Annotated in this window: 42 protein-coding genes and 2 pseudogenes; 11 read left to right on the top strand and 33 right to left on the bottom strand. The window is 61.6% G+C overall.

Translation table 11 applies throughout. The features are described 5' to 3' along the window. Window positions 1-232: 232 nt before the first annotated feature. The 6 genes from Q4G24_RS14395 to Q4G24_RS14370 all read right to left on the bottom strand — a co-directional run bounded on the left by Q4G24_RS14395 (window position 233) and on the right by Q4G24_RS14370 (window position 3,262). On the bottom strand, window positions 233-1,528 hold the full coding sequence (locus tag Q4G24_RS14395) for a recombinase family protein (RefSeq protein ID WP_303367236.1): 1,296 nt from the start codon (window positions 1,526-1,528) through the stop codon (window positions 233-235). Next, on the bottom strand, window positions 1,525-1,995 hold the full coding sequence (locus Q4G24_RS14390; protein ID WP_303367235.1) for a recombinase family protein: 471 nt from the start codon (window positions 1,993-1,995) through the stop codon (window positions 1,525-1,527). Before Q4G24_RS14390 ends, Q4G24_RS14395 begins: the two co-directional genes overlap by 4 nt. 29 nt (window positions 1,996-2,024) lie before the next feature. After that, window positions 2,025-2,438 (bottom strand): type II toxin-antitoxin system VapC family toxin, encoded by a 414-nt coding sequence (locus Q4G24_RS14385; protein ID WP_303367234.1) that lies wholly within the window; start codon window positions 2,436-2,438, stop codon window positions 2,025-2,027. Beyond that, the gene (locus Q4G24_RS14380; RefSeq protein WP_303367233.1) at window positions 2,435-2,707 is read right to left on the bottom strand and encodes a type II toxin-antitoxin system VapB family antitoxin; all 273 of its coding nucleotides are present in this window, start codon (window positions 2,705-2,707) and stop codon (window positions 2,435-2,437) included. Before Q4G24_RS14380 ends, Q4G24_RS14385 begins: the two co-directional genes overlap by 4 nt. 77 nt (window positions 2,708-2,784) lie before the next feature. Further along, the gene (locus Q4G24_RS14375; protein ID WP_303367232.1) at window positions 2,785-3,045 is read right to left on the bottom strand and encodes a hypothetical protein; all 261 of its coding nucleotides are present in this window, start codon (window positions 3,043-3,045) and stop codon (window positions 2,785-2,787) included. Beyond that, window positions 3,035-3,262 (bottom strand): AlpA family transcriptional regulator, encoded by a 228-nt coding sequence (locus tag Q4G24_RS14370; RefSeq protein ID WP_303367231.1) that lies wholly within the window; start codon window positions 3,260-3,262, stop codon window positions 3,035-3,037. The genes Q4G24_RS14375 and Q4G24_RS14370 overlap by 11 nt, the downstream gene beginning before the upstream one ends. Before the next feature lie 438 nt (window positions 3,263-3,700). On the opposite strand from Q4G24_RS14370, the gene Q4G24_RS14365 reads away from it, so the two are divergent. Then, a protein-coding gene (locus tag Q4G24_RS14365) for an IS5 family transposase (protein ID WP_303367230.1) occupies window positions 3,701-4,458 on the top strand; the annotation gives its coding sequence in 2 pieces (ribosomal slippage) (window positions 3,701-4,034 and window positions 4,034-4,458; 759 coding nt in all). 225 nt (window positions 4,459-4,683) lie between these two features. Continuing rightward, on the top strand, window positions 4,684-6,081 hold the full coding sequence (locus Q4G24_RS14360) for an ammonium transporter (RefSeq protein WP_303367229.1): 1,398 nt from the start codon (window positions 4,684-4,686) through the stop codon (window positions 6,079-6,081). 43 nt (window positions 6,082-6,124) lie between these two features. Here the strand turns inward: Q4G24_RS14360 and Q4G24_RS14355 are convergent, their stop codons facing one another. The 7 genes from Q4G24_RS14355 to Q4G24_RS14325 all read right to left on the bottom strand — a co-directional run bounded on the left by Q4G24_RS14355 (window position 6,125) and on the right by Q4G24_RS14325 (window position 13,622). Next, on the bottom strand, window positions 6,125-6,769 hold the full coding sequence (locus tag Q4G24_RS14355) for an XRE family transcriptional regulator (protein ID WP_303367228.1): 645 nt from the start codon (window positions 6,767-6,769) through the stop codon (window positions 6,125-6,127). Window positions 6,770-6,833: 64 nt separating this feature from the next. Beyond that, window positions 6,834-7,721 (bottom strand): formyltetrahydrofolate deformylase, encoded by an 888-nt coding sequence (purU, locus tag Q4G24_RS14350; protein ID WP_303367227.1) that lies wholly within the window; start codon window positions 7,719-7,721, stop codon window positions 6,834-6,836. 27 nt (window positions 7,722-7,748) lie between these two features. Then, window positions 7,749-8,636, bottom strand: coding sequence for a bifunctional methylenetetrahydrofolate dehydrogenase/methenyltetrahydrofolate cyclohydrolase FolD (folD, locus tag Q4G24_RS14345; RefSeq protein WP_303367226.1), 888 nt, complete (start codon window positions 8,634-8,636; stop codon window positions 7,749-7,751). Continuing rightward, a complete protein-coding gene (locus Q4G24_RS14340; RefSeq protein ID WP_303367225.1) occupies window positions 8,633-9,190 on the bottom strand; it encodes a sarcosine oxidase subunit gamma in 558 nt (185 codons plus the stop codon). Before Q4G24_RS14340 ends, folD begins: the two co-directional genes overlap by 4 nt. Then, window positions 9,183-12,095, bottom strand: a complete 2,913-nt coding sequence (locus Q4G24_RS14335; RefSeq protein WP_303367224.1) for a sarcosine oxidase subunit alpha family protein — start codon at window positions 12,093-12,095, stop codon at window positions 9,183-9,185. The genes Q4G24_RS14340 and Q4G24_RS14335 overlap by 8 nt, the downstream gene beginning before the upstream one ends. Continuing rightward, on the bottom strand, window positions 12,092-12,364 hold the full coding sequence (locus Q4G24_RS14330) for a sarcosine oxidase subunit delta (RefSeq protein ID WP_303367223.1): 273 nt from the start codon (window positions 12,362-12,364) through the stop codon (window positions 12,092-12,094). Before Q4G24_RS14330 ends, Q4G24_RS14335 begins: the two co-directional genes overlap by 4 nt. 7 nt (window positions 12,365-12,371) lie before the next feature. Next, window positions 12,372-13,622 carry a sarcosine oxidase subunit beta family protein gene (locus Q4G24_RS14325; protein WP_303367222.1) on the bottom strand — a complete coding sequence of 417 codons (1,251 nt, stop codon included), beginning with the start codon at window positions 13,620-13,622 and terminating at the stop codon, window positions 12,372-12,374. Between the two features lie 144 nt (window positions 13,623-13,766). On the opposite strand from Q4G24_RS14325, the gene Q4G24_RS14320 reads away from it, so the two are divergent. Beyond that, entirely contained in the window at window positions 13,767-14,765 is a 999-nt protein-coding gene (locus tag Q4G24_RS14320; protein WP_303367221.1) for a GlxA family transcriptional regulator, read from the top strand. A gap of 2 nt (window positions 14,766-14,767) precedes the next feature. On the opposite strand, the gene Q4G24_RS14315 is transcribed toward Q4G24_RS14320, so the two are convergent. The 11 genes and pseudogenes from Q4G24_RS14315 to Q4G24_RS16655 form a co-directional block, all read right to left on the bottom strand. After that, window positions 14,768-15,808, bottom strand: a complete 1,041-nt coding sequence (locus Q4G24_RS14315; RefSeq protein WP_303367220.1) for a DUF3445 domain-containing protein — start codon at window positions 15,806-15,808, stop codon at window positions 14,768-14,770. A 9-nt stretch (window positions 15,809-15,817) separates the two neighbouring features. After that, window positions 15,818-16,741, bottom strand: a complete 924-nt coding sequence (locus Q4G24_RS14310; protein ID WP_303367219.1) for a PDR/VanB family oxidoreductase — start codon at window positions 16,739-16,741, stop codon at window positions 15,818-15,820. Further along, window positions 16,738-17,322, bottom strand: a complete 585-nt coding sequence (locus Q4G24_RS14305) for a dimethylamine monooxygenase subunit DmmA family protein (protein WP_303367218.1) — start codon at window positions 17,320-17,322, stop codon at window positions 16,738-16,740. Before Q4G24_RS14305 ends, Q4G24_RS14310 begins: the two co-directional genes overlap by 4 nt. Window positions 17,323-17,379: 57 nt before the next feature. Continuing rightward, window positions 17,380-18,516 carry an aminomethyltransferase family protein gene (locus Q4G24_RS14300; protein WP_303367217.1) on the bottom strand — a complete coding sequence of 379 codons (1,137 nt, stop codon included), beginning with the start codon at window positions 18,514-18,516 and terminating at the stop codon, window positions 17,380-17,382. A 24-nt stretch (window positions 18,517-18,540) separates the two neighbouring features. Next, the gene (locus Q4G24_RS14295; RefSeq protein ID WP_303367216.1) at window positions 18,541-20,886 is read right to left on the bottom strand and encodes a DUF1989 domain-containing protein; all 2,346 of its coding nucleotides are present in this window, start codon (window positions 20,884-20,886) and stop codon (window positions 18,541-18,543) included. 18 nt (window positions 20,887-20,904) lie between these two features. Then, window positions 20,905-22,248 (bottom strand): NAD(P)-binding domain-containing protein, encoded by a 1,344-nt coding sequence (locus tag Q4G24_RS14290; RefSeq protein WP_303367215.1) that lies wholly within the window; start codon window positions 22,246-22,248, stop codon window positions 20,905-20,907. A gap of 237 nt (window positions 22,249-22,485) precedes the next feature. After that, window positions 22,486-23,790, bottom strand: a complete 1,305-nt coding sequence (gene glnT, locus Q4G24_RS14285) for a type III glutamate--ammonia ligase (protein ID WP_303367214.1) — start codon at window positions 23,788-23,790, stop codon at window positions 22,486-22,488. 68 nt (window positions 23,791-23,858) lie between these two features. After that, window positions 23,859-25,184: an FMN-binding glutamate synthase family protein gene (locus tag Q4G24_RS14280; protein ID WP_303367213.1), complete on the bottom strand. Its 1,326-nt coding sequence runs from the start codon at window positions 25,182-25,184 to the stop codon at window positions 23,859-23,861. Between the two features lie 10 nt (window positions 25,185-25,194). Further along, window positions 25,195-25,878, bottom strand: coding sequence for a GXGXG domain-containing protein (locus Q4G24_RS14275; protein WP_303367212.1), 684 nt, complete (start codon window positions 25,876-25,878; stop codon window positions 25,195-25,197). Window position 25,879: 1 nt separating this feature from the next. Further along, window positions 25,880-26,767, bottom strand: coding sequence for a glutamine amidotransferase family protein (locus Q4G24_RS14270; protein ID WP_303367211.1), 888 nt, complete (start codon window positions 26,765-26,767; stop codon window positions 25,880-25,882). Between the two features lie 463 nt (window positions 26,768-27,230). Then, a pseudogene (locus tag Q4G24_RS16655) lies at window positions 27,231-27,497 on the bottom strand (SAVED domain-containing protein); the annotation flags it as partial. Between the two features lie 423 nt (window positions 27,498-27,920). Between Q4G24_RS16655 and Q4G24_RS14265 the strand changes: the two are divergent. The 5 genes and pseudogenes from Q4G24_RS14265 to Q4G24_RS14245 form a co-directional block, all read left to right on the top strand. Then, window positions 27,921-28,106: pseudogene (locus Q4G24_RS14265) on the top strand (IS3 family transposase); the annotation flags it as partial. Window positions 28,107-29,110: 1,004 nt separating this feature from the next. Further along, a complete protein-coding gene (locus Q4G24_RS14260; protein ID WP_303367210.1) occupies window positions 29,111-30,085 on the top strand; it encodes a hypothetical protein in 975 nt (324 codons plus the stop codon). A 14-nt stretch (window positions 30,086-30,099) separates the two neighbouring features. Further along, the gene (locus Q4G24_RS14255) at window positions 30,100-31,722 is read left to right on the top strand and encodes an exonuclease domain-containing protein (RefSeq protein ID WP_303367209.1); all 1,623 of its coding nucleotides are present in this window, start codon (window positions 30,100-30,102) and stop codon (window positions 31,720-31,722) included. A 56-nt stretch (window positions 31,723-31,778) separates the two neighbouring features. Continuing rightward, window positions 31,779-32,597: a hypothetical protein gene (locus tag Q4G24_RS14250; RefSeq protein ID WP_303367208.1), complete on the top strand. Its 819-nt coding sequence runs from the start codon at window positions 31,779-31,781 to the stop codon at window positions 32,595-32,597. 31 nt (window positions 32,598-32,628) lie between these two features. Then, window positions 32,629-33,111 carry an antitoxin Xre/MbcA/ParS toxin-binding domain-containing protein gene (locus tag Q4G24_RS14245; RefSeq protein WP_303367207.1) on the top strand — a complete coding sequence of 161 codons (483 nt, stop codon included), beginning with the start codon at window positions 32,629-32,631 and terminating at the stop codon, window positions 33,109-33,111. A gap of 214 nt (window positions 33,112-33,325) precedes the next feature. On the opposite strand, the gene Q4G24_RS14240 is transcribed toward Q4G24_RS14245, so the two are convergent. From Q4G24_RS14240 to Q4G24_RS14225, 5 genes are all read right to left on the bottom strand, one after another. Further along, a complete protein-coding gene (locus tag Q4G24_RS14240; protein ID WP_303367206.1) occupies window positions 33,326-33,712 on the bottom strand; it encodes a hypothetical protein in 387 nt (128 codons plus the stop codon). An 8-nt stretch (window positions 33,713-33,720) separates the two neighbouring features. Then, window positions 33,721-34,113, bottom strand: a complete 393-nt coding sequence (locus Q4G24_RS14235; RefSeq protein WP_303367205.1) for a hypothetical protein — start codon at window positions 34,111-34,113, stop codon at window positions 33,721-33,723. Window positions 34,114-34,556: 443 nt separating this feature from the next. After that, a complete protein-coding gene (locus Q4G24_RS16650) occupies window positions 34,557-34,697 on the bottom strand; it encodes a hypothetical protein (RefSeq protein ID WP_368660946.1) in 141 nt (46 codons plus the stop codon). A 318-nt stretch (window positions 34,698-35,015) separates the two neighbouring features. Further along, window positions 35,016-35,276, bottom strand: coding sequence for a hypothetical protein (locus Q4G24_RS14230; protein WP_303367204.1), 261 nt, complete (start codon window positions 35,274-35,276; stop codon window positions 35,016-35,018). 3 nt (window positions 35,277-35,279) lie between these two features. After that, window positions 35,280-36,491 (bottom strand): benzoate/H(+) symporter BenE family transporter, encoded by a 1,212-nt coding sequence (locus Q4G24_RS14225; protein WP_303367203.1) that lies wholly within the window; start codon window positions 36,489-36,491, stop codon window positions 35,280-35,282. 80 nt (window positions 36,492-36,571) lie between these two features. Between Q4G24_RS14225 and Q4G24_RS14220 the strand changes: the two genes are divergently transcribed. Next, window positions 36,572-37,252: a GntR family transcriptional regulator gene (locus tag Q4G24_RS14220; RefSeq protein ID WP_303367202.1), complete on the top strand. Its 681-nt coding sequence runs from the start codon at window positions 36,572-36,574 to the stop codon at window positions 37,250-37,252. Between the two features lie 48 nt (window positions 37,253-37,300). Here the strand turns inward: Q4G24_RS14220 and Q4G24_RS14215 are convergent, their stop codons facing one another. Further along, a complete protein-coding gene (locus tag Q4G24_RS14215; protein ID WP_303367201.1) occupies window positions 37,301-37,588 on the bottom strand; it encodes a DUF2285 domain-containing protein in 288 nt (95 codons plus the stop codon). A gap of 498 nt (window positions 37,589-38,086) precedes the next feature. Between Q4G24_RS14215 and Q4G24_RS14210 the strand changes: the two genes are divergently transcribed. Further along, window positions 38,087-38,764: a DNA methyltransferase gene (locus tag Q4G24_RS14210; RefSeq protein WP_303367200.1), complete on the top strand. Its 678-nt coding sequence runs from the start codon at window positions 38,087-38,089 to the stop codon at window positions 38,762-38,764. Between the two features lie 80 nt (window positions 38,765-38,844). Further along, the gene (locus Q4G24_RS14205) at window positions 38,845-39,135 is read left to right on the top strand and encodes a hypothetical protein (RefSeq protein WP_303367199.1); all 291 of its coding nucleotides are present in this window, start codon (window positions 38,845-38,847) and stop codon (window positions 39,133-39,135) included. A gap of 295 nt (window positions 39,136-39,430) precedes the next feature. Here the strand turns inward: Q4G24_RS14205 and Q4G24_RS14200 are convergent, their stop codons facing one another. Genes Q4G24_RS14200 through Q4G24_RS14190 form a run of 3 tightly spaced genes read right to left on the bottom strand, consistent with a single transcriptional unit; the run spans window position 39,431 to window position 41,201 of the window. Beyond that, the gene (locus Q4G24_RS14200; RefSeq protein ID WP_303367198.1) at window positions 39,431-39,829 is read right to left on the bottom strand and encodes a DUF4150 domain-containing protein; all 399 of its coding nucleotides are present in this window, start codon (window positions 39,827-39,829) and stop codon (window positions 39,431-39,433) included. Window positions 39,830-39,833: 4 nt separating this feature from the next. After that, a complete protein-coding gene (locus Q4G24_RS14195) occupies window positions 39,834-40,841 on the bottom strand; it encodes a DUF2169 domain-containing protein (protein WP_303367197.1) in 1,008 nt (335 codons plus the stop codon). A 45-nt stretch (window positions 40,842-40,886) separates the two neighbouring features. Beyond that, complete coding sequence (locus Q4G24_RS14190) at window positions 40,887-41,201, bottom strand: hypothetical protein (protein WP_303367196.1); 315 nt, start codon at window positions 41,199-41,201, stop codon at window positions 40,887-40,889. Window positions 41,202-41,694: the final 493 nt, after the last annotated feature.

The following is a 41,694-nucleotide window of genomic DNA, read 5'->3' as shown; positions in this document are numbered from 1 at the left end:
CCGGAAAGGTCTGGAGCCTATAATCGGCCCGCGCAACCGGGTGGCGCTGATCCGGCCAAGTCGCTTCGACAAGGTTGCATAGGAGTCAGTTCTGATCGGTGTCGCCCTCTACCGCCCGCTATTCCCTCGACAACCAGAGCAGAAGTGGAAGATGGTTGGAGCCTATAACGACGCGGGGATTTCGGGGACAAGCCTGATCATGCGACCCATCGACCAGCAGCGCAAAACTCCATTAGGATCTGTCTGGCCGATCGCAGCAAGGCATACCACGATTTAGACCTGCATATTCAGCGTCGTGGCCAATCGTAGCGGCTCGTAGCTTGGCGCATAATGTCGCGCGAAATCGTAGGAATTGGTTGCGGGGATAGGCCTCAACCTTTGTCCTAACTTCCCCCGGTCGCTGTCGGTGTTCGGCTTCCACGAAGTCGAGGATGCCGAACAACTCGCCGCATAGCTTGGCATGAACCTCGCCGCGCCTTTCGCCCGGCATGAGAACAACTTCTTCGATAAGAGAACGCAGCTCCTCGGCGGCGATACGGCCATCGTCATCGCTATTCAGAGCATCGGTGAACCGCTCCACCGGCTTGCGGTAGATGCTGGCGATGTTGGGATGCACGTCCGGCGTGTCGGCGGGTGCCTGCAACTGATGGGCAATGATTTCGGCCTTCTGGCGCTCCAGTTCGTCCATGCGCGCCTTCATGGATGGCTGATACATGCCGTCCTCAATGGCCGCGATGATCCCGGCGATGGCCTTCTCGATCTTTGCCAGCGCCTTGCGATTCTGCTCGCCCTGCGCGCGGCGCTCACGGTTCAGGCGATTCATTTCCTCGGCGAAGGCGCGGACGGTTTCCTCGACGGCGCGCGAGGAAATCAGCCTGTCTTTCAGACCGGACAGCACCCGTTCCTCGATCCTGTCGCGGGTGATGGTCCTGTTGTTGTCGCAGGTGCCGCGCCGATGGTGGTTGAGGCAACCATAGCGGTCGCGCATGATGAGGCCATATCTGCCGGAGCAGCAACCGCAGGTCAGCAGGCCGGAAAGAAGGGAAACGGGGCGCTTCTTCTCGTGCAGCTTGCGCGCCTTGGCCCTTCTGACACCCTCGGCGGTCGCCTCGAACAGGACGGCGATGTCCTTCTGGCGGTTTCTGACTGCCTGCCAGAGCGCATCGTCCACGATGCGCAGATGCGGAACCTCGGTTCTGATCCATGCCGTTTCCGGGTTGATGCGCGACACACGCTTGCCGGTGAACGGGTCTTTGACGAAGCGCAGGCGGTTCCATACCAGAACGCCGACATATAGCTCGTTGTTGACGATGCCGGTGCCGCGCGAGACATGGCCCCGGATACTGGTGTCGCCCCATGCCCGGCCAAGCGGGCCGGGAATGCCATCGCGATTCAGATCGACGGTGATAGCCTTGGGGCTTTTGCCGGACGCAAACTCGCCAAAGATACGGCGGACGATTTCCGCTTCCTCGGGGATGATCTCGCGGTCGCCCCGGATCGGCTCGCCATTACCGTCAAACTTCTTCACAACGCGATAGCCGTAGCAGAGCCCGCCGCCCACCTACCCTTCTCTACCCTGCCCCGCAGGCCCCGGTGGGTCTTCATAGCGAGGTCTTTCAGGAACAGCGCGTTCATCGTGCCTTTCAGCCCGACATGAAGCTCGGAGATTTCGCCCTCGGCCAGCGTGACGATAGTGACACCTGCGAATTTCAGGTGTTTGAACAGGGTGGCCACGTCTGCCTGATCGCGGCTGATGCGGTCCAGCGCCTCGGCCAGGAGGATGTTGAACTCGCCATGCTGCGCATCGCGCATCAGCCGCTGGATGCCGGGGCGCAGGATCGTACTGGCACCGGATATGGCCGCATCCTCATAGGAACCGACAATCTGCCACCGCTCCCGCCCCGCATGTTCGCGGCAGAGCCGGAACTGGTCCTCGATGGGCGCCTCGCTCTGCTTCTCATCGGAATAGCGGGCATAAAGGGCTGCGCTGGTCATGACTTCAATCCTTTCCTCTTGGCGGTCCCCTACCGCGACAATGCGGACTGAACATCAGTCAGCGCGAAATCGTCACCGACATACAGAAGCGGGGCCGAGTGCCGTTTGGCGAGGGCATAGGCAAAGCAATCGCCGAAGTTCAGGCCGCCCCGTGTGCCGAACCCCTTGCCGTAGTCCAGACGCGCCCGCATCGCGGCGCGCGCGAGGCTTTCATCCGTGGAGGCAATGGCGATGCGGAAATCGGCCAGAAACGCATCCAGATCGGCAATCGCTTCGTGCCGGTCCCCGTTCCTGATCCTGCCCGCCATGACGGTGCCAGCCTCGACATAGTTCACCGCCGATATGAGGCGCGAAGCACCTGTCTGGAGAGCGGCCATGCAGTCGGGCGCTTCCGGCTCTTCGAACATGATCGCAATGATCGCGGACGCATCGACAATCATCATCGGGAGAAACCAAGCTCTTCGGGCGTATCGCCGACCGCTTCATCCCATTCCTGTTTCGTGACCGGGCGACGGTCATAACGGTTGGCGCGCTCGCGGACGAATGCCTTCATGCGCGAAACATAGTCACGCTGCGCCTCCTGCTCGGCGCGCAGGCGTTCCAGCCGCTCACGCATGGCCTGCGTGATGGCGTCCGTCATGGTCTCGCCGGTCAGGCGGGACAGTTCCCGTGCCAGCCGGTCCGCTTCCTCGGTCTTGATGCTCAAGGCCATGCCAGTCTCCTTCTAGATTTATGATCTAGATAGCGCCTCCACTCCGATCTTTCAACCGAAAGACCGAACCTCGGCTGCTATTGGTCCTCATCCTCACCGGAACGATCATCTTCCTGCGTGTCTGTCCGACGCTTGGGCGGCTGGTTGTCGTTGGCGGCCTGCAACGTCTTGAAATGCTCCCGCGCGATCTGGCGTCCGATCAGCCGGGCTATGGTCAGCACCACCGCATCTACCCGCTCGGACGCATACGCCGCCTGCCCGGCATCCTGTCCATCGGGCGGGTGGTTGTCGTTCGCCGGTCTCCGCTTCCCGCTATCGTCCTCGCTATCAGAAGTCATAGAAGTCATAGAAGTCGAACTCGCCGCGCGGTCGCCATCCTGCGGGATTGGCGACCCAGCGGTTGATGTCGGATTCATGCCAGCCCGCGCCATTGGTGCTGATCTTCAGCTGGGGCGGGAACGTGCCTTCAGCGATCTTGCGATAGATGGTGGACCGGGACAGGCCGGTGCGGGCGAGAACGGTGTTCATGCGGATGATACGGTCTGGTTGACGCATGGCTGCGCTACCTCCTCCTGGTTGTTTCTGACGATTGCAGAGACCAGACGAAACAACGATTTATTGTTTTGCAATAGTTGTTTAGCTGCCGTCGTCGTGCAGCGTAGAAACGGCGGTAAATAGGAAAACTCTAGGGTCCAAGCCGTGAAGTCCACCAAGGGCGATGCGCTAGTTTAGGGCAAGGTCGCGACCCAAGCGGAACCCCCGATTCGCAAGACACGTGGCAACCGCATACAGTTGGAAAAGATGAGCACCGTTGCGAGCCGGGGTTTCATATCTCTGCCTTGCGAAGAGGCAAGTAGGTTCGAGGAAAAGCCGAGAGGAAGGGTAGAAAGCGGCCCAACGGCGGTGCCACCTAGCGGTCAAAGAAAGCCTAGGCTCCAGACCCATTGATTTCAGGTTTCTGTCGTGATTCAGGCTCCGCAAGGAGACTGACCGATGAGCAACCTATACTGGCTTTCCGACGCGCAGATGGAGCGCCTGAAGCCGTTCTTTCCCAAGAGCCATGGCAAGCCGCGTGTTGATGATCGGCGCGTCCTGAGCGGTATAATATTCATCAATCGCAATGGGTTGCGCTGGTGTGATGCGCCGAAGGAATACGGCCCTGTGAAGACCCTCTACAACCGGTGGAAGCGCTGGAGCGACAACGGGGTCTTCGCCCGGATCCTGGTGGGCCTGGCCACCGAGCGCGCTGAACACAAGACCATCATGATCGACGCAACCTACCTCAAGGCGCACCGCACGGCGTCGAGCCTGCGGGTCAAAAAGGGGCGCGCGCGCGTCAGATCGGGCGAACAAAAGGCGGCATGAACACCAAACTGCACGCTGTTGTCGATGCCAGGGGGCGGCCGATCGGATTTTTCATGTCGGCCGGCCAGGTCAGCGATTACACCGGCGCGGCGGCGATGCTGGGCAGCCTGCCGAAGGCGGAGTGGCTGCTGGCCGACCGCGGCTATGACGCTGACTGGTTCAGAGATGCGTTGGAAGACAAGGGGATAACGCCCTGCATCCCCGGTCGGAAGTCCCGCAAGAAGCCGGTGAAATACGACAAGCGGCGCTATAAACGGCGCACCCGCATCGAGATCATGTTCGGACGCCTGAAAGACTGGCGGCGCGTCGCTACGCGATACGACCGGTGCCCGGAAACCTTCTTCTCCACGATCATGCTCGCTGCGACTGTCCTCTTCTGGCTGTGAAAATCAATGAGTCTGGAGCCTACAGTTCCGGGGGAATAGATTGCTGATTTCAGGGCCGGGCCGTCCTGCGATTTCTGTATGGTCTGCCGAAAATCTGGGCATGATGGCACGCAATCCGGCAGTCAACAAACATTCCATAGAATGCATACAATTTCCTAAAAAGAAACTTTTTGGGTGCCCAGAATCCCTGATGATGGACACGCAACCTAACCGCACGGGGCGTCCATGAAACTCAATATGACCAGTCTGGTGACCGCACTTGTTGTGCTGTCGCCGCACATAGCGCTTGCGCAGGAGGCCGAGCCGGGCTTTAGCGCAGCCGATACCGCCTTTGTAGCCACCTGCGCCTTGCTCGTCATGCTGATGATGCTGCCAGGGCTAGGGCTTTTTTATGCGGGCATGGCACGTTCGAAAAACGTGCTGTCAGTGATGACCCAGATGTTCGCCAGCATCGCCCTGTGCTGCGTGCTGTGGATCGTGATCGGATATTCGCTGGCCTTTACCGATGGCGGCCCGGTGGACGGGTTCATCGGCGGGTTGGACCGGGTGCTGCTGGCGGGGGTCACGCCCGACAGTATGGTCGGGACGATCCCGGAATATATTTTCGTGCTGTTCATGATGATGTTCGCCGCGATCACGCCCCCGCTGATTATCGGCGCCTTTGCCGAGCGCATGAAATTCGCCGCTGTGCTGCTGTTTCTGGCAATCTGGCTGCTGATCAACTATGTGCCCATGGCCCATATGGCATGGGGCAGCGGCTGGGTGATCGGCGTCGAGCCACAGGATTTCGCGGGCGGCAATGTCGTGCACCTGAATGCCGGGTTGGCGGCGCTGATCTGTGCGCTGATGATCGGGCCGCGCCGGGGCTATGGCAGCGTGATGATGGCGCCCCATAACATGACCATGACCTATACCGGCGGGGCGATGCTCTGGGTCGGCTGGCTGGCCTTTTGCGGCGGCTGCGCGCTGGCGATCAACGGCTTTACCGGAATGGTGATGCTGAACACCATGGTCGGCGGAGCGGGCGGTGCCTTGGGCTGGATGGCGGTCGAATGGGTACATCGCAAGCGCGCCTCGACCTTTGGGCTGCTGTCGGGCGCGATTGCCGGTCTGGTCGCGGTGACCCCGGCCTGTGGCTTTGTCGGCTCGGCGGGCGCCATCGTGATCGGCTTTCTGACCGCGCCAATCTGTCTTTGGGCGGTCGAGGTCGTCAAGCGCCGCATCGGCTATGACGACAGTTTCGACGTGTTTGGCGTGCATGGCGTGGCGGGGATCGTCGGCGGCATCCTGACGGTGATCTTTGCCGCACCCGCGCTTGGCGGGACCGGCTGGCCCGAGGGGCGCGGCCTAGTTTCGCAAATGGGCGTGCAACTGGCGATCATGGCCTTTTCGATGGCCTATTGCGCGCTGACCACGGTGATCGCGCTGAAGCTGACAGCGACAATCACCGGCGGGCTGCGCGCCGATGCCGAAACCGAACATGACGGGCTGGACACGGCCGAGCATGGCGAAACGGGCTATCGGCTGGATGACGGGCTGTTTGGCGCGGCACTCCTACCGCCGTCCGAGGGCGTGGCACAGACCCAAACGGTGGTTCGGCGCACGGCCGAGGAGGGCGTCTGATCCTGCCAACCTTTGCACCGGGTGCCTTTACGGGCACCCGGTTTTATTTGCTCTGTGGATAAGAGATGATCGACAGATAGCGCGCGGGCAATTCGACCAGATCGACCGGCCCATGCGGCGCATCGGCGTCGAACAACAGCGTATCGCCCGGCTCTAACCGATAGACCTGTTCGCCGTGGCGATAGCCGACGATGCCGTCGAGCATATACAGCAGTTCGATGCCTTCGTGCTGAAAGGTCGGGAAACGGTCGCTTTCGGTAGTCAGGACGATCATGTAAGGTTCGACCACGACGCCTGAATCGTTCGAACCGATATGGCCCAGCAGGTGATATTGATGTCCAGCGCGGGTGCCCGCGCGGTCGATCTCGACCCCCTCGCCCGATTTGACATGCATCGCGCCCCGCGCCTCGCCATAGCCCTGAAACAGTTGGATCAGCGGCACGCGCAGCGCATTGGCCAGCACCTGCAACGTGTTCAGCGAGGGCGAGATCATGCCGTTTTCGATCTTGGACAGCATCCCGATCGACAGCCCGGTCTGCGCGGCCAGATCGGCGCCGGTCATGCGCTGACGCTTGCGCAGATCGCGCACGACGCGCCCGATGGCAACCTCAAGGTTACGCTCGGGCGCGTCGCGCAGGGCATGGGGGTTCTGGGTCAGCTTGTCCTGATCGGCGCGCTTGGCTGCCATGTGCTTATCCGCGTTGCTCTGACGCTCTGTCCCCTATCGGCAGGGGAAAGGCAAGCCTTGCAGATTAGCCCATCCGTTCCGAGGCATAAGAGCCGGGCGAGGCCGGGAACACGACCGTCTTGTTGCCATTCAGGAAAACCCGGCGGTGTATATGGGCGTGGATCGCGCGTGCCAGAACCTGGCTTTCGACATCACGGCCAAGGCTGACATAATCATCGGCCGATTGAGCATGGGTGACGCGGATCGTATCCTGCTCGATGATCGGGCCTTCGTCCAGATCAGCGGTCACATAATGCGAGGTCGCCCCAATCAGTTTCACCCCCCGCTCATAAGCTTGCTTATAGGGGTTCGCGCCTTTGAAGCTGGGCAGGAATGAGTGGTGGATATTGATGATCCGCCCCGACATTTCCTGACAAAGCGTATCCGAGAGCACCTGCATATAGCGCGCCAGAACCACCAGCTCGGCGCCCGAATCCTCGATGATGCGCAGCAATTGCGCCTCGGCCTCGGGCTTGTTTGCGCGGGTCACTTTGATGCAATGGAAGGGAATGTCGTGATTGACGACAACCTTTTGATAATCCATGTGATTCGAGATCACCGCCACAATGTCGATCGGCAGCGCCCCGATCTGCCAGCGATAAAGCAGATCGTTCAGGCAATGGCCAAATCGGCTGACCATAATGACGACCTTCATCTTGTCGGATTCGTCATGGAAACTGGCGATCATGTCCAGTTCGGTCTCGACTGGGGCAAAGGCCGCGCGCAGGGCATCCAGATCAACGCCGGTTTCCGGGGCAAAGCTGACGCGCATGAAAAACCGTCCGGTTTCCAGATCGTCGAATTGCGAGCTATCGGTGATGTTGCAGCCGTTTTCGGCCAGAAAACCGGCAATGGCGGCGACGATGCCGCGCCGGGTCGGGCAGGCAACGGTGAGGCAGTATTTGTTGGTCATATCATGTTCCCTGTCGGTTTTTATGAGTCAGGCTGTCAGGCCCTGTGGTTCGGGCAGGCCATGCGCGCGGCAGCAGGCGGTCAGTGTATTGGCCAGCAGGCAGGCGATGGTCATTGGGCCGACGCCGCCGGGAACCGGAGTAATGCCGCCGGCGACCTGCACGGCACTGTCAAAATCAACATCACCGACAAGGCGGGTCCGTTCACCGTCCTGAATGCGGTTGATGCCTACGTCGATGACGGTTGCGCCGGGCTTGATCCAACCGCCGGGGATCATCAGCGGACGCCCGACCGCGGCGACAAGGATATCTGCACCCCGGCAGACAGCGGCCAGATCGCGGGTGCGGCTGTGCGCGATGGTGACGGTGCAGCTTTCGCGCAGCAAAAGCTGGGCCATCGGCTTGCCAACGATGTTCGAGCGCCCGACGACCACCGCGTTCAGCCCCGACAGATCGCCCATACGGTCGCGCAGCAGCATCAGGCAGCCCAAGGGGGTGCATGGCACCATCGCGCTTTGCCCGGTCGCAAGCAGGCCGACATTCAGAATATGAAACCCGTCCACGTCCTTGGCCGGGTCGATGGCGTTGATGACGGCCTCGGCATCCATATGGGCAGGCAGCGGCAGTTGCACCAGAATACCGTGGACCTGCGGATCGCCGTTCAGCTTGTCGATCAGCGCCATCAGTGCGTCCTGGCTCGTATCCTCGGGCAGCTTATGCTCGAACGAGTTCATGCCCGCCTCTCGGGTCTGGATGCCCTTGTTGCGGACATAGACGGTCGAGGCGGGGTCTTCGCCCACCAGCACCACCGCCAGCCCCGGCGTGATGCCGTGGGCCTGTACTTCACGGACGCCCTGGGCCACGCGGGCGCACACATCCGATGCAAAGGTCTTACCGTCGATCCTGTCGGCGCTCATGCTGCGGTCTCCTGACGTTGAGCAGCGCGGGTAAGGGCGTGCCAGACCGAACCAGCGGCCGAGCGCATCCCCATGATCGTCAGATGCTCTGCCGTGCGCCGGACGACAAAAACGCTCAGATGATGCAACCCCGTGCGCGTGGCCGTGCCGGGGCCAAGCCGCAGCGGGTCCAGATTGACCAGCCGTTCCATCATCGCAGTGATCGACACGGCGGGGCCGGTCACGTCAAACGCGGCGAAACCGTCGGTCTGTTCGCTGACCGAACAGCCGGGCGCCTGCGCGGCCAGCGCGCTGGCGAAATCCGTTTCGGCGCGGTCCTGCCCCTCGATCATCCACTGATCGGGGCCGGTCCAGAATGCGGCGACATCGCCCGCCGCAGCAAAGCCCCCCGGACCAGGCAGCGTCAAGCCAAAGGGCGCGGGAACCGCCGCCCCCCGGCGCAGCGCCAACGATGCCAGCGCCAGCGCCGCGTTTTCGCGGATGGTCAGCGGGCCAAAGCTTTCCTGTCGCGGCACCGCCGCGCCAAGGGCGGTCACGGCAATCAGATCAGTCACGCAGGCGTCCTCCGTCCGGGTCGATGAAATGCGGCGACACGACGCGCAACCGCACGGATTGTTTTTGCAGCGGATTGGCGGCGATCACGATCTCGCCCATCCGATCAGCGCCGTTTTCCAGAAAGCCAAGCCCGATCCCCGAGCCGACATGCGGCGAATGACAGGCCGAGCTGATCCAGCCCTGATCCGTCACGGTGTTCTGCGCGGCGCCATCCGTGAACAGATGCGCCCCCGCCACCACCGGATCGGCGGCATCCACGGCTTGCAGCCCGACCAGAACGCGGCGTTCGGCGGCCAGCCCTTCGCGGCGGGACATGACGGCGCCGATGCTGTCCTTTTTCGTAGACACCATGCGGCCAAGCCCGAGCATCTGCGCCGAAGTCTGGCCGTTCAGCTCGTTCCCGGCGGCGTGACCCTTTTCGATGCGCAGCACCCCAAGGGCCTCGGTCCCATAGGGCGTTGCGCCCAGATCCGCGCCTATCGTCACCAGCCGCTCCATCAAGGCTGCGCCGAAACGGGCTGGCACCGCGATTTCATAGGCCAGCTCGCCCGAAAACGAAATGCGGAACAGCCGCGCCCGCAGCCCGCCGCAAACGGTCAGCCCGGCGCAGGCCATAAAGGGAAACGCTTCGTTCGACAGATCGAACCCGTCCACGACACGTTCCAACAGCCGCCGCGCATTGGGACCGGCAACCGAAAGCTGCGCCCAGGCATCGGTGGTCGAAATCAGTTGCACGTCCAGATCCGGCCACAGGCACTGACGGCAGAACTCCATATGCCGATAGACCGGCCCGGCCTGCGCGGTGGTGGTGGTGACGACGAAATGATCCTCGGCCAGCCGGGCGCAGGTGCCATCGTCATAGGCGAAACCGTCCTCGCGCAGCATCAGGCCATAGCGGACCATGCCGGGTTTCAGACTGGCCATCGCGTTGCAATAGATGCGGTTGAGAAACGCGGCCGCATCCGCGCCCTGCACATCGACCTTGCCCAGGGTTGTCACGTCGCAGATACCGACCCCGGCGCGGGTGGCCAGAACCTCGCGGTCAACGGTTTCGCGCCAATGGGTTTCGCCCGCGCGGGGGAAATATTGCGCGCGCATCCACTGGCCGACCTCGACGAAAACAGCGCCCTGCGCCTCGGCCCAGCTATGGGTGGGCGTCAGGCGGCGGGGGCGGAAATCCGGCCCGGTATCGCCGCCGCCCAGCACCGCCAGCGACACCGGCGTATAGGGCGGGCGAAAGATCGTCGTGCCTGTCCCGGCGATGCTTTGCCCGGTCAATTCGGCCATCACCGCCAGCGCGGTGACGTTCGAGGTCTTGCCCTGATCGGTGGCCATGCCAAGCGTGGTCCAGCGTTTCAGATGCTCGACCGGGCGCATGTTTTCCTGATGGGCCAGCGCGATGTCCTTGACCGTGACATCGTTCTGAAAATCGACCCATGCGCGGCGCTTGCCCGGAACATGCCAAAGCGGCACCGGGGTCGCGGTCATATCCTCGGCCTCGGGCAATTCGGGCAGATGCACGGCCATCCCCAGATCGGCCAGCGCATCGCGCGCGGCCTCGGCCCCCGATGCCAGCGCTGCGGCGGTCGCCCCCTTGCCCGCGGCAGCGCCCGCCACCGTCATGCCGGGCGGACCGCCCGCGCCGGGCAGGAAAGATTGCAGCGCCTCGTCCCAAACAGGGCGTCCGCGATGATGCGAGGCAAGATGCAGGTTCGGGTTCCAGCCACCCGCGACGCCAAGCGCGCCGCAGTCGATCCATTCGCCAGTGCTGACCTGCACCTTTGTCAGCCCGTGACGGCCCCGCGTGCCCGTTATCATGCCGCCCGCGATCACCCGGTAATTGGCAGCGGGCGCATCCGTGCGGCTGTCGATGACGGCAGCAATATCGACGCCCTTGGCGGCCAGATCGCGGGCCGTGCGGTGGCCATCGTCGCTGTTGGTGAAAATCGTCACCCGCTCCGCCGGGCTGACCGCCCAACGGTTCGCGTAGGCCCGCATGGCGCCGGCCAGCATGATGCCGGGCCGGTCGTTATCAGCAAAGGGAATATGGCGTTCGATCGCCCCGGCGGCCAGAATCGCACGACGCGCGGTGATTTTCCACAGCGTCTGACGCACGCCCTGCGGCACGGGAAGATGGTCGGCCACACGCTCGACCGCACCATAAACCCCGTGGTCAAAGGCACCCCAGACGGTCGTGCGCCGCATTACGCGCAGGTTAGGCAGGCTGGCAAATTCGGCCTCAAGCGCGGCGATCCATTCGGGTGCCGGGCGGTCCAGCGGCGCGGATTCCGCCAGCAAGCGACCGCCCAGACGGAAATCTTCGTCGGCAAGGATCACCTGCGCGCCCGCCCGCGACGCCGTCAGCGCCGCCGCCAAACCCGTCGCGCCGCCACCGATCACCAGCAGGTCGCAATGCAGGAAGCCCGCATCGTAATCGTCGGGGTCGGCCTGCATCGACAGGCGGCCCAGACCAGCGGCGCGGCGGATCGCCGGCTCATACAGCTTTTCCCAGAACGCCTTGGGCCACATGAAGGTCTTGTAATAAAACCCCGCCGAAAAGAAGGGCGCAAACAGATCGTTCACCGCCAAAAGATCATGGCGGAGCGAGCCGATATGGTTCTGGCTGGCCGCTTGCAACCCGTCGAACAGCTCGGCCACGGTGGCGCGGGTGTTGGGTTCCAGCCGCGCACCGCTGTGCAATTCGACCAGCGCGTTCGGTTCTTCGGACCCGGCGCTGAACACGCCACGCGGGCGGTGATATTTGAAACTGCGGCCCATCAGCCGCACGTCATTGGCCAGCAGGGCCGAGGCCAGCGTGTCCCCCGGATGCCCCTGATAGCTGCGCCCGTCAAAGCTGAACCCAAGGCTGCGCGAACGGTCGATCAATCCACCTGACAATCTCATGCCGCCCCCCCCTGACGCGCCAGTTCCGCGCCGGTGATTTCATGGGTCACGGTGTCGCGCGTCACGATCAGCCAGCTTCGGTCGCCCTGTTCGTGAAACCACAGCTCGCGATGAAGGCCCGCCGGATTGTCGCGCAGATGCACGTAATCGTGGAACGCCGCCTCTGCATCCGGGGTGGCGGGGTCGGGCCGCGCCATCAGCGAGGCATCGCCCAGATAGGTGAACTCGGACGCGTCGCGCGGGCCAAGAAGGGGGTGGGGGATCAGCATGTTGGCCTCAGTGCAGATTGGGCGTCGCGCCCATGCCTTTTTCGTCGACGGGATAACCGCGCCGGAAACGGTCCAGCCGATAGGCGGTCGCGGTCTCGTGCGGGGTGTCGGTGGCCAGCAGATGCGCAAAGGCATAGCCGCTGGCGGGCGTCGCCTTGAACCCGCCATAGCACCAGCCCGCGTTCAGATAGAGACCCTGCACCGGGGTGCGGTCGATGATCGGGCTGCCATCCATCGACATATCCATGATGCCGCCCCAGATGCGCAGCAGCCGCGCCCGCCCGATAGCAGGCATCAGGGCCATGCCGCCTTGGGCCACATCCTCGACCACGGCCATGTTGCCGCGTTGCGCATAAGAGTTATAGCCGTCGATATCGCCGCCAAAGACCAGCCCGCCCTTGTCCGATTGGCTGACATAGAAATGCCCGGCGCCAAAGGTAATCACCCCGTCGATGGCGGGCTTCAGCCCCTCGGACACAAAGGCTTGCAGGACGTGGCTTTCGATCGGCAGGCGCATCCCGGCCATTGCCATGACCTTGCCCGACATGCCCGCGACGGCAACGCCGACCTTGCCCGCGCCGATAAATCCGCGTGTCGTTTCCAGCCCGCGAACACGGCCGTCTTCGATGCGAAAGCCGGTGACTTCGCAATTCTGGATCAGGTCTACCCCAGCCCGGTCGGCACCGCGGGCATAGCCCCAGGCGACGCCATCATGGCGCGCGGTGCCTGCGCGGCGCTGCAACAGCCCACCCTTGATCGGAAAGCGCGCATTGTCGAAATTCAGCCAAGGATACATAGCCCGCACCTGTTCGCGGTCCAGCAATTCAGCATCCGCCCCCGCCAGCAGCATCGCATTGCCCCGCCGGCGATAGGCATCGCGCTGGCCGTCGGTATGGATCAGGTTCAAAATGCCGCGCTGGCTGACCATGGCGTTAAAGTTGAATTCCTGCTCCAGCCCTTCCCACAGCTTCATCGAGAATTCATAGAACGGCTGATTGCCCGGCAGTAGATAGTTGGAACGGATGATCGTCGTGTTCCGCCCGATATTGCCCTGCCCCAACCAACCGCGCTCTAGCAACGCGATGCGGGCCTGTTTGAACCTAGTCGCCAGATAATAGGCGGTCGCCAGCCCATGCCCCCCGCCGCCGATAATGATATAATCATAGGTCGGCTGCGGATCGGGGTTGCGCCACAAAGGCCCCCAGCCCTTATGCCCGGTCAGGGCCTCGCGGATGACTCTCAAGCCTGAATAGCGCACGGATTCCCCGCCTTTGATTCTGATCTGTCTTTGGTCAGAATAGCGTCGATCACTACAAATTCTTGCCCATATCGGACATTGGCTTGCATATTTAAGACATTGCATATTATTTTCAGGAAATAATTATCCCCGACAGGAAGCTCCATGTCCAAACCGCTGCGCATCGGTTTCATCCTGACCCAAGGCTATTCGCTGATGTCGATCACCGCAGCGGTCGAACCGCTGCGCGCAGCCAATCACCTTGCCGGGGCCGATCTGTATCGCGCGGCTTTCTATTCGGTCGGCGGGGGCTTTGCCGCCTCGACCTCGGGCGGGGGATTCCCGACCCTGCCCCTGATCGAGACCCATGGCGGGGCGGCGACCGGGACGCTGGATCTGGTATTTGTCGTCGCGGGCGGCGATCCGATGGAATATGACGACCCGGCGCTGATCCGGGGGCTGCGCTCGCTCGACCGCCGCGGGATCGGACTGGGCGGGATCTCGGGCGGGGCGGCGATTCTGGCGCGTTACGGCCTGATGGGGGGGCGGCGCTTTACGCTGCATTGGGCGCATATCGACGCGCTGAGCGCGGAAATGCCCGATCTGCTGATCGACCGCGCGCTGTATGTGATCGACCGCGACCGTTACAGCTGCGCGGGCGGGGTGGCGGCGCTGGACATGATCTGTGCGGTGATCGCGCGCGATCATGGCGCGGGCTTTGCCCGTTCGGTCGCTGAATGGTTCATCCACCCCCGCCCACGCCCCGCCGAGACCCCCCAGCAGGACCTTGGCCAAGGCGGCAGCGACCACCCAGTTCTGGCCAAGGCAATCGGGCTGATGTTCAGCCATCTGGCCGAGCCGCTGGCCGCCGATCAGATCGCCGCGCAGGTGGGGTTAAGCGCACGCCAGTTGCAGCGGCTGTTCGTCGAACATCTGGAGCGCCCGCTAATGCAGTTCTACCGCGAGATGCGGCTGAAAAAGGCCGATGAGCTGATCCGCCAGACCCGCCTGCCGATGGTGGATGTCGCGCTGATTACCGGCTTTGCCGACGCGGCCCATTTCAGCCGCGCCTATCGGGCGATGTTCGGACGGACCCCGGCCGAGTGCCGCCGGATCGCCAGCATCAGGGCAAGCGCACCTTTTGACCCGTTCGGGCTAAACTGAGCCTAATCGGGCCAGATCCCCGGCGAGGTCGGTGCCCCGTCGTCAAACCGCGCCAGATAATCGACAATCAGCGGGCGATTGTCGATAAACCCCTTATAGGTCGCCAGATCGTCGGGCAGGTCGCGGATCACGCGATGCAGGCGACGGCCCCATTTCGGCACCGTCACCAGATCCTGCAAGGAAATCAGATAGCAGCGGATCGGGAAGGCCAGCGCGTTCGAGCGCGGCAGCCGCCAGAAGGATTGCAGCTCGACCCGCAGAAACTGTTTCGCGCCGATGTTTTCGGGCGTCAGGCTACGCTTTTCCGGGCCCCATTCAGGATAGGTTTCGGGGCTGGTATCCAGACGCGGATTGACCGTCATCGTCCAGTTCAGCCGCCGCGCCGGGGTGTCCTGCTGCACATTCAACAGGAATTTCAGCGCGCGTTGAAACACCCCCATTTCCGCCGCACGCGGCACCGGGGCGTGCCATTCAAAGAAATTCATGCCGATATCGAAATCGAGGCTCCAATCCGCCTGACAGGTGACCATGCCGGCATCCATCCACAGATTGCCCTCGCGCTGATCCAGAAGGGCAAAATCACCCTGGGTCTGGCGGGTGATATATTCCATCGGTCCGCAGGGCAGCGTGGCATCGTCCAGAAAGGTGAAACTGTCGTCGATGCCCAGGGGCCGATTCACCCAACGCCAGCGGTCGCCATCGCGCGTCAGTTGGAACAGATCAGGATAGTCCTCTGATTTGCAGGTCATAATCAGTTCCAGCAGATCCCAGCCCGCCAGCGTCATATGCGGCAGCGACTGGCAGCGCATCGGATCGCGCGACAGGGTGATGGCGCGATCCTCCATTTCCGCGACATAATGCTCGTCCACGTCGAAACGGCGCTCATAGATGCTGCCCTTGGGGCCGCCTTTGTGCGGTTCAACATTGACCGAATACATGTAATCGTCGCGATCAAAGGGAAAGGGAAAGCGGCGGATCGCGGCGGGCGAGTTGTAAAAGCTGTAATCGCCGCGAAAGGTTTCCTTGTTAAAGGTCATGGTCATAGAACTATCCTATCGGTCGATGGTCAGCAGCGCGCCGCGAAAGCGGGACACGCAGGGCATGATCTTGCGGGCGTGATCCTCGGGGCCAAGCCAATGGTCGCGATGTTCAATCTCGCCGTCGCAGGCAATCACATCGGTTTCGCATTGCCCACAAGCGCCGCCCCGGCACAGCCAGGGGGCGTCGATGCCCACGGCCTCAATCGCCTCAAGCAATGACTGATGCGCGCCGACACGGATATGTTTGGCCGATGCCGCACAAAACACCTCGAAGGGGGCACCGGACGCGGGGGCAAGGAATTCCTCGGAATGCAGCGCGTCCTCGGGCCAGCCCATCGCGCGGGCTGTGTTCAGCACGGTGTCGATCATGCCACCCGAGCCGCAGACGTAAAGATGCGTCCCTATCGGCTGCGCCGACAGAATATCGCCCAGCACCATGCGCGAGCCTTCGTCGCTGACATGCAGATGCGTGCCTGGCGGCACGGTAACGGCCTCGGCGCGGTGGCGGGTGGCATAGTGCAGTTCGTAATCCGCCCCCATCCGCGCCAGTTCCGGCACCTGCGCCAGAAAGGGGGTAATGCCGACCCCACCCGCGATCATCAGATGTTTACGCGCACTCAGATTCAGCGCGAAAAGATTGACCGGCGCGCCGATCCGCAGCCGGGTACCGGGCTGGACCTGTTCGTGCATGAAACGCGATCCGCCGCGCCCCTGATCCTCGCGCTGGACGGCGATTTCATAGCCCGAGCTGTCGAACGGGTCCGAGATCAGCGAATAGGCATTACGGCGCAGCGTATCGCCATCGGGCATTTCGACCATGACATGCGCACCGCCCGAAAACAGTGGTAGGGGCGCACCATCGGGGTGTTCGAACCGGAAACGGGTGATGCGCGAGGTAAGAGCCTGCCGCGCGGTAACGACCAGATCGAGGCTCATAGGCAGATCTCCACCGCTTCCGGGATGACGCCGGGCGTTTCGGCATCGACGCAGACGCCCTGATAGGCCCCGATCCGGCGCGAGAAATGATCGCGCACGAACAACGACCGCCCACAGCCGGGGCAGGTATAGGGATCGATCGTCACGTCCTCGGCAATCGTCTTGCAATGGACGCATTGCATCCGCCGGGCGGGCCCGCCGCGATGTTCGGCCTGAATCGCCCCGGCGGATAGCCCATGCGCCAAAAGCCGCGCCTGCGCCTGCGCGATCACCCCCTGCGATCCGGCCAGAAAGACCTGAAGCCCCATGCGGGCATCGGCCAGTGCCGCGTCGATCGTCGCATCCAGATCAGCACTGGCCCGATAGCTGCGGGCCAGATTGCGCAGCCCGGCGTCGGGGGTCGCGGTAACATGGATCACCGCCGCCCGGGCCATCAGATCGGGCGCGGCGCGGCCCAGATCGCTCAGCGCCCCGGCACCGGCGTCATCGCAGATCATCAGTGCCGCCGAACAGGGGCGCGGTTCCAGCCGCGCATAGCTGGGGCGGCTGACAAAGGCAGAAGAAGGGGGAAGGCTGCTCATTCCATTCGTCCTGATGCGGGTTCGGGCCGCCGGGCTGCCCCGGCGACCAAAGGGCGATCAGCCCTTGGCGGTGCGGCGTTTCTTTTCTGGGTCGTAAAAAGGCATGGCCGAGGTGGTGGCCGCGATTTCGCCATGTTCGGCGCAGTTGACGACCAGAGCGGTGCCCTCATTGGCGCAATCGACCGGCAGACGGGCAATGGCGACGGTCCAGCCATTCAGGGCCGAGCGCATCGCCTGCGTGACCACGCCGATCTGTTGACCATCGCGCAGAACCGGCGCGCCATTGCCCGGCACCTTGTCGCCATCCAGCCTCAACCCCCAAATCCTGAAGCGTTCCTTGCCCTTCAGCCGATAATGCTCATCCGCGCCCCGGAAGCCTGTCTTGCCGGGCGAGACGGTGAAATTCAGCCCCAACTCCCATAGCGTGTCGCCGCCAGGCTGATCGTCGAAAGGATACATTTCCGAATTGTCATAGGGGAAGAACAGCAGATAGCTTTCGGTGCGCAGCAGATCCAGCGTGGTAAAGCGGCAGGGAATGATGCCCATCTCCGCGCCTTCGTCCAGAATCCGGTCCCAGATCATCGGCGCGTCCTGTCCGCGCACGAACAGCTCATATCCACGTTCCCCCGTATAGCCGGTGCGCGAAATCATCGCGGGCTTGCCGAAAAGCGAGGTCTGCATATGCGCGAAATAGGGTAGCTCGCGGATGCCCGGGACATGGCGTTCCAGATAATCGACCGCCAGCGGCCCTTGCAGCGACAGATCATGCAGATTGTCGTCAAAGCGTATCGACACATCTCGCCCCGAGGCATACATTGCCAGTTGCTCATGCCCCGCGCCCGCGCCATGCACGACCATGAAGGCATTCGGCCCGGTGCGATAAATCACGCAGTCATCGACGAATTTTCCCGCATCATTCAGCATCGCCGCATAGACCGAGCGGCCCGGCATCAGCTTTTCCATGTTGCGCGTGGTCGCGCGGTCGATGACATGGCTGGCGGCAGGGCCGGTCAGGTGAACTTTTTTCAGCCCCGACACATCCATCAGCCCGGCCTTGGTGCGGATCGCCATATATTCGGCATCCGCATCACCGTCATAGGACCAGGCGGTGCCCATGCCCGACCAATCCTCAAGTTCCGAGCCAAGCGCGCGATGCCGATCGCCAAGGGCCGAAAAACGCCAGGATGCAGTCATGTTAACCTCTCTGTTATGGCCCGCTCAGGAACGCGGGCGTTCCTTTTTGGGGTCGTAATGGGGGAATGCGGTGATCCGCGCGGGCAGGCGCTTTTGCTGGCCGTCGAGCTTGCCGACCTCAATTTCGGTGCCCTCGGCGGCATGGGTGATATCAACGCGCGCCAGTGCGATCTGCGCATCCAGCAAGGGCGACCACATGGCCGAAGTCACCTCGCCCACCTGCGCACGACCGATATGCAGACAATCGCCGTGACCCACCGATTCGCGGCTGTCGATAAGCAGGCCGACCAGCTTGCAGCGCGGGTTTTCCTTGCGCCGGATAAGCGCCTCGCGACCGATGAAATCGTCAGGCTTGGATTTCAGCGGCACGGTAAAGCCGATGCCGGCTTCGAACGGGTCGGTCTGATCGGTGAATTCGTAATCGGCAAAGATCAGCCCCGCCTCGATCCGCAGCAAATCCAGCGCGGCAAGGCCCATCGGGCGCGCACCAGCGCCCTGCACCGCCGCGAACACCTCGGCCCCGTCCTTGGGGTGACAGAATATCTCGTAACCCAATTCGCCGGTATAGCCAGTGCGCGACACGACCACCGGCGCGCCTTCGGGACCGCCGATCCGGCCCACGGTAAAGCGGAACCAACCCAGTTCGGCAATCGCCGTCTGATGCGGCGCGGTCCAGATGACTTCGTCCATCAGATTGCGGCTGGCCGGTCCCTGCACCGCCAGATTGTGCAACTGATCGGTGGAACCGCGGACCATCACGTTCAGCCCAAGCGCGGCGGCCTGTTCACGCATCCATTCGCCGCCATAATCTGATCCGCCAATCCAACGGAACCGCTGAGGTCCCAGACGGAACAGCGTGCCATCATCGATCATCCCGCCATGGGGATAACACATCGCGCTATAAACCACCTGCCCGTCGCCCAGTTTCTTGACATCGCGCGTCAGCACCCATTGCAGCAACGCCTCGGCATCGGGACCGGTGACCTCGAATTTCCGCAGCGCGGACAGGTCCATAAAGGCCACGCCCTCGCGGCAGGCGCGGTATTCCTCGACCGGGCTGGAGCCGGGGAAAGTGTTGGGCAACCAAAAGCCCTTATAGTCCACAAAATCGCGGGTCAGAGCGGCGAACTGGTCGTGAAAGGTGGTCTCTCTGGTCATCACAGGGTCCGAATCGGGCATGGGGCGCCATGCGACGGCGCGGGAAAACCGCTCGGCGGCGGCATAGCTGCGGATGTGAATATCACTCAGATACCAGCCATTCGCGGGGCTGGTGTCGTCGGGGCAGGCCGATGAGACGCAGACGATATCGGTCAGCGCCCGCATCAGCACATAATCGCCAGGGCGCGACCATGGCTCATCGCTCATCAGCACGCCATGCGCGTCGATCCATGTGTTGTAAAAGAAATTCGCTGCCATCCAGCCCCGGCGCGGATCGACCCCGTAATGCGCCAGCGCGGCATTGAAATTATCGGAACAATTCGCATGGCCGGGATAGCCGATATCGTCGTAATATTTCGCCGCACAGGCCATCGCAAAGGCATCATGGCGCCCGCAAGTGTCCTGCACTACCTCGACCAAGGCCGTCGCGTCCTGATCGAAATATTTGGCATACAGCCCCGGCATGGCATAGCTGTGGCCCAAAAGGGTGCGGGTCGTGGTGACATCCAGCGGGTTCTGGACGCCTCGATCCAGCTTGCGCGCGTCGAAACATTGGAAATCGGTGCATTGGCGCCCGTCCACGTCGATGATCTGGATATACTCACCGGCGCGGACCAGATAGCTTTCGGCGGTGGCCGATTTGACCCGCAGATCCAGCAGCGGATCGGCCAGCGGATCGGGTAACTCAAAGCCGGTCCGTCGCGCGGGATCGGCGCGCTCGATCAGCAGGGTCAGCGGGCTGGCCGTGTCGCCCGAGCCTGGGTCCATCGGGGCAGCGGGCGCACAAAGGATCAGCCAGCCCGCCGCGCTGGCAGTGAAATCCGCACTGTCGCCCGCCGGGCTATCCGCCCCGAACAGGCTCAGCGCGCAGCGCCCGGACAGATCAATTCCACGCGCGGCAATCCCACGCGCCAGCCGGCGCAGGCTGTCATCGTCCCCCGACAGCGCCCGACGCAGGCCATGCGGCTCATCCGTCGCGGTGCCCAGCAACGGTGCAGCGCGGCCCGACAGATCGGCGGTCACGATCTCGGCGCGTTGACCACCCTCGGTATTGGTCAGGCTCAGCCGGTCGCCCGCCGCCAATGCCACCAGCAAGGCCCCGCCGCCCTGAACGGTGTGACGCTCGGGCGCGCCTGAAAAACTCGTCTGACGGGCACGGCTGGGGCGCGGAGGGCCGGGGCGGAACAGGCGCGGATAGGTGATCTGGGTCATGCTGCGGGCCTTATGCGGTCAGTTCTGCAAATAGGTCGCCATGCTGTCGTCCAGCGCATCCCGCCACGGCGTATGATGGGCCGGGGCCATCGTGCCGGTGATGACCGAGCGATAGCTTTTATTACGAAAGGCCATGATGTCCTGTGCCTTGTGTTTTTTCCATTCAAAGAACGCTTCGCAGGCGCCATCGACATCAAATTCCGGGTAATCAGTCTCGGAAATCAACTCCTTGACGTAATCACCCTGATAACGGATCGCATATTTCGCATCATCGCCTGCCTCTTCGCGCGCCTCGCGCTCGGCTACATCGGCCAGCATAACCTGCTTATCCTCGGGCAGCGTGATACGGCCCAGAATAATATCGCGCACGTACCATGCCTGCGCATCGAACATATTGAAGGTAAACCATTGATCCTGCATCCCCAAATAGAACATTCTGGGGTTGTAAACATAGGCAACACCCTTATACAGATCAGCCGTCGCCAGCCGGTTGGCGGTTTTCAAGCGCAGATCATCGGGCAGGAATGGAAAATAATGACGGTAACCGGTGCAAAGAATAATCGCATCGACATGTTTCGACGTTCCGTCCTGAAAATAGGCAGTCTTGCCCTCGACCTTGACCAGCCCCTGCTTTTCCTCCCAATTCTCGGGCCATTTGAACCCCATCGGCACACTGCGATAGCAAGAGGTCACCGTTTTTGCGCCGTATTTCCAGCATTGCGACCCAATGTCCTCGGCCGAATAAGAGGCCCCAAGAACCAAAACATCCTGCCCCGAAAATTCGCGGGCATCGCGAAAATCATGGGCATGAACGATGCGGCCATAAAATTGGTCGAAACCAGGGTATTCCGGGACATTGGGACTGGAAAAATGCCCGGACGCAACGATGACATAGTCAAACCGCTCTTTATAAACACGATCGCTTTTCATGTCGTGGATGGTGATCGTAAAGTCCTGACATTCCTTGTCATATTCCACCCAACGCACTACGCTGTCAAAACGAATCCAGCCCCGCACCCCGGCCTTTTTCACCCGACCCTCGATATAGTCGAACATCACTGCGCGCGGCGGGTAAGAAGCGATTTGCTTTCCGAAATGTTCCTCGAACGAATAATCGGCAAACTCCAACCCTTCCTTTGGTCCGTTCGTCCACAGATAACGATACATCGAGCCGTGAACCGGCTCACCATATTCATCGGTACCGGTGCGCCATGTGTAATTCCACAGCCCGCCCCAATTCGACTGCTTTTCAAAACATACGACCTCGGGAATTGCAGCGCCTTTGCGGGTGGCTGACTGAAAGGCACGAAGTTGGGCAAGACCAGAAGGCCCAGCACCGATCACGGCGACGCGTTGCGTCATCTTGAAGCTCCCTGTTGTTCTAAGGCGGCCCTTTGGGCGCTGTTCTTATAAGATCATGGAACGATGATTCGTCGTGTGGGTCAATATTTTTTCCTCAAGGGAATTAAATTTATGCCGCTTCCATGACTTACGCCCAAGGATTAGGCACAGACCCGGCCGAGGGCATTTCACCCCAAGGCACGATGAAAAACGCCGCCGCAAAACTGCGGCGGCACAGGGGCGGGTCTAGCAAAAATCTCATATATCCAATGTGTTATCTCGCTCCCACTGGGATAGATGGGCGCAATAAGCATTCCATTCACGTTGCTTCATCTTGACATAGGCGACCGAAAATTCTGGACCCATCGCCTCGGTCAATTCGCTATCCTGCTCATAGGCGCGGAGCGCGTCCAACAGGTTCAGCGGCAACTTCGGCGCATCGGTCACCAAATGGCCTTCGGCATACATGTCGATATCCTGACGCGGGCCGGGATCGGCCTTGGATCGCATCCCCGACAGCCCCGCCGCAATGATGATCGCCTGCAACAGATAGGGGTTTACCGCGCCATCTGGCAAGCGCAATTCGAACCGGCCGGGGCCGGGGACACGCACCATATGAGTACGGTTGTTTCCCGTCCAAGTGACCGAATTGGGCGCCCATGTTGCCCCCGAAACCGTGCGCGGAGCATTAATGCGTTTATAGCTGTTGACAGTCGGATTGGTAATTGCAGCCAAGGCCGAGGCGTGTTTCATAATCCCGCCCAGAAAATGCCGCCCGTCATCCGACAGCGACAATTCCTTGCTGTCATCGGCAAAGGCATTGCGGCCATCCTTTGTCCAGACCGAGATATGCGCGTGGCAGCCGTTTCCCGTCAAACCCATGATCGGTTTGGGCATGAATGTTGCCCGCAGCCCATGTTTCTCCGCGACCGAACGCACCATGAATTTGAAAAAGGAATGCTTATCCGCCGTGCCCAAGGCCGTGTCATATTTCCAGTTCATTTCAAACTGGCCATTGGCATCCTCGTGATCGTTCTGATAAGGCTCCCACCCCAGCTCGAGCATATAGTCGCAAATTTCCGCAATCACGTCATAGCGACGCATGATCGCCTGCTGGTCGTAACAAGGCTTGACAGCAGTATCAGAGGCATCCGAAATCTCGCAACCTTCAGGACTCAAAAGAAAAAACTCTGGCTCAACCCCGGTTTTTACCTCCAACCCCATTTCGGCGGCCTCGCCCACCAGCCGGGTCAGCACATTGCGCGGTGCCTGTTCCAGAACGCCATTCCCGCTCATCACGCAATTCGAGGCCAGCCAGGCGACATCCTTTTTCCACGGCAATTGAATAACCGAGGCCGGATCGGGGATCGCCAGCATATCGGGATGCGCGGGCGTCAGATCGAGCCAGGTCGCAAAACCAGCAAAACCTGCGCCATCCTGCTGCATATCGGAAATCGCCTGCGCGGGCACCAGTTTAGCGCGCTGTCCGCCGAAAAGATCGGTATAGGTTACCATGAAATATTTAACGCCGTTTTCGCGGGCATATTCGGAAAGATCGGTCATTCGTATTTCCCCGTCGTGAGAATGAAATGCCGGGGCGGAATACCTTGTCCCGCCCTCTAGCCATTCGTTCAAAAACCGTTCTGGCCCGGAACCCAGCTTGTTCCGGCCAGCGGCACGCCGGCCATGGCGGCGGCCTCGATGGTCAGGGCGCACAGATCCTCGGGTTCCAGATTATGGACATGGCTTTTGCCGCAGGCGCGCGCGATGGTCTGACATTCCAGCGTCAGTACCGACAGATAGTTGCGCAGCCGCCGGCCGGCTTCGACTGGATCAAGGCGCTTCATCAGCTCTGGGTCCTGGGTGGTGATGCCCGCCGGATCGCGCCCCTCGTGCCAGTCGTCATAAGCCTCGGCCGTAGTGCCAAGCGCGGCATATTCGGCGCCCCATTTCGGGTCATTCTCGCCCAAGGCGATCAGCGCCGCCGTGCCGATGGCAACAGCATCCGCGCCAAGCGCCAGCGCCTTGGCCACATCGGCACCGTTGCGGATGCCGCCCGACACAACCAGTTGCACCTTGCGGTGCATACCCAGATCCTGCAACGCCTTGACCGCCGGGCGGATGCAGGCAAGCGTCGGCTGGCCGACATGCTCGATGAACACATCCTGCGTCGCGGCTGTTCCTCCCTGCATCCCGTCCAGCACGACGACATCGGCCCCAGCCTTGACCGCCAGCGCAGTGTCGTAATAGGGCCGCGCACCGCCGATCTTGACATAGATCGGCTTTTCCCATCCGGTGATTTCGCGGATTTCAAGGATCTTGATTTCCAGATCGTCAGGCCCGGTCCAGTCGGGATGGCGACAGGCCGAACGCTGGTCGATTCCGACCGGCAAGTTACGCATCTGCGCTACCCGCTCGGTGATCTTTTGCCCCAGCAGCATCCCGCCACCGCCCGGTTTAGCGCCCTGCCCAACAACAATTTCAATCGCATCGGCGCGACGCAGATCGTTCGGATTCATGCCGTAACGGCTGGGCAGATACTGATAGACAAGCTTTTCGGAATGGCCGCGTTCCTCGTCGGTCATGCCCCCGTCGCCGGTAGTGGTCGAGGTCCCCGCCATAGTCGCGCCCCGGCCCAACGCCTCTTTCGCGGGGCCGGACAGGGCGCCAAAGGACATGCCGGCGATGGTCACGGGGATTTTCAGCTCGATCGGCTTTTTCGCAAAACGGGTGCCAAGCGTGACCGAAGTGTCGCATTTCTCGCGATACCCTTCCAGCGGATAGCGGCTGATCGAGGCGCCCAGAAACAGCAGATCATCGAAATGCGGCACACGGCGTTTCGCACCGCCGCCCCGGATGTCGTAAATCCCGGTCGCAGCGGCGCGGCGGATTTCTGAATTGGCCTCGGCGCTGAAGGTCCAACTGTCGCGCGGCGTGGTGTGAGGGGTCTTTTCCATCGCGTAATCCTCAATATTCGCCGGCGTGATCGACGTGGAAGTTGTAAAGCTTCCGGGCCGAGCCATAGCGTTTGAATTCTTCGGGTTTGGCATCAGCACCGGCGCGATCCAGCAACGCGCGCAGGGCCTCAAGATGTTCAGCCCGCATCTCTTTTTCGATGCAATCAGCGCCAAGCGATTTGACCGAGCCGCGCACGAACAGTCGCGCCTCATAAAGACTGTCGCCCAGCGCATCGCCCGCATCACCCAGCACGACCAGATTGCCCGACTGTGCCATAAAGGCCGACATGTGGCCGATATTGCCATGCACCACGATGTCGATGCCCTTCATCGAAATTCCGCAGCGGCTGGAGGCATTGCCCTTGATGACCAAAAGCCCCCCCTGTCCGGTCGCGCCCGCATATTGGCTGGCGTCGCCCTCGATCACGACTGTGCCCGACATCATGTTTTCGGCCACGCCCGGCCCGGCTGAGCCGGTCACATGCACGGTCGCCTGCTGGTTCATTCCAGCGCAGTAATAACCGGTCGAACCTTTGACGGTGACGGTAATCGGTGCATCCAGCCCGACCGCCAGCGCATGCGCGCCGCGCGGATTTTCGATCACCCATTCGGTTTGATTGGTGTTTTCGGCCTGCGCCTGCAACTGGCTGTTCAGTTCGCGCAGTTCGGTCGTGGCCATGTCGATAATCTGCATCTTAACGTTCCCAGAAATAGACGGTGGCGGGTTCGGGTTCCCAGACGCGGGCAGATTCGATCCCCGGCAGGTTGACCAGCGCGCGATATTCGCTGCCAAAGGCGACGTAATCGTCGGTTTCGGCCATCACGGCGGGCTTGCAGGCGATGGGGTCGCGGACGACGCCAAAGCCGTTCTTCGTGCCAACGACAAAGGTAAAGAAACCATCCAGATCGTCCAAAGTGCCTTCCAGCGCGGCGCCCAGATTGGCGCCCTCGGCCAGACGGGATGAGATATAGCAGGCCGCCACCTCGGTATCGTTCTGGGTCTGCGGGGCAAAACCCTTTTCACTCAGCACCCGGCGCATCTGGTTGTGATTCGACAGCGAACCATTATGCACCAGACACTGATCGTCGCCGGTCGAAAACGGATGCGCGCCAAGCGTGGTAACGGCGCTTTCGGTGGCCATGCGAGTATGGCCGATGCCATGGCTGCCGCCCATCTCGCGCAGATGAAAGCGCGCGGCGACATCCTTGGGCAGGCCGACCTCTTTATAGATCTCCATCGCATGCCCCGCGCCCATAACCCGGATGCCCTTTTCGGCTAGAAAAGCGCGGACCTCGGTTTCGCTGTCTTCGGGCAGGTGCAGCACGGCATGGGTATCGACGACACGCATCGCTACATCGCCGCCCAGTGCCGCCGACAGCACCTTATCCAGCCCGGAAAAGGTTTCCTCGGGAGTATCGGATTGGATGGTCATCTTCAGCCCTGCGCCGTCATCACCATAAATCGCAATCCCCGCGCTGTCGGGACCGCGATCGGTCATGGTAATCAGCATATCGGTCAGCATGTCCCCCAGCCTGGGGTGCAGTTTCTCATTCTTGAGGAACAATCCAACAATCCCACACATTTAGGTCTCCGTAAGAAGATAAGGTATGCTCTTTTCTTAATAGGAATATTAATTTCTTCAAGTGGAATTTAATTTGAGGGGCAAAGAGCTGTCCTTTCGCGACAAATGCTCGATCTTGAGGCAAAATCTTCTTGCGCGGCCCGTTTCTGGCCAAAATTTGTGCATATTGGGATCGTACATGCCCTTGCGCTTTCCGGCACCCGGTTGCGGCAAGATTCCGCACCCAGTCGCGTGAGGATTTGACACCGAAGGATAGAAGAATGTCGTCAGAGCTTCGTCGAAGCTGGCATCGCACCTGCTTCGTGCTCCCGCAGCACCGCAAGGCTCCTACGAAACGCAGGCGGGTGCGATCGCGGCCATTGCCCCTAAGATCGGCTGTATTCCCCAGACCCTGCGCGAATGGGTCAGAAATCCGCCAAGGCTGCCGCATCTCAGGCGAAGGCCAGTCATCGGTAGCCCAGACACCGTCTCGCGTCGGGATATCCAACTCGAAGCCGATCGCTGCGCGGAACGAGAATCCGAGAGCCAGGACCGCCGTCAACCGATAGGAACCGCTGAGAGCGATGTGGTATACGGTCTGGCTGCGCAGCCATCGAGCCGTGCGATCCAGCGGCGCGAGAAGATTTTCGGCCCACTCCATTCTCGACGGGAAGGTCCCGTCCCGCCCGGAAAATGCACTGGCGTCTATCTCAAGGCTCCGCTCGTTCGCTTCATTGCGATCGGACCGGATGTGCAGCGGGAAGCTCTGCGGCAGCGGAAGTGGACGTCCTAAAGTGTCCTTGATCGTCTAGTGCAGGATGGTGCGTCCAAGCGGTGCGCCGATGGAGCGCCGGGCCAGCGCGCTCAACGCCTCAAACGCTTCCCCGACCCATCTGGATGACGCATCAAGGGAGGGATGGACTCGATCGGGTTCTATTCTGAACGGTGTGACGGCCGCGTCGCGATCCGGCAGATTGCCCTCGCTGACTTCGGCCGACCCGGCAACGAAGGCCCCAAGAGGATCGCCGTAGTATCCATGAGCTGTTTTCGCAGTTCGGCATCGCTTGCTGCCGTCACATCGGCAAAGGGGGCGTAGAAAGGCCGGGCCTTTCGTACACGATTAGGATCTCGGGCAAGCCAACTGACAGTCAGCGGCAACCGTGGCGTGACTAAACACTCGGCCGTCGAGAGCTTCTTCAAATCGCTGAAGGCCGAATCGGTCTGGTGCCGAGACTGGCACACCCGTCGTGAGGTCGAGATTGCCCTCTTCGAATACATCAACGGCTTCTATAATCCACGGCGGAAACATTCGACCTTGGGCTGGAAATCACCCGTGGCCTTCGAACAGAGGGCCGCCTAACATGAGCACCCAACCGGAACGGAACCGGGACAGGTCCAATCGGCGCCCGCAGGATAGGTGATCAGCAGCCACTCCTGTCGTGCGAGTGGCTGGATACGGCGCATCACCCCTTCGGTGGGGCCGGTGCCGCAGCGGCGAAACAGCGGCAGCAGTTCCATCGGAGAGAGTACCCCTTTGCCTACGACAACCTCTTTGCAACAGCGCACGGCAGGGATTCTAGTCAGGATCCGGAGCCGCCACGCGTCGGCCCATCCGGCGACGTCGGCGATATTGCAACCCCAGCGGGCGGTGACTTCGTGAACGGTGAAATAGACGCGCGGCGGCAAGCCCATGAACGGTACATCCTCATCAAGACAGAGGATCGGCTTTGCTCAAACCATCTGCAGCCCGCACCACGAAGGTGCGGGGGAAAACATGATCGGTGACAACGCCGTTGGGGGCGCCAAAGCGCCTCGACCCTGCCAGAATGCCGTTCCGATAGACCTGTTATGCTTTTGGTTGAGGGCTGCTCTCCTCAAGGATGCACCGTGCCGCGGGCTTCGATTCGGAGCAAGGGGGTGGTCCAAATGAAGCTGTGGATAAGGCTGGCAGGTGCGTGAAGCTGCGCATCACCGCTTTCTGCCGCTGAGGGCGGCAAGGCTTTGTGCATGAAAATGCATGGAAAAACAGTTCGCCAGAGGCCTCGCTTGGGCTGCATTGTGTCAATGAGGCAAATTGTGTGAATCGTGAAGTAACGCGATTGACGAAGGCGCGGATTGGCATATATACATGAGACAACAAATATGATTTCACGGAGATTGCCTCATGCGCAAGGTCGTCAGAGAGTATCAGCAGCTGTGTCGTGCTGAAGGTGTTGACTTGCTCGGCATCGAGCCGCGCGGTCGTCACTACGCTCTTCATTTCGAGAGAGGGTTCCTCATCGCGGCATCTACGCCCTCCGATCACCGTGCGCGTCACAACCTCCGCGCCATGATCCGCCGCCTGCACGCTTGAAGGACAAGACCATGAACATGCCCGCCCTGACCCCCGAAACCATGACCGCCGAACAGCGCCGGGAGACCTGGTTCCACCGCGAACTGGCCGGATACTTCAGCGCCGATAACATCGACTACCGGCAGAACTGGGACTACGGACCCGAGCTTCTCGAGCTTCTCGCCTCCCGTTTCCGCGTGATCGAGATGATCCTCGGCGCAGAGGACGTCGCGCCGCATCTTTTCGCCATGCTGCATGGTCCCGATGTCGAGGGCGAGACCTGGCGCGAGGCGTTCGAGACTTATGACCCGGTTCTGACGCCGCACTGGACGGGCACGAAGCTGATCGACAACGCGGGCATCTACGGCCTCTACGGTGTGCTTCCTGCAGAAGTTCAGTTCGATGCCCGCAAGCCTTGGGTTGATACGCTGGCGCAGCAGCTTGACCAGTTCCGGCAGATTGCGAACCCGGAGCCGCAGGGCGTGATTGCCCGGATCATCAATCTTGCTCTTTCGCGCCACGCCATCGACACCGGCGCGGGCGAGGTCGACCTGCAGTCGCTCGCCCTGTTCGGCGGCGTCACGGAAGGCCGGATCCGGAACATCCTGTCCAGCGGTGATGGCGGGCTGGAGAAGGTCGGTCAGCGGGTGACGGCCGTCAGTGCAGCCTCGTGGCTGAAGGGGCGGAAGGAGTTCTTTGCCTCGATCTGGCAGCAGCCCGATGAGGCGGCGCCCGAGGCGCCGAGTCCGGATTTCTCGGGCGAGGTGGTCTTCGTCCCCGTCGCCGCTGACGGCAGCCACTTCCATCCCGGTCTCGCGCGCGGCGGCAAGTTCATGATCGGTGCGAAGGGCGAGGAGGTCTCGTACCCCTCCTTCAACGAGGCGCTGTCTGCCCTGCAGAAGATGGCCACGCCGCGCTGGCGGCGTCCGAACGAGGCGGGCAACTGGGGCATTGTGTCGGGGCGCGACTGGAAGCGCATCGAGCGCCGCCAGCTGATGTCGATGTGATCCGGAGTTTGAAGATGCTTTTCTCTGCCGAAGACCTGCTGTCCGCCCTGCTCGAAGCGGCGCCCCGCCCGACCGTTCAGGCACCGCGCGATGCACGTGGCCTTTACGGCCTCGTCGATCACCATGGTGATCTTCGCTACATCGGTTCGACCAGTTCGACCGATCAGACCCTCTACGAGCGGATCCACCAGCGCCATCGCACCGGCTCGGAAGGCATGAGCCATTACTTCTCGGCCATGTACAACACCGGCCGGATGTGGCGCGACCGCAAGGATGCGCTGACCAAGGCTGACGGTGATATCGCCAAGGCGCTGCGCAACGAATTTGTCGTCGATCACTGCCGCGCGGTCTGGCTTCCGTTGCCCGACACCGTCGATATCGCGCGGCTGGAGGCCGAGGTGCTCTCTCTCGCGCCCGATCATGCCATCGCCTGGAACCGGCGCCGGATGCAGGTCTACGACGAGCCGGTCGATCTGGTCGAGGCCACGCTGCGCCGCCTTGGATGGGGCGCCCGGGAATTGGCGGCAATCGAACGGCAGCGCCTGCGCTTCCTTTCCGCGATGGTTGGTGCTGTAGAGGCGCCTTCGCCGAAACGCGCGGTCATCCGGCAGACGCGTGTCACGCCCTTTCCCGAGGGCCCGTTTCGCTTCTTCGCGCTGGACGTCGAGACGGCGAACAACGACCGTGGCAGCATTTGCCAGATCGGTGTCGCCTGCGTGCGCCCCGACAATTCCATCGAGACCTGGGTGACCTATGTTGATCCGCAGGTGGATCACTGGGTGTTCACCTACCTCCATGGAATCAGTGCCCGCATGGTGCAGGGCGCCCCGACCTTTGCCGAGGTGCTGCCGGTCCTGCGGGATGCCCTGAACAGTGCGACGGTCTATCAGCACTCGGGCTTTGACCGCAGCGCCGTCGCGGCCGCCTGTGGAGACTGCGGCCTGCCGGTCCCGCAGTGGGACTGGCGCGATAGCGTCCACGTCGCCCGCGCAGCTTGGCCTGAGTTGCGGGGCAACGGTGGACACGGTCTCGCAAGCCTCAAGCAGCATCTTGGCCTCGTGTTCGAGCACCATGACGCAGGTGAGGACGCCCGGGCGGCGGCGGAAGTGGTCCTCCGTGCCGAAGGTGTTCAGCCTGTTCGCACGCAGATTCCGGTTCAGGCGGGCCGGGTGATGATTGCGGACGACGAGGACTTCGACCTGATCGAGGACAGCGGCGCCACTGTGGAGATTCTCCACGAGCCCTTCGCCGCACCGATGCGGTCGGATGCAGTCCCGCGCCGGCACAGAGGGCGCCACATCGGCACGACCGAAATCACGCAGGGCAACATCGACAACAACCACATCTATCTCAGGAGCTTCTTCGAAAGGTTTCCGGCTGATGCGATCGGTGGATCAAACCGTGCCTCGGCCGCCCAGCGCGAAATCGCCGTCGACTGGGGTGGAGCGGCCGTTGTCATGACAGACCTCGATGGTCAGAAGAAGTTTTTCCGCAAGCGCGGCTGGATCCGGGAGTTCTTCGAACGGCATGGCGTTCGCGCCGGGGACATGGTGACGGTCGAGGAAGTGGCACCCTACAGTTATCGTGTGCGCTCCAGCGGCGTCTTTCCTAGGAATGGATCAAAGGCTGCGGGATAATGGCTTCAAGCAGAATCCCGCGGCCTTGTTCCAGGCAATCACGCGAGTAAGGGGCAATGGCCGAGCGCAATGACATATCGGGCCTTCTGGCCTTCATCAGCCGTGAAGGTGACTGGCGGGAACGGTTGCAGGATGTGGTCGCCGAACATTTGTTGCCTGCGCTTGAGGAATTCGAGATCGATCAGGACGGCTTGGCCGACCTGCTGGGCGAGCAATGGTCAGGCGTCTTATGGGGGTGCGGGTTCGAGGATTTCCTTGGCCAGCGCTATGAGGACGGCAACATCGTCGATCTCTATCTGAAGCGCCGCGGCTGGAAGGAAACGGCGCTGAACAGGGCCTATTTCGCCGCGCTAAGGGATGCGCCGGTCAGTCTGTATGAAGTCAGCGATGTCCAGCCCGGGGCGTCTATGGTGCTGCGGGACTTGCTGCCGGATGCCGCACCCGTAACGGTCAGAGAGAAATCCGCCACGCGGACGCTGAAACAATGGGACAGGATTGCCGTTCGGGTGGTGGCCGAGCGCGATTACCATGTCATCTCCGGGGCGCTGTTGCCCTTCCGGGCCGAGGCGGTAGATCTTCTTTTTACCGGGCTTCGCGATGCCCTGAAGCTGAAGAAACGAGATGGGCTGCGGCTTTCGCACGATCAACTGATGGGCTGCGCACCCATCTTCACTTCCGCCTGGCTGTTCATCGAGATTGACCGTGCCCTCAGCCCGGCACAGCCGCAGTTCACCAATTCGGAGGGCGACGATGTGCTGTTCCACGATCTGCGCTACCCGCTTGCCAGCGGCGTGACGCAGAAAGCAGTGGCGGAGCGTTTGGACCGGGTGAAGGGCCTCCTGGCCGAAGTTATGGAACTGGCTGGCTACTCGTAAGGCGCGCGGTGGAAAGGCGGGGGGTGGAATCATGCTGGACACGCAGATGGAGGGGGCCACCGTGCTGGGCTCGCTGGAACTGACGGGTAAGACGCTGCTCGTGACCGTCAACTCGGCCGAGCGGGCGGCCAAGGTCCAGACGTTGATCGGCGCGGCCGCCGGGGATCTGCTGAGGGCACCGTTGACCACGATCCGGACGGTTGAGCAGATGCGGGCCGACCAACGGCGTGACAGGCCAAGTGACGCCGCCGATGAAATCCCGCCCGAGATCGCGCGCCAGCTCATGCGGGATCACTTGGACAAGCATTACCGCGAAACGCTGGACGCGCCGATCCCGGCACTGGGCGGCAAGTCACCGCGCCAAGCGGTGCGCACGTCCGCGGGACGCGAGATGGTGATCGAGTGGCTGAAGCTGCTGGAAAACCGCAGCGCCGGGCGTGGAAAGGGCCCCATCGCCGAGTACGATTTCAGCTGGATGTGGGTCGAGCTTGGACTGCAGGAACATCGGAAATGAAGGCCGACATGACGGTCTGCGATGGTGATCTGCGGGGGAGGGCGCGTGGGCTACATCAACACCACATCAACCTGCGACTGCAGGCTTCGCACCGGTCTTGCGTGTGAATCCGTGCGAATGCTGATGTTTGCGAAGACGAAAATCACGCCAGAACAAAGGTTTGCATTGTAAGTCTCTGGTTTTTCTGACTATTCGGTTTTGCCCTTCCATGGGCTTATAACCTGAAGGTCATAGGTTCAAATCCTATCCCCGCAACCACTGATACCAACACTCCCGAGCGGGTCCCGCCGGGAGTGTTTGTTTTTGTAGCCGCTCCAATGGCTTGCCGCTCGGTCCAGCTCAAAATCTGACCCAGTTCTCCGTGCAACGTCGCGTAAATCTCGCCTCGCTCCGGTCCCGGTGTCAGCACGATCTTCTCGATCAGCATACGCAGAGCCTCGCTTGCTTGCTGGCGCTCTGCGGGGTGGTTGAGCGCCTCGGTCAGTTGTGCGACCTTCTTTGCGTAGATGCCTGAGGCCACGGGCAGCAAGGCAGGCTTGTTCTCCGGTATCGCGTTGAGTTGGGATGCAAGTTCCGCCTTGCGCGCCTCCAGCCCGGTCATCTTCTCCTTCATCGACGGATGATACATGCCATCCGCAACCGCCACAGCCTAGCGCTCTGCCATGTTCCCACCAATGAAAGGTTGAAGGCCAGCAAAGCGAGCCGGTCGAAGTCGAGAGAATGCTCGAAGCTGATTGCTTGGAACACTAGTTCGTCAAAAGCGATCAAGTCGACTGCACGATCAGTGAAGTTAAAGAGAAAGAAGTTGGCAGGGATGAAAAAGTTTAACCCCTTGGCCTCAAGTCGTTGCCGAAACACGCCGCGCGGCACGTCGTGCCGGTCATCCTCAAAACCAACGCGAATGGCCCGGTGCAAAGCCGACAAGCCTTCCCCCTCGTTGCCCCAACCAAAATTCTTGGTGAAGCTTCCTGGGTGCCATTCCTGTGTATGGTCGTCGGCCATCATTGTCTCCTGATAGCCCCCCTTAGCAGCTATCGGTTCGGCTGACTGCGCTTGAGCATCTCTCGAGGCTTGAGCTAGGCGTCTTTTTTGCTCTCAACGAATGGGTTCGTAGTGGCGGAACAGGTGCTGCATTGGAAACCAAGGTGAATGGCGGAGCTGTGCCATTCGGCACAGCCTGACTTCGTTCATCTTGGCGCGTGGCGCCAAGATAGGCCCCCGCATTCCCGAGGAAAAGACTGGTTCTCGGGGGTCAGATGCACCGCTTACGCTCGACCGAGATGGTCGCGCCCGATATTCTCTGTTGCAGATCATGTCGCAGGTGTCTTCATCACTTGCGACAATGACGTGCGACACGAAAGGGCCGGCAAAACCGGCCCTTGGCGAGATGTTGCAGGTTTTAGGATTTCCGCGACAGAGAAGATGAATCCCGCCGTTCGCGCTGGTCAAATATCGAACCCGATCTTGATACGCCGATTCTGTCGGCCTTTGTTGTCCACCTTGAGAATCCGCACCGGCCTTGCTTCTCCGGTCGATTTTAGATGCGTGCCGCCGCAGTCCTGACGGTCGATGTCTCCAATCTCCACGATGCGAACATTGCCATCGGCCTGACGGGCAGCGACACGGCTTTACTCCGGAAAAGACCGGGAACGGCGTTTGCAGCGTCCCATGACATCAAGAATTCTCTTATAGGCAAGTCCGCCCGTATGGTGTCATTGATCGGCCCCGCCAGCATGCGAAGCCGATCGACGTCCGAAGCGGGAAGATCGAAATCCAGCCGGAAAGTCCCGTCACCCGACAATTGGGCTCCCGTCAGCAACGCTCCGTCGAATGTCTGGAATACAATGCTGTTGGCGATGTGGGCCAACGTGTGCAGTTCACACATGAGGCGACGAAAACCGGCATCAACGGTTGATACGGACAGGGCCGGCGACCTCTGCCTCTCCCTCGAATGCGTGCCACCATCCTCGGTCGTCTCGCGTTACGCCTGTGATCGCTGCTTCTCCGTCTTCCCACTGGAACGAAGCCCGGTCGGGCAACTGACCACCTCCACCGGGAAATACGATCGACTGGTCCAGCAGTACCATGCCGGGGCGCGTGTCGATGACGCTGGTTTCCAGTGCGAGAAGATCGGCATGCGTCTGATAGAGGGGCTGCACGCTCATGGGTTATGACGCCTTCCGTTTCATGGCTTCAACGCCTTTTTCCATGAGCAGCGGAAGCGCGCCGGCGAGCAGCGCCCAGAATGCCGCACCGACGCCTAGCAAGGATATGCCGGACGCCGCCGTGATGAAGGTGATGAGCGCCGACAGCCGATGGCTCTCCCTTTCCATTGCAGTTGTCAGCGATGCCGCGAGGCTGGACAGCAGGGCCAATCCGGCCACGGCCTGAATCAGCAAGGGAGGCGATGCGACGATGAAGGCAGACGCGAAGCCGGCCAACGGTCCCAGCACGAGATAGGCAAAACCCGCCGCAACGCTTGCCAGATAGCGACGCTGCGGATCAGGTCCCGCCTCGGGACCTGCGCAGAGGGCGGCGGTGATGGCGGAGAGGTTGAGGCCATGGCCGCCGAACACCGCCGTGGCGATGCTGCCGAGCCCCGTCGACACGAATACATCACCGACCGGCGCTTCGTATCCGCTTGTCCTTAAAACGGCGACACCGGGCACGTTCTGTGATGCCATCGTGACGATGAATAGGGGGATGGCGATACCGAGTGCCGGCAGGAAATCGAAAACGGGCTGGATGAAGATCAGCTTCGGCCTCAAAAGGTCGAAAGCATCGGCCGGCATCGCGGTCGTGGCCACAACGATCACGCTCGCCACAAGAACAGCGACCACCACCGCATACCGGCGAACCAGGCACCACGCCAGCATCCATGCAAGGATGATCGGCAGCGCCAGACCCGGCAGTTGCGTAACAGCATGGACCGGCGCGAGGCAAAGCTCCATCAGGATGCCGGCGAGCATCGCGCTAGCCAGAGACAGGGGGATGGCCGAGACAGCTCTGCCGAGAGGACGCCATAGTCCGGCGATGACGATGAGAAGGCCGGTGATCAGAAAGGCCGTGACTGCAACGCCAAAGCCGCCACCCGGCACGCCAGCTCCCATCAGCAAGGCAGCACCCGGTGTTGACCATGCGATGCTGAGCGGCTGTCGGTGGCGTAAACCAAGATAGATTGCAAGAACGCCTTGCCTGACGCACAGAACCAGCAGGCTCGAAGCCGCTTCGGCCGGTGTTGCGCCGACGCCGGCCAGCCCCTGAAGCACGATGGCGAATGCACTGGCGAAGCCGACGACCGCCGCCAGAAGCCCGGCGGTAACGGGCTGGATCGCGGCTGCAGCGGTTAGAGGCGGGGCTGCGGGAGGTGAATGAGTCATTAGAAAACGGCTTTGAGCAGGGTGACAATGTTGGCTCAACCTGACATAATTGGATCCAATATACAAATGGATATTCGATCATGCCCAAGCTCGACCTGTCAGCGCTGATAGCGGAGGCCGGTGGCCGGCACCGCACCGCCACGGAGTTCGTGGAAGCAACCCTGCGAAACGCCATCCTCACGGGCCGGCTTCGCGGAGGCACGCCCTTACGTCAGGAAGACCTTGCCGCGTCATTCGGGGTGAGCCGGATGCCGATCCGGGAAGCACTCCGGCAATTGGAAGCGCAGGCGTTGCTGGACTTCGTTCCGCACAAGGGTGCCGTCGTGACGGAAATCTCGGCTGCCGATGCCGCCGACATATACGCCATCCGGCTCGCGCTGGAACCGGCAGTTCTTGAGCGGTCAATTCCGCATCTAACCCCCGCCGAGTTCGAGCGCGCCGGTGATCTCATCGCCGAAATGGACAGAGGGGGAGACCCCGGCCGCATGGGCGAACTGAACCGTCGCTTCCATATGACGCTTTACGGTGCGGCGGGCCGTCCAAAGCTGATCGCGCTGACGGAAAGCTACCTCGCTTCTTTCGACCGTTATTTACGCTTCCAACTTGCAGCCAAGGGACGCGCTCACCTGTCGCAGGACGACCACCGGGAAATGCTGGTCGCGGCAAAACAAGGTGATGCAAAGCGGGCCATCGAAACATTGCGCCACCATCTCGGTGCTGCTGCCGACAACATCGTGGCTTTCTTCGCCGGACAGGAGTGAAGTCTGTCGCGAAAATCCCGAAACTTGCGACAGTTCCACGTTACTGGATCAACGCCCTTCTTCAACCGCCTGTTCGAGAATCCGCCGATAGCCGGTTTTCGTCATCCACCGCGCGCGGGCGAGATGGCTTTCCCGGCAGCGCCGGCTGCGCGCCGGATCGGCGACGGGATCGCGGTGCAGAACGATCTGCGCCACTTCGGTCCAGTCCGCACCTTCCGCGTCCGCGTCGAGCAGGCGCAGATAGGTCACGAAATGCTCTCCATCGTAGATCGTAATGTCGGGGCCGGTCGGGGCTTCGTCCTCGACATCGGGATCGAGTTCCGGTCTGACACGCATGGGCATGTCTCCCTCTTCGCCTGGATGGTGTCCGCGGTGCGCCCCCGCAAACCATCCTTGTCACCCTGGTGATCGGGGAGTTCGAAACCGTGACTAGACGGCCCCGTGGCCTTTAGGCGGGTAGCCCTGGACATACGCCACGGGCTCCCCGACCATAAGGTCAAGGAGTGTGGTGCCGTTCTGGCTGGCACCAGCCACTAGTCAGGGGTTTCGACGCCCCGGAGCAGCGCGTCTGCTCTGCGCGCAATCTATCCGGTCGAAGGCTGAAAGTAACCCGGTTTGTGAAAGCAAGAGCTAAGGGCGCTGCCCTCGCGCGGCACAAGGAAACTCTCCGGCCTTTCGCGGCATAAACGGCCTGCTCCCCGCAAGCGGGTCCCCTCCATTTATTCCACGGTGCCAAAGACTTCTCTTGCGCCTTGCTACCCCTGGCTCGCCGCCGGGCAAGGGTTCAGGAGCGGCGCTTCGCTGCTCTGAACCCCAAACCCGAGGATTAGAGACATGACCGGCAACGCCAACACCCCCCGCAATGTGATTTTCAATGGTGATTGCATCGACGTGATGCGGTCTTTCGACAGGGGAACGGTTGATTTCATCCTGACCGATCCGCCTTATCTCGTGAACTACCGCAGCCGCGACGGCAGGAAGGTGGCGAACGACGACAACGCCCGTTGGCTTCGCCCCGCGTTCAACCAGATGCACCGCGTCTTGAAGGATGGAGGTTTCGCCGTTTCGTTCTACGGCTGGAACAAGGTCGATTTGTTCATGGACGCATGGAAGGCGGCAGGCTTCCGCGTTGTCGGGCATATCGTGTTCCGCAAGCGTTATGCGTCGTCGTCGAAGTTCCTGCGCTACCAGCACGAACAGGCTTACTTGCTGGCGAAGGGCAATGTTTCCCTGCCCGATAATCCCATCCCGGACGTGATCGACTTCCCCTATGCGGGCAACAAGCTGCACCCGACGCAAAAGCCGGTCGAGGCGTTGCGCCCGTTGATCGAGGCTTTCACGAAGCCCGGCGACCTGGTGCTGGACCCTTTCAGCGGCAGCGGTTCCACTTTGGCGGCAGCGCAGCAGCTTGGCCGCGACTGGATCGGCGTCGAGCTGGACAGCCGGCACCATGAGACGGCCAGCAAGCGGCTTGCGTGGATGCAGCGGCAGCACGAACGGGCGGCCGCATAGGATCGCCCCTTTCCCCCGACATATGCGCCCATCCGAGCGGCGAGCGCATCACCCTCACCATTCATATGAAAGGGCATGATATGCGCTGGATTGTTACGGTTGATCATCATGGCGGCTGCATCGGCATGGGGGAGGACGCGGACGGCGTTCCTGCCCGTGGCGCCCCCGAACAGGGCGACGCCCTACTGATGGAGTTCCGGCTCTACGAAGCAAACGGGAATCTTCTCTTTGAAGGTCGTTGCGGCGACATTGATGCGGATTGGTGGCATGGCTTCGAGCCGCTGAATTACCTATGGCAGCCGTTCCGTTGCCGCCGCCTGTCCTATCGGCGCGCGGGGACGGATGAGCCGTGGCGCTGGCTGCGCCCGTAGGATAACCGCAAGACCGAAACACCAGGGCCACCGATCCAGATGGACTGGCGGCCTTCGCGTGTCCAGGCGCCGCCACGCCGAAAAAATCGCGCTCGCCGGGCCTCACGCCCCGGCTCGCCGGCTCTTGCCAGAGCGAAAAAGAAGCTGGCGCTGATAAGGCCGGACTCTCACTATATAATGCTGGCCTTGCTAGAGCTTGTTGACGTTTACCGCAAACGAATGACGGTTGCGGTAAACGTCAACAAGCTCTAGCGAACGCCACCGATTCGAGTGAACCAACAAGGTTGGTCCGGGCCTATTCGAAATAGACCAGTCGGCCGATCATGTTCCCCGGCCCGTCGGGGCCGTTGCAGTTCATCTCATACAGGTTGTCGTTCTGGATCAGTTCGGCCCCGTCGATGAAGATGTTGGCCTTGTTCGATTGCGGCCGGCACCAGCCCAAGTTTACGCCAGATTTGACGCCGCCTAGCTTGCCCGGCTCATTTCCGGTGACCTTATTTGTGCGGGCATTCATGTTGAAGGCCCGCAGCCCCGTCAGATCGATACTGCTGACGGTCCGGTCCGACCAGTCCAGCCGCGAGATGATCATATAGGGGATCGGAACGGCCGAGCCGCCGATCTGCGTCATGCAGACATCGGGGGCGAGACAGACGATGGTGGCGTTCTTGCCAGAATGACGTGCAGCGGATTGCATTTCTTCAACCTCTTACGATCTCGGCGGGGAAAAAGGCATCGCGGTCGGCCACCAGTGCCCGCCATAGCATCGTGGCGGTGGCACGGCCCTGGTCGATCGCCCCGATGTCGATGTCGACCGTGTCAAGCGCCATGGGGATCGCATCGCCCGTAGGGTGCGACTGTAAAGCAAGACCGACCCTGGGCAAGGCCAGCGTCACTGTTTCATGCAGATGCGAGACGCCGCGCAATTGCAGGGTCTCATTGCCTTGCAGATACGGCGCGATCTGCAAGCGTAGCGGGGCTGCATTCCAGAAGCCAAGATCGTAATTCAACGGCATGCGGGGATGGCGGTCGCGTTGCCAGGCATCGTCGAAGGTGCCGGCACTGGCCTGGCGCGGCAGCCAGCCCTTTGCCACGGGCATTGTGCCATGTACGGCCATGGGCGTGAAGGGTTGGGCGGCCATGAACTCTGCCAACAGCCCGATCTGAGGCGCGGCCCAACCGTCAACGTCCCGCGCCGCGGGTTCGGTCATGAAGCCCTGCCCGGCAGGATTCTGCTTGAAGAACATCACCTGATCGCGTTGCCTGCACGATCCGCCATAGGCCAGCGCATAGGTCAGCGGTACCTCGGCCGTCAGTTCGGGCTGGTCAAGCCGCCAGCGCGTCATGATTTTCCGCCAGCGCGACGGCCCGCGCACATGAAAGCCATAGAACAGCCTGTCAGGAATGCTCACCGAAACCGGCCAATCGCGCCGCGCCGTACTGTCAAAGCTGCGGGCGCTTCCCCTGATCGTCAGGTCGGTCCTAGGCTTGAACGGCGCAATGTCCTGTTCGCGCAGCAGGGCGCTGGTGGCCGGGTCGCAGCCCTCGAACAGGTCGGCCATGTCCAGGGCGGGCGGCTGCGATACCCGCGCGCCGTCGTTCGACAGCACGAAGGCCGCCTTTACCACCACCACGCCGACCTCGCTGTCATCGGTATGCCAATGGGGGAAGCTGATATGAGAAAGCGGAAGCTTGGATGTGGTTTTCATCGGCCTGTTGCATCAAATTGGCGCGCCATTATTACCGCGACCACGTCAAAGTTCCTCTTGCGGTGGCCGCAGAAAGGTCCCCGCCGCATCCTCTGCGGTGATGGTGTCATCGCCCCAGCCACTGCGGCCGAGCGAGAACAGGCTTTGCGGATCATCCAGCCCCGGCCCGTCATCCGCCACACGGATTGCCGCCCCGAATTGCGGATCATCGATCTGATCGACAGCAACCCGCGTCGCCCCGGCACGGCGGGCATTCTGCAACAGCTCGTTCAGGATATCGTCGAGCGAGGCATTGAACAGGCGCCCGACCTTGTCGATGGCCTCGGGCGCAACATGGGCGTGGAAGGAATAAGGGATCATAGGGAAACTCCGCAATCAGGGTGAAGGCCCCGCAGACTCTCTCGCTCCGCAGGAACCACCCCGATCACGGCACCGCTCTCGCTCTGTCCTTGTTCTGTTTCCGGCCGATGCTGGCGCCAAGCATAGTTCTGCTGAAGCACCGCCCAGCCTCTCATGAGATCACGCGAATCACGTGGCCCTGCGCTTTGGCCGAACAGCCCCAAACCTGCCTCGACGCCGCATGACAGACTGTCCTTTTCCTACGCCAGAGCGCGCGCCAGTTTGATGATCGGCTCACAAGGATTGCCCCATCCGGGATCGAGCGGCTTTGCTGGGTTCGGAGAATGCAGAAGGCGGTGCGGCGAGATGGCACAAAAGCGCAGAACAGCAAAGACAGTTCCGCGAGGGACGTTCTCCCCTGAACTGACCGCATCATCCGACACCGCCATCCGATCCCTGGCCCGGCTGATCGGTCGCCAGATCGCCCGCGAACAGGTCGAGCGCAAGCTGGCGC

Source organism: Paracoccus sp. (in: a-proteobacteria) (genome assembly GCF_030538695.1).
Lineage (GTDB): Bacteria > Pseudomonadota > Alphaproteobacteria > Rhodobacterales > Rhodobacteraceae > Paracoccus.
This window is presented reverse-complemented; position numbering and strand designations above follow the sequence as displayed.

What these genes read in the sequence shown, in the direction of transcription:
- Q4G24_RS14230 (WP_303367204.1), bottom strand. Translation starts at nt 35,276, where the DNA reads ATGAGCGTGCAGCCCCTCTATCAGACGCATGCCGATCTTCTCGCACTG.
- Q4G24_RS14300 (WP_303367217.1), bottom strand. Translation starts at nt 18,516, where the DNA reads ATGACTGCATCCTGGCGTTTTTCGGCCCTTGGCGATCGGCATCGCGCG.
- Q4G24_RS14295 (WP_303367216.1), bottom strand. Translation starts at nt 20,886, where the DNA reads ATGACCCAGATCACCTATCCGCGCCTGTTCCGCCCCGGCCCTCCGCGC.
- Q4G24_RS14330 (WP_303367223.1), bottom strand. Translation starts at nt 12,364, where the DNA reads ATGCTGATCCCCCACCCCCTTCTTGGCCCGCGCGACGCGTCCGAGTTC.
- Q4G24_RS14235 (WP_303367205.1), bottom strand. Translation starts at nt 34,113, where the DNA reads ATGGCCGACGACCATACACAGGAATGGCACCCAGGAAGCTTCACCAAG.
- Q4G24_RS14220 (WP_303367202.1), top strand. Translation starts at nt 36,572, where the DNA reads ATGCCCAAGCTCGACCTGTCAGCGCTGATAGCGGAGGCCGGTGGCCGG.
- Q4G24_RS14385 (WP_303367234.1), bottom strand. Translation starts at nt 2,438, where the DNA reads ATGATGATTGTCGATGCGTCCGCGATCATTGCGATCATGTTCGAAGAG.
- Q4G24_RS14310 (WP_303367219.1), bottom strand. Translation starts at nt 16,741, where the DNA reads ATGAGCCTCGATCTGGTCGTTACCGCGCGGCAGGCTCTTACCTCGCGC.
- Q4G24_RS14255 (WP_303367209.1), top strand. Translation starts at nt 30,100, where the DNA reads ATGCTTTTCTCTGCCGAAGACCTGCTGTCCGCCCTGCTCGAAGCGGCG.
- Q4G24_RS14250 (WP_303367208.1), top strand. Translation starts at nt 31,779, where the DNA reads ATGGCCGAGCGCAATGACATATCGGGCCTTCTGGCCTTCATCAGCCGT.
- Q4G24_RS14315 (WP_303367220.1), bottom strand. Translation starts at nt 15,808, where the DNA reads ATGACCATGACCTTTAACAAGGAAACCTTTCGCGGCGATTACAGCTTT.
- purU (WP_303367227.1), bottom strand. Translation starts at nt 7,721, where the DNA reads ATGACCAACAAATACTGCCTCACCGTTGCCTGCCCGACCCGGCGCGGC.
- Q4G24_RS14195 (WP_303367197.1), bottom strand. Translation starts at nt 40,841, where the DNA reads ATGAAAACCACATCCAAGCTTCCGCTTTCTCATATCAGCTTCCCCCAT.
- Q4G24_RS14205 (WP_303367199.1), top strand. Translation starts at nt 38,845, where the DNA reads ATGCGCTGGATTGTTACGGTTGATCATCATGGCGGCTGCATCGGCATG.
- Q4G24_RS14305 (WP_303367218.1), bottom strand. Translation starts at nt 17,322, where the DNA reads ATGAGCAGCCTTCCCCCTTCTTCTGCCTTTGTCAGCCGCCCCAGCTAT.
- Q4G24_RS14200 (WP_303367198.1), bottom strand. Translation starts at nt 39,829, where the DNA reads ATGCAATCCGCTGCACGTCATTCTGGCAAGAACGCCACCATCGTCTGT.
- Q4G24_RS14355 (WP_303367228.1), bottom strand. Translation starts at nt 6,769, where the DNA reads ATGGCAGCCAAGCGCGCCGATCAGGACAAGCTGACCCAGAACCCCCAT.
- Q4G24_RS14335 (WP_303367224.1), bottom strand. Translation starts at nt 12,095, where the DNA reads ATGAGATTGTCAGGTGGATTGATCGACCGTTCGCGCAGCCTTGGGTTC.
- Q4G24_RS14240 (WP_303367206.1), bottom strand. Translation starts at nt 33,712, where the DNA reads ATGACCGGGCTGGAGGCGCGCAAGGCGGAACTTGCATCCCAACTCAAC.
- Q4G24_RS14215 (WP_303367201.1), bottom strand. Translation starts at nt 37,588, where the DNA reads ATGCGTGTCAGACCGGAACTCGATCCCGATGTCGAGGACGAAGCCCCG.
- Q4G24_RS14390 (WP_303367235.1), bottom strand. Translation starts at nt 1,995, where the DNA reads ATGACCAGCGCAGCCCTTTATGCCCGCTATTCCGATGAGAAGCAGAGC.
- Q4G24_RS14225 (WP_303367203.1), bottom strand. Translation starts at nt 36,491, where the DNA reads ATGACTCATTCACCTCCCGCAGCCCCGCCTCTAACCGCTGCAGCCGCG.
- Q4G24_RS14270 (WP_303367211.1), bottom strand. Translation starts at nt 26,767, where the DNA reads ATGTGTGGGATTGTTGGATTGTTCCTCAAGAATGAGAAACTGCACCCC.
- Q4G24_RS14245 (WP_303367207.1), top strand. Translation starts at nt 32,629, where the DNA reads ATGCTGGACACGCAGATGGAGGGGGCCACCGTGCTGGGCTCGCTGGAA.
- Q4G24_RS14260 (WP_303367210.1), top strand. Translation starts at nt 29,111, where the DNA reads ATGAACATGCCCGCCCTGACCCCCGAAACCATGACCGCCGAACAGCGC.
- Q4G24_RS14370 (WP_303367231.1), bottom strand. Translation starts at nt 3,262, where the DNA reads ATGCGTCAACCAGACCGTATCATCCGCATGAACACCGTTCTCGCCCGC.
- Q4G24_RS14360 (WP_303367229.1), top strand. Translation starts at nt 4,684, where the DNA reads ATGAAACTCAATATGACCAGTCTGGTGACCGCACTTGTTGTGCTGTCG.
- Q4G24_RS14320 (WP_303367221.1), top strand. Translation starts at nt 13,767, where the DNA reads ATGTCCAAACCGCTGCGCATCGGTTTCATCCTGACCCAAGGCTATTCG.
- Q4G24_RS14280 (WP_303367213.1), bottom strand. Translation starts at nt 25,184, where the DNA reads ATGGAAAAGACCCCTCACACCACGCCGCGCGACAGTTGGACCTTCAGC.
- glnT (WP_303367214.1), bottom strand. Translation starts at nt 23,790, where the DNA reads ATGACCGATCTTTCCGAATATGCCCGCGAAAACGGCGTTAAATATTTC.
- Q4G24_RS14275 (WP_303367212.1), bottom strand. Translation starts at nt 25,878, where the DNA reads ATGCAGATTATCGACATGGCCACGACCGAACTGCGCGAACTGAACAGC.
- Q4G24_RS14290 (WP_303367215.1), bottom strand. Translation starts at nt 22,248, where the DNA reads ATGACGCAACGCGTCGCCGTGATCGGTGCTGGGCCTTCTGGTCTTGCC.
- Q4G24_RS14380 (WP_303367233.1), bottom strand. Translation starts at nt 2,707, where the DNA reads ATGGCCTTGAGCATCAAGACCGAGGAAGCGGACCGGCTGGCACGGGAA.
- folD (WP_303367226.1), bottom strand. Translation starts at nt 8,636, where the DNA reads ATGAGCGCCGACAGGATCGACGGTAAGACCTTTGCATCGGATGTGTGC.
- Q4G24_RS14210 (WP_303367200.1), top strand. Translation starts at nt 38,087, where the DNA reads ATGACCGGCAACGCCAACACCCCCCGCAATGTGATTTTCAATGGTGAT.
- Q4G24_RS14375 (WP_303367232.1), bottom strand. Translation starts at nt 3,045, where the DNA reads ATGACTTCTGATAGCGAGGACGATAGCGGGAAGCGGAGACCGGCGAAC.
- Q4G24_RS14190 (WP_303367196.1), bottom strand. Translation starts at nt 41,201, where the DNA reads ATGATCCCTTATTCCTTCCACGCCCATGTTGCGCCCGAGGCCATCGAC.